Here is a 57,671-nt window from a genome sequence, read left to right on the forward strand (position 1 = left end):
AGTAGCAGCAACAGGTCTAGCACTCTCATTAGGATTCTCAGGAATGACAGGGATAGGCGTAGCGTCAGCAGCAGAAGACACAAGCGCCACTGTAGACCTCCAAACGAAGATTGAAGCAGCTATTGAAGACGGTGAAACCGTTACGAAGACAGACCTTCAAGCTTGGGCAGAAACAAATGATTGGGAAATGGAAGACCTTCAAGTTTGGGCAGAAGCAAATGGCATGACTGAAGTTGAACTTCAAGAATGGGCTGAAGAAAACGGGTGGAGCGAAGAGGATAGCGCGAAGCTAGATCTTGATCTAAGTGCTAGCCTTAACCTTGATAACGTTCTAGAAGATGATGAAGATGAAGACGAAGATGAGGATGAAGGCATCTTAGGTGGTCTTCTAGGTAGCCTATTTTAATAATAAGGTAGCTTGTAAGATGAAGTAAGGCTGAGCGGATCCGCTCAGCCTTTTCTTGTGGGCCAGGAAGGTGCCTGGCACCTTCCTGAGCCCCGTTAGAAAAATTCACCTTTATCTAGGCTCTCATCATATACTGTTCTATCTTGCTTCAAGACGAAAGGGAGAGAAGAACATGTACCACGTCTACCGTACACTTGTTGAGGATATCGCGACTGCCATCAATGGGGAGTATAGCGCCATTCAGTGTTATAACATACTCGCTCAACTGGCACCGAATGAGAAGACGAGGAATCAAATTCTAGAGATTCGACAAGATGAAGTCAATCATTATCAAGCGTTCACAAGCATCTATACACAGTTAACGGGACAACAGCATTCACCGCAGTTAATCGAAGAGTGTCCCACTGCTTACATTTCTGGACTTAAGTACTCAATTGAAGATGAGCAAAAAGCTGTCGACTTTTACCTCGACATCGCGGATCAAACGCAGGATCCCTATATCAAGGAGGTCTTTAAGCGAGCAGCGGCGGATGAACAGAACCATGCTGTATGGTTTTTATATTTTTTAACGAGGAGCTAGGCACCTTCCTGCCCCCGCTATTGACTATTTCCAAGATGGGCTTACAATATAAGGTAGCTCATTACGGAGGTGCACGATGCAGGAGGCAAAGAAAAACATACTTACGCTACAAGGATTCTACTTACTCGCCTTTTTCGGGGTGGGAAGCTTATTTCCGTTGTTGAGCGTCTATTTAAAACAAGTAGAGAATCTGAACGGTTCACAAATCGGCATGATCATGTCACTCGGACCGATCATCATGATTTTCTTTCAACCAATATGGGGGATGGTATGTGACGCCACCCAGTCACCGACTCGAGTCCTCACCTTAACAGCACTCTTAACGGGTATCGCCGGAATGGGATACCTTGTTTTTGATGGCTTTTACTGGTTTCTCGTGATCGCTATCGTCGTCGCAATCTTTCAGAGTGCGATCATTCCCGTTTCAGACAGTATTACCTTAAAGTACACGGGTAAGGTGAACTATAACTATGGAAACATACGACTGTTTGGCTCGTTAGGTTTTGGTCTAGCCGTCTTCATTATGGGAAAACTATCAGAGTCAGTCTTTGGACCAGGGGTTATCTTTTACGCATTCTTGATTTCTCTTACACTAGCTTCTATCCTCGCATGGCGTTCACCGAGTGAGCGTCAGACGAAGAAAGTGGACCTTAAGAATGGAATGAGAAAGCTACTAGTCTATCGAAAGTTTCTTCTGTTTCTCATCGTGACATTCATGATCTTCGGACCGAACTTATCAAATAATACGTACTTTGGATTGTTTGTAGAAGATAGCGGAGGAACGTATGCAGGGATCGGACTCGCGTTTATGCTTGCAGTTCTACTCGAGATTCCGTTCATGCGAATCTCAGGAAAATGGATTCAGCGGTATGGATTACTGATGGTAGTATTATTTGCTGGAATAGCTTCCATGCTAAGATGGGTGCTTTATTTCTTTGAACCAAGCTTAACGATCATCTACGCAACGACGATCATTCAAGGGTTCTCCCTAGGCTTATTTATTCCAGCTGGTCTTCAGTATGTTAAGGAAATCGCTCCAATCAATATGGATGCAACTGCCGTAACGTTATATGCTGCAGTGGGAAATGGAATCGGAAACTGGTTCTGTACGTTTGTTGGCGGATACCTATATGATTTCTTTAATATTTTCGTTGTGTACTTATTCTTTGGAGGGTTAGCGCTTATAGGTGTCCTGCTGACTCTCGTACTTTTAAGAGCGGAACGGAGTTATTCTCAGCTAGCACATACAAATTAGAAAAGCGATGGAGGGGTATTATGAACATCGAACAACAACTTTACGAAGAAGCGGTAAACTTAATCGAAAGGAGATATCCCTCAGGCTGGGGAGGAGCGTCGGCTATGTATACGAGTGACGGCCAAATCCTAACAAGCGTATCGCCAGAAGTCATCAATGCATCAACAGAACTATGTATTGAAACAGGAGCGATTTTAGAAGCTCACAAGCTAGAAACAAAGGTTACGCATACGATTTGTGTAGTTCGAGAAGATGAGAACGCTCCGTATACAATTCTCACTCCCTGCGGCGTATGCCAGGAGCGGCTTTTTTATTGGGGAAGTGAGGTAAAAGCTGCTGTTTATCATCCTGAAGGCGAGCTCATATATAAGACGCTGCAGGAGATTCAGCCGTATCATTGGTATAAGGCTTATAATGAATAAGACGTCACAACAATCTTCCACAAAAGCTTTCTTTTGGAGGTAAACAATGTTTGGATGGGAGTACGTACCAGATTGGTTCCTATGGTTTGCACTTGCTGTTTTTGCAGGATATATTCTTTTTATCGAATGGTTTATGAATAAATGAAAAAGAGCGGGGGTCAGTGCTTGACCATCGCTCTTCATAATTTCTAATCATCCAAAGCTCTTTTCTTATACATTATGACTACGCATATGCCGGTAACAACCGCCCATCCTGCGATGACGAATAACGGTAGAAAGAATTCAGTCATACCTACACCATTCTCCACTTTGTTCGCTAACTCGATAAGCTGCACGTTCGGCATATATTCAATAAATGCTAGAATCGCATATTTGTCCGCGAAGGATTGCAGGACCGACCCGAATCCGAAAATAAACATCACCGGCAGCACCATGACCGAGGCTTCCATGACGGACTTCGATAGCAATCCCACAAGCGTACCTAGCGCGATATAAAACACTGTGGAAAGAAGGATAGCAAATCCTACTACAACTAGATTCGAAGGCTCATACCCAGTAATGAAGGAACAAACAACGATCGTCGCGATTGTAAAAAGGAACGTTAGCGCGCTTTTGCCACCCAGAATCTCTGATAGTGTGGCAGGGGAAAGCATGAGTCCTCTTAACGTATTCTTCTCCTTCTCTTCAGCGATCAAAGCACTCTGAATAAAGACGGCTACTGCAGCGAACGTAAGGTTGATCACGGTGTAGTGAGTTTCGATCGATATAAGATCAGATGTACCGTAGAAAACGGCTAATATTAGCGGTAAGAGTGCGGTCGTGATGACGAATAAATTTTTCGTTAAATCTTTTACATCTTTTTGGAAGATCGCATACGCGCGCCTCATTGAAAAAGTCATACCAATTCCCTCCCTGTCACGTTGATGAAGATGTCTCCTAACGTAGGTTCGTTTGAATAAATCGAGGCGACCTGGCTGCTCGACATATACTGATGCATTCGTTCAGCATCTTCCGGCCCATTCTTTATAACAACTTTCCTTCCATCGTTTAACTCCACCGTAATCGTTGAATCTGAGAACTGTCTTTTTATCTTCTTCGGTTCATCGAGTAACTGAATCTTCCCTTCATGAAGAAACGCGACTCGATCGCAAAGTAACTCTGCTTCACTCATGTCGTGCGTCGTCAAAAAGATCGTTGTTCCTTCGTTATTCAGCTCACGCAAGCCACGGTAAATATGTCTCGAGTTAGCAGGATCAAGGGCTGAAGTCGGCTCATCTAAAAAAAGAAGGTCCGGTTTATGCAAAAGGGCTCTCGCAAGAAGAACGCGTTGCAGCATACCCTTTGAAAGACGGGAAACAAGTTTCTTCTGCTCATCTTGTAAATTTACGATTTCTAACACGTCAGTGATACGAGCATGTGGAACCCCATAAAGATCGCAGTACAAATTAAGGTTGTCGTAGATCGATAGTCGATTATACAGACCGCTATTATCGGTTAGAATTCCGATTCTGCGATGAGCACCTTCCTTCGTTAATCGATTGGTGCTGATACCGAATACAGTAGCTTCACCATCTGTAGGTGAAAGTTGATCCGTCAAAATTTTAATCGTCGTCGTTTTTCCAGAACCGCTTGGCCCTAGAAATCCAAAGATTTCTTTTTTCTTTACTGAGAAATCCACTTCATTTAATGCTACCTGATTACCAAATGCTTTCATCATTGAACGTACTTCTATGATATTCTCCAACATCATACCTCCTCGTTGTTTGTAACCTAAGATTACAGAACGACTGATAAGGAGGCATTAAAATCCCGTCAAACGGAGGCTGAAAAGGTTAAATGGAGCATTGGTAGGGATGAGTGGTGTCTATTTTTATCCGAATGGAACACGTTAAATGCCGAGAATCTCTTTTAATGTCGCCATTTTATTCTTAGACAGTGGAAGTTCTGATGAATCTTCGAGGATGAGGCCATACGCATTCCTTGTCCAAGTGATGACTTCAGTTACTTTCTCTAAGTTTACGAGATACGAGCGGTGGCAGCGGAAGTAACCGTATGAAGCTAACTTTTCTTCGTATTCGGTTAACGTGAAAAACCCCTGGAACTCCTCACCGTTCACATGAATGGTGACGTCCCCTCCAGAACTCTCGAGATAATTGATTTCCGTCGGATCAAACAATAGAATCTTCTTCTCAACTTTGGCAGGAATCTTCCTAAAGTGAATAGAGGGTGAAACGTTCGGCTCAGTTTCTTCGTCCGACTGCTCAGAGGGGGTGTCTTCCACCTCTAAAGCGTGTAATCCATTTTCATTCAAACGATATGGAATGTCCGCAAGTGTAATCGCACTTTCTATGTTTCCTGTGAGAATTAATACACATTTCTGTTCTTGTTTTAGATAAGTGACAAGTTTGAGAAATACCCGTTTCGTTTCCATATCGACATTCTGATCGGGCTCTTCAAAAATAAACAGCAGCGGATTCTGAAAGAGGGAGCGAGCGAATTGGATCCTTCTTTCTTCTGAATAGGTAAGATTTTTAACTTTTACATTCTTCTTATCTTCAAGCTGTACAAGGTGAAGAACATCTTCAATACGTGTATTCGAATTGTATAGTCCTTTAAAAAACTTAAAGTTATCGAGCACGCTTAGTCGTTCATAAACGCCACCTTTTAAGAAGGACACGCCAATATCAGAATTGTGTTTTGAAATGTTCTTTCCATCTAGTTGAATAGATCTATGAAAAATTGGGTCACGACTAGTGAAACCTTTAAGCAATTCACTAATGACACTCATATTGGAATGAAGTGCAACGGTCTCGCCTTTTTCGATAACCAAATCAAACGCTGGGAGAACTAGTTTATCGCTAATCTGCTTTTCAACATTTTTTATCGTTAACACCTTTAAAACTCTCCCCCTCTATAGGTTGGATGTTCTTACATAGGGAACCGTATCCTTAGTTTAATAATCTAATTATTTCATTTAATTACATAAAAAGTAAGAGTTGAATTAAAAAGAGGGGATCAGGCACATGCCTGATCCCCTTTATCATCAATTTCGCAACTCAAAGCTTTCCGCACTAAAGGTATAGCTCGCACTAGATGCTTTAGCCTTCTTCTTCTTTCTTCTATAAGACGGACTCGCTTTCAATCCATACACGATGCCGTTAATTGCAAGAATCGTCAGCGCAAATGCCGTCACTGGTGCAAGAATCATCCATGGGAACGAGTTCACGTACTGAAAGTTCTGTGCGATTAAGCCTGCCCATTCGTTTGACATAGAAAATGAAGCAGTCGTTGCATCTCCAGTCTCAATGTCATATTCAAGCACTCTAACGTCTGTCCCCCCAATGAATACTTTCAATAAGCCGAGGTGTGCAAAGATAATCAGTACTTGTCCGACTTGCTGAATGAAAATGATCAGCAGTTTCGGATTTAAGAACGGCGCCATGTGGGATTTGAAAATATGAAAGTGACTTCCACCCATCACTTTGGCACTATCGATGAACTCTTTCTGCGCGATGAGGTCGAGTTCTTTCTGTACGTATAGCGACAACACTGGGACACTGATGAGCACGAGAACGAGCATAGGGAATATAATCTTTGTCGGCGTACTGTAGCTCCAGCTGAACGTCATCACGACAGGTGCGATCAGTACATACGTGAAGATCGTAACAGGAGCATAGTGAAACGTATCTGCGAGACCATCGAGAAATTTACGAAAAGACCCTGGGAGTAAGTACAGTAAATAGCCCCCGATCGCAGAAAGAACGATCCTTCCTAATGCCACGAGGATCGACAGCCCGATCGTAAACTTCGCTCCTTCCAGAAGTTTCAGCATAAAGTTATTTCCGTCGATGTCACTACCGAGCGGGAACTGTGCTGACGGCGGGAAAGGGGCTAATGCAACGATATCGCCATTACTGTCGTAGAGGACCTTTTCCGGTTTCGGTGCTTCACCGAGCGCACTATATATAAAGCTTCCAACGAGAAGGAGGACGATGAACAAGGTCCCCCCAGTGACCATCGGTTGTTTGATCAGCTTCTTCATCAAGAATCACCCATCACATTAAAGGATTTTTCTAAGAACCATTGTGTAACCGTGAAAAAGAGAAACGATGGAAGGAATACCATAAATAATCCCATCGTAACGATCTCGTTATTGAGAACCCCGTTTTGAAAAATAAAGGTCATAAATCCTTTTATTTCAAAGATCACTTCAAGCATCAAAAGGTTCGCTAATGCAAAAAGGAAGATGCCTTTGAAATGGTTGAAGAAGGTGAAGATCGAATTTCTAAAAATATGTATGTGTAAGATGCGACTACGATTCAATCCCTTGCCTCGCGCAAGCTCCACGTAGAGAAGCTTCTCTTCATCTTCAAACGATAGCAGCAAATATTTGTAGATGTAGAGGGCAGGGAGAAATGAGAGAACGAGGATAGGGAGAAGAATCGCTTGTTCTCCGAACCCACTCGTAATGTTAAATAACAGAATCTCCGTCTTTTTATAAATCCAAATGATCGCGATCTGGGTAATGAGAATAATAAAGATATCAGGCAGTGATTCCATTACAAAAAGGAACGCTTTCGGTAATCTCCTTCTGTGAGTGGGTAATAACATCGTTAAGATCGTCAGGAGAATCGCTGCCACGAGCGCTATGAATAGAGATGCTATTAAATATTGCATCGACTGAAGATAGGCCTGCCAAAACTCAGGGAACAGCGGCCACACGCCACCACGCGCATAGTACTGATCGGCATTTCCTGAGAAGATCACCGTGATGGTATCGATGATGTTCGTAACATACGCATCTACATTCATCACGATGTTATCTGATAGAAAGAGCGTATTATTGAGCTCTTTCCGTTCGATCATCTTGAGGACTTCAAGCTGCGACTCCATATTGAAAAGAAGATAGGGAAGGGAGCCGATGAGAAAGATCCCTATCGATGTGAGTAAGAATTGGATAGCGGTTCTTGTGAAGAAAGAACGTACCATGTAAATCCCCCTTGTCTCTACTGTGCGATATTGGCGGCCAACGGAACGAAGCGTAATAGATTGTCGAGTTCATTCATATCGCCAGTAGCTGCGACGTTACCACTCGGGTCGATGATGAAGATGGTCGGCACTTTTTTAATATAATACGTTTCAAATAATTCTGGAGCGACTATATAAGAAGTATTAGCGATAGAAGGACAAGATTCCTTCCCTAATTTTTCCTGTGACACAATAAGCATGTTCGCCTCGAATTGTTCTGCAAGGTGTGGCACATTGCTCAGTAGTGTTGAACAAGTGGGGCATGTTGCACTCCTGAAGATCATGATCGTGTGTTTTCCATTTAACTCACTCATAGAAAGAGGACGATTGTTTTGATCCTTCGAGCGAAAAAGCGGTGCTGGATCACCGATTCGTAACGCTTTCTCCTCAACTGTTCCACCACTGCTTCTAAACCGATTAAGAAAGTGGGTAACCTGCTTCAGAAAATATAGTAATATAGCAAATTGAAAGAATAGAAAGAGCCATAATCCGATATGAGACAGTAGCTGCCAGTTCATTCTTGTATCCTCCTTTACGCTAGCAATCTTTTAAAATGCTTCCTTAGCGTTGTGACTTCACGTACGATGATGATGCAAATCAGCGTTACCCATCCCCCGCAAAACGCAATAAAGAAAGATTCAGGATAAACGTCGCGAATCGATTTTCCGCTTAATACCGCATCAAGCATACCTAGATCAACTTGACTGAAGAAGAGAAGAGAAGCGCCAATCATGATGCCGACGTTCCGCAAAACAAGCCTCCATGAAAGGAGGTTTTCCCCAACGATCCCGCCACACCCACACGAGAGGTCAGTTCTCCCTCTCCTAAGGTTGATGACGATGGCTAGTGTATAGGTTCCGATTAACAAAATAGAAAGTGCAACGCTGCTATTAAAAAGCAGTCCGACTAGAATACACGTGCCGAGCAGTAGTTCTACCGTTACATCCACGTATCCAGCGGTTTTAACGAGCTTTGAAGGCAGGATTCGATAGTTTCTTATACTTTCGATATGCCCTGCCATGTCTTTAATCTTTGTATAGGCAGATGTTAGGAATTTAGAGGCGAGCCCTATCCGTAAGAAGAGAATCACGCTTGAATCTCCTTCGAGAATGTTTTGGCTTGCTTAGGTATGATTGTAAAAGATTGATAGAGGAGATGGTGTAAACGATAGAGTGTAACTATAAACGGGGATAAGGAGCTTATCTTACGTTTTCTACGGTTTTTGTTTGAAAATATAACTGGAGGAATATTGAATGAAAGAGGAAGGAAGGACTATGAAGAGAGTTTCTATAGGAAGTAAAAGGGAATTGCGTATATCTTTCTACCTTGGTCATAATAGGTTTATAGTAGGAGATGGATGGAGGTGACGATCTTTCAATTTGTTACCTATTTCAGAAAACCAGAACGATTATAGTATCTATCCTTGCTGCACTAGACTTTTTAGAAGATGAAAAACAGCATTTATGGTTATCCCTTAAAACATTGAATGAAATTTGGACTCCATATCATTTTCTTTGCATAATTATATTTACCTATTTTTCTTCGTAAGGGTATAAATTTAGTCAATTCTTCCGATAGATAAAGATGTAGTTAGTTATCGGTATTTTTATGAGTAGGAATTTAGAAAGATTGAATTCTAACTAGGTTTTAGGAATATTTTAGTCTTATAGGTAATTTTTTCTTATTTCCACCTACATAGTTAGACATATTATGCTAAAATATAACTTGTGAATAAGCCGACCTTGTAAAATACCCACTTCATAATCACAAAAATTATCGAAAAAGAGGGATTGAATGAACGGTACATGGATGACTCCTGAAGAGATTGCATGGAAAAAGAAACGTAATAAGCAAATAGGTTATGCTCTAATACCTTTATTTTCAATACTTGTAGGCGCTGTCATTAGTTTGCTAGCAAGTTAAAAGACCATCTGATCATACTCAGATGGTCTTTTATTATGTTTAGATAAATTGATTCCTCCTAATACAAAATTTGTCCAGCCACTATTCTATAACCAAACTGCAATCCATAAAGAATCTCCCAAAACGTACCCAGACCAAGCTTTCGTTCATCTTGTATATTCATTCTCTTCTTTCTTTTATGGTACTCATTACGACTGATTCAGTAACTTATACTCACCTATTAGCAACCTATCCATAAAGATCGCTATGATTCGACGAAATAAATGAATGAGCATATTTTTTAAGTTGTACCATAATAAAAGTTTGAAATCTAAAAGGTCCGGGTAGATATCTCCTAGTCAACACTGATCGCTAGTTCCATAAGGTCGTTATAACGTACAAAAAGCAGGCAAAAAGAACTATTTATCGAATAATTTAATTGTAAACAAGTGTAAATTCTCTCAATTAAGTGGAAATTAATTGAAGTCGGTGCTATAATCAAAAAAATAGTTTACGAGATTACGGAGGTAAGATGTTAATGGATACAAAAGAGGAAGGGAATTTAATGTGGACGGAACTTCAAGCGTTTGTTCAAGAAGTTGAAAAAGAGCAAAAGCAGCCAGATTCTGCAGGACCGTACATAGAAAAGATTAGAAAAATCCTTACGAAGTATATGTCTGCTGACGAAGCAAAACTTTTTACGGATTGAACAACAAAAAGAAGGTGCTTTTGAGGAATGTCAAAAGCACCTTCTTTTTAATTAGCTGATTCCTAAATGATCCTTCAATTTTTGTGTAATCATTTGTTTCTCTTGCTCAGGTACGATGTAGTACCAGAGGTTATCAATCATTTCACCATGACCGTTGATTTCAAATGTGTTCATATTCTTACGTGCGCTTCTATAGTTCTGGAAAATATTATTCATTTCTTCAAACGTCATGTTCGTCTTCACGTTGCTGCCAACAGCATCGAGTAGCGTGCCAACTTTATTAATACTTCCAACACTCGCGCCTTCATTAATGATGGCTTTAATAACTTCGCGCTGACGATCGTTTCGGCCGAGGTCGCCTTTGGGATCTTCGTAACGCATCCTTGAAAACGCAAGAGCTTCTTGTGCATTTAACTCAATTTCACCTTTTGGAAAGCTGTATCCTTTATAGTCAAAAGAGAGTGGGTTATCGACAGTTACTCCTCCTAGTGCTGACACAACATCCTTAAATGCTTCCATGTTTACTTTGAAATAATAGTCGATTGGGACATCCAGGAAATTTTCAACCGTATCCATGGTCATTTCAACGCCGCCATATGCATAGGCATGGTTCATTTTCTCGATTGTACCGCGGCCTACAATTTCAGTTCTAGTGTCGCGGGGTAAGTTAAACATATACATCGACTCATCGTTAGGGTTAAGGGTGATCATAATCATTGTATCAGATCGGCCCTGGTCGTTGGCACGTTCATCGACGCCTACGAGAAGAATGGAAATGGGATCTTTTTCAGCCATATTTACGTTTTCAGTTCGTTTTGCTGACGTTTCACGATCGATTGGCTCATGCATCGTACTAGCCGTATCTTTCACTGAAGAATATAGGTAGAAAGCATATCCCCCAGCAGAAATCAAAAGCACTCCAATGATAATACCCGTAATTAGTAAGAACTTTCTCATAAATACATTCCAGCTTTCTATAACGTAATAAATTCAAATAAGTGCAAAGTCCTAATCTTTATTATACGTCCAAGTAAATCTCAAAGTAAATACCTTCCAAAAACAAAAAGGAATAGACAAAACCGGGAAATATGGTAAAGTTAAACAGTTGTTTTGGTGAGAAATTTCAAAAAACGATAGCAGAATATGCTACTCTAATAGGATAGTGCAAAATTTGAAAGGGGAGCATCATATGATTGATATTCACTCACATATTCTACCAGGAATAGATGATGGAGCGAAAACGATAGAAGATAGTTTGGCAATGGCTAGGCAAGCCTATGAGCAGGGGATTACAAAAATCGTAGCTAGTCCACACCACAAAAATGGTTCTTTTGAAAATGACAAAACTACTATATTAAAAGAAGTTGGTTTGTTAAACACAAAGTTACAGCAAGAGGGTATCGATATAGAGATTCTACCAGGTCAAGAAAACCGGATCTACGGAGAACTCATAGAGGATATAAATGGTGAAGAACTGTTGACAATTAATGAGAATGGTATCTATATGTTGATCGAATTTCCATCGAGTCATCTTCCGCGCTATGCAAATAAGCTCCTGTTTGATCTCCAAGTAAATGGAATTATCCCGATTATTGTCCACCCTGAACGAAATCGTGAAATTATGGAGAATCCTGACCGACTGTTTAAGTTAATAAAAGAAGGAGCACTGAGTCAACTGACCGGCTCAAGCGTTACTGGAAAGATGGGCAAGAAGATTCAAAAGTTCTCTATGGATTTAATTCATCATAACCTTGCGCACTTTGTTGCATCTGACGCTCATAACATCACAAATAGGCCTTTTGACTTAAGAAATGCAATGGAGTCAGTTGAACGAGAATTCGACATGTCGACAAGGTATATGTTGCAAGAAAATGCAGAAGATATAATTCTAGGAAAGATGGTTTCGAAAGAACTACCTGAAGAAATCAAGCGTAAGAAATTTTTAGGATTATTTTAAGAATATTTGACATATAATCCAAATCCAAAAAACTTTCGACATAAAAATTAAAAAAATAGCAATGCAAGCCTTTTCTTCGTCAACATTCGACAAAAAAGAACGGGTATTTCGTACTAATACTATTTTAATGGGGGTGGAAATGGGAAATCCCCCTGAAAATAGAGAGTTTTCTGTGTTATAGTGGAATCTGTACTGGAAAATGTTGCTCATAAACTAAAATCTTTATACATTGCTGGAGGCATCTAATGGAAGAAACAATCAGCTTGAAGGAAATATTCCAAGTATTAAAAAAACGACTCTCACTAATTTTACTCATCACATTAGTTGCTACAGTGACTAGTGGAATTGTCTCGTACTTCCTATTAACCCCTATCTACCAAACATCCACTCAAATTCTAGTAAACCAAAAAGCGAACTCAGAAAACGGTTTTGACATTAACCAAGTAAGAACAAACGTTGAATTGATTAATACATATAACGTCATAATAAAAAGTCCAACAATCCTTGATCAGGTAGTAGAGGATCTTGATTTAGATATATCGACGAGTGCATTAAATGAAAAGATTTCAGTCAGCAATGCACAAAATTCGCAAGTCGTTTCAGTTGAAGTAAAAGATCCTGATCCTGCCCTTGCTGTTAAGATAGCGAATACAACGGCTAGCGTATTTGAAAAAGAAATTAGTTCGATTATGAACGTGGATAATGTGAGTATTCTATCAAAAGCAAACTTTGAAGGAACACCCTCGCCAGTAAATCCAAAACCAGTATTGAACATGGCGATCGCCTTAATAGTTGGGTTGATGGTAGGAGTAGGACTTGCGTTTTTACTAGAATACCTTGATAACACGATTAAAGATGAAGATGATATTGAAAACGTACTTGGTTTACCTGTCCTTGGAACGATTGCAGTTATCAGTGATAAAGAGGTTGGAACACGTACAGAAAAGTCTAAAAAGTCGATGAGGAGTGAAACCGTTGAGTCGTAAGAATAGAAAGTCTATCACAGTAGCGAAAGAAAGAAGTTTGCTCACTCATCAAAACCCTAAGTCTCCAATTGCAGAGCAATATAAAACGATTCGAACAAACATTCAATTTGCAGCTATAGAAGAAGAGATGCGTACGATCATGATTTCCTCTTCAGGACCAATGGAAGGTAAATCCACTACCATTGCTAACCTTGGGGTGGTTATGGCACAACAGGGCAAACGCGTGCTCATCGTGGATGCGGATTTAAGAAAGCCAACAGTCCATTATACATTCCGTACGATGAACACGAGAGGGATAACAAATGTCTTAACGAAACAGGCGGAATTAAAAGAAGTTACATATGAGACTGAGGTTCCTAATTTAGAGGTGTTAACAAGCGGACCAATACCTCCTAACCCTTCAGAATTACTAGGTTCAAAAGCAATGGATAAATTGATTGAAGAAGCATTAAACATTTATGATCTTATACTGTTCGATTGCCCTCCAATTCTTGCGGTGGCAGATTCTCAAATCATTGCAAATAAAATACAGGGTACTGTACTTGTTGTCAGTAGTGAGACGACTGAAAAAGAAGCAGCTATCAAAGCAAAAGAACGGTTGGAAAGTGCAAGTAGTAAGTTGCTAGGAGTAGTGTTGAATCGGAAGAAGATGAAAGAAGGCAGTTACTATTACTACTATGCACAACAATAGCCTGCTGCAAAAGATAACTAAAATAAATTGATGAAGTTATTGTTGTGTAGGAGGTAAAGATTCCCCCGCCAATTCGTATAGTTTGAACATACTTTGGTGGGGGTTTTTTATGCCTGTTTTGTTATATTTTTCACTTGAATTTTACATTGTTATATTTAAGTGAAAAATATACTATTAATGCATTTTAAAAAAGTTAATTGTTTTGGTGATGTCTACTTACCGTTAAAAATGTAGGTACTCGGCTGTTCTAAGGGTGTATAAAAAATATACCTTAGTCACATTTGTTGACAGAGGTTCGGTGTGAGGGAGGGTTAGATGCCCTAATATTTTCAAAGTAATCAGACAACTTATCATCGTTTAAACTTACTTTTAGAAAAAGTGTTTAAACTATAAAAAGATATTAGATGAAAAATGAATACAAAAAACAAACAAAATTATGAATTAATATTAACCTATTTAGCCTTGTAGGTGTTGGGGTAAGTACTAAGCTTTGGTGGTTTAGAAGTTGATTGGAGTATTGCTATTAAATAATCCAAGCAGGTTCTGATCCACTAAATAATATTATTGCTTTATAGAACTTATAGGAGGAAGTAATTATGTATAGGTTAATTTAACTTTTTTAATCTTATCTTATAACTAAAGCAAAAGGAAATAAACTAGTAGAAGAACTAAAGTGCTTTATGGAAGGTGTACAGTTTAGTTACGAGTGCAGCATTATATAGCAATTAGGAATAAAAATTTGAGGTGAGGCGAGTGTCGATAAAAAAGGTTCATAACAATTTACATGAAGAATATGCGGTAACTCTCGAGAATGGATTACAACAAAGTTATTCCTATCCAAACGTTTACTCGGTGATTAAACGTCTAATGGATATATTAATGGCTATATTTGGACTTATTTTTACAATTCCTATTCTATTAATCTTTTGTATTGCTATTAAGTTAGAGACACCAGGACCTGCGTTTTATCTGCAAAAAAGGGTTGGACGTGATGGTAAATATTTTAATGTAATTAAATTACGGTCAATGGGAGTTGACGCTGAAAAGAAAGGAGCACAGTGGGCTGATAAAAATGACCCTCGTATAACTAAAATTGGTGCTTTTATCCGTAAAACAAGAATTGATGAAATTCCTCAATTAATTAATGTATTGCAAGGAGATATGAGTATGATTGGTCCTCGTCCTGAACGCCCTATCTTTACTGCTCAATTTAACGAGGAAAACCCAGGTTTTATTAAACGTTTAGTGGTAAAACCAGGAGTTACTGGTTGGGCTCAAGTTAATGGTGGTTATGACATTACTCCAAAACAAAAATTAAAGTTAGATTTATTTTACATAGAGAATAGGTCTTTATTAATTGATGTAAAAATTTTACTTAAAACTATTCGAATTGTCTTAACAGGAGAAGGTGCAAGGTAATAAAGTGGGGGGATATAAATGACAAAAGTATTAGTAACGGGTGGTTGTGGATTTATAGGGTCACATATTGTTGAAAAATTAATTCTTAAAGGATATGAAGTTATTGTTGTTGATAATTTAAAAACAGGTAAGTTAGAAAATATAGATACAAGCAAGGTACAGTTTTATAAATGTGATATAACTAATAGTGATTTTGAACAAATCGTATTTAATACTAAGCCAAAATATATAATACATCAGGCTGCTCAAGTTAGTGTGGCAGAGTCTATTAGAGATATTGTATATGATACCGACGTTAACATTAGGGGTTCAATTAATGTTATAGAAGCATCAAAGAATAATGGGATCAAGAAAATTATTTTCGCTTCTTCTGCAGCAGTATATGGAGAACCTAAGTATCTACCAGTTGATACAAAACATCCAATTAACCCTCTTTCTCCATATGGGCTATCGAAAATTACAATTGAAAAATATCTAAAGCTTGCAAAAGATTATTACGGGCTTGATTATACTGTTTTACGTTATAGCAATGTTTATGGACCTCGTCAAGATGCAAAAGGTGAAGGTGGAGTGGTTGCAATTTTTGCGGAAAGATTGTCTCAAAATAAGAAAGTTGAAATATATGGAGATGGGGAACAATCACGTGATTTTATTTATGTTGAAGATGTTGCAGAGGCAAATGTTAAGGCAGTAGAAAATGGTAGTGAGCAAGTTTTAAATATTGCAACAGCCCAAGAAGTTTCAATTAATGACTTATTAGTGATAATGAAAGAACATAGTAATTCTACTATTGAACCAACTTATATGAATAAAAGAGAAGGCGATATCACACATAGTGTATTATATAATGAGTCTGCTCAGGATGCACTAAAATGGGAGATTAATTATTCTTTGGGGGATGGAATAAAGAAGACAATTGAACACTATAAATCACTAGTAATTGTCTGAAACACCTTTAAATTAATGAAGCACCAATTTTTCTGTAACTAAGAGGTAAAAGGGAAGGATACTATGGATTATAAAGAAAATGAAAATAAAAATATTTGGATGTTTCATCATTATGCAACGCCTCCAGCTTTAACAGGATTAATTCGACCTTACAATTTTGGAGTTAATCTTAAAAGTTATGGGATTAAAACTACTGTATTTTCAGCATCGTACCTCCACTATTCAAATGAAAATATTATTAATGATAATAGATTGTATTCTATTGATAATGAAAGTGAGATACCATTTGTTTTTGTTAAAACGCCATCTTCGGCTACGAACGGTATAAATAGGATAATAAATATGCTAGCTTTTTATAAAAACCTTTTCGGAGCAGTAAAGGACATTACCAGAAGTAGTAATAAACCTGATTTAATCATTGCTTCATCACCTCATCCATTGACTATGATTGCCGGTTTGAAAATAGCTAAAAAGTTTAATATTCCCTGTATTTGTGAAGTGCGTGATTTTTGGCCAGAAGTTTTTTTTATGGGCGGTAAATTAAAAGAAAATAGTATTATTGGGAAACTCCTCATTAAGGGTGAAAAGTGGATCTATAAGAATGCAGATGCGATGGTCTTCTTAAAAGAAGGAGACGTAAATTATATTCTTGATAAGAAGTGGGATGTTGAGCAAGGTGGAGTTATCGACTTAAATAAATGTCACTATATAAACAACGGTGTAGATATAGAGACATTTAATTATCAATTAAAGAATGAAATATTATCTGATGAAGACTTGAATAGTAAGGACTTTAAAGTAGTTTATACAGGAGCTATTCGAACTGTAAATAATGTTGGAAATATCTTAGATGCTGCAAAACTGTTAGAGGATCATGATAATATTCAGTTTCTAATATATGGTGACGGAAATGAATTAGAAACTCTAGAAAATAGAGTTAAAGATGAAAAAATCAGAAATGTGAAATTAAAGGGATATGTACAAAAAAAATATATGCCTTATGTACTTAGTAAATCGTCTTTAAATATACTCAACTATTCGCAATCTAAATATAATTGGTCTAGAGGTAATAGTTCGAATAAGTTATTTGAATATATGGCATCAGGGAGGCCAATCATCTCCACTGTTAAAATGGGGTATTGTCTTTTAGAAAAACATAATTGTGGCTTATCTTTGGAAAGTGATACACCTGAGAATTTAGCCAAAGCAGTAATGGATATATATAACATGTCAGGAGAACGTTATGCAGAAATGAGTGAAAATGCTAAGAATGTTGCAAGACATTATGACTATAAAGTGTTAGCCCAAAAACTTAATGGAGTAATGGAGCAGTTGACACCATGATAAGAACAATTAAATCTTTATTAACTGAATATGGTTTAGGTTGGACGGTTAACCGTTCTTTATACTCTGCAAAATTAAAACTGTTGTCAAATATCCCCACTACAGAAAAGTTATTTGAAAAAAGTGTGAGTGTTAAGCGAATTGATATATTTGATTTTGACATTTCTGCTATAAAAACCTTTTTAGGTAAATTAAATAAAAAACACAAGATGCAAATAATTTCTGTAGCAGATAAAGCACTTGATGGAGTAATTACAGGGTTCTCTTCAGTAGAACTTAACTATGGTAATCCTATTAGATGGCATTTAAATCCATTAACTGGAGTAGAAAGTAAAAAGGATGTTAAATGGTATTTAATTCCTGATTTTGACAAAGAACTAGGAGATATTAAAGTGGTATGGGAAGCTTCACGATTCACACACTTCTTCTACTTCGCTAGGGCATATCTTATAACTGGTGATCCAAAATACTATGAAGCATTCTCAAACCAAATAGATCATTGGTTAAAATCTAATCCATATCCATATGGACCAAATTATAAGTGTGGCCAAGAATGTACACTCCGAATGGTTAATGCACTAATTGCATATTCTATATTTAAAGATTACGGCCTTACCTCAAACCAAGACGATAAAAACATCACAAAATTAGTAGAATTTAATTATAAAAAAGTCTTATCCAACTTTTTCTATGCTCATAAATGTATAAAAAATAATCACACTTTTTCAGAAATTTGCGGATTGATAGTTGGAGCGTGGTGCTGTGAAAATGAATCTGCTGTGAGAAAAGCCTATCGTTTGCTTGACAAAGAAATCATTAATCAATTCTCATCTGATGGGGGCTTTAAACAATATTCTTTCAACTATCATAGGTATACTCTTCAAATAATTGAATGTGTATTTAAAATTAGTGAAAAAACAAATATTCACATTACTGAGAAAAAAAGAATAAAAAATAGTGTCCTTTTATTATATCAGGCTCAATGCGAATCCGGAGACGTACCGAATTATGGTTCTAATGATGGAGCACTTATATTCCCTGTTACTCAATGTGGTTATCGGGATTTCCGTCCTGTTATTAACACTGTATACGCTCTAATTAATGGTAAAAGACTTTATAAACCAGGTAATTATGATGAAGAATTATTGTGGTTTGGTAGTGGTACGGATGGTAATGTCCCTCTAGTAAATATAGAAAGGGTTACTTCACGATTTAATGATTCTGGATACTATATATTCCGGCATGATGGTGGGTTTATTATGACTTGTTTGCAAGACTTCCAATCTAGACCTGCACATATGGATCAGTTACATATAGATTTATGGCACAATAATATTAATGTTTTTTGTGATAGCGGAACATACTCGTATGCTAGTGATTTAGGAAAGTCACTTTCCTCAACCGTTGGTCATAACACTGTAAAAGTAACTGGTGTTGAACAAATGAACAAGAAGGGGGCATTCTTAGTTACAGACTGGACAAAGCCTAAACAAATCAATTTTGATGAGACCAGCTTTACTGGTACTATGATTTCAAAGAACGGTTATAAACATACCAGAAAAATTAATAAAAATGAAAACGGTTATGCAATCATAGATGAAATCACAGGTGAGGGTGAATATTGTGAAGCTTATTTTCATACACCATGTGAGGTCAAGATCAATGAACTAGGGTTTGAACTATATCATAAAGGTAAGCCGATATGTAAAGTGTTCACAGATGAGAAGGTAAAAATTAATAAGACATATCGAAGTTTGTTTTATCAAAAAAAAGAAGAGATAACACAAATAATAATAAAATACCCAATGTACGGAAAAAAATGCAGTGTTAAATTTAACCTGGAGTTAATTTAGTAATAATGCTGGATGGACTACTTGAAAGGAAGATATTACTATGATTAATATTGTTGGATTAGGTTATATTGGTTTGCCTACAGCTTTAATGTTTGCAAAAAGTGGACTAAAAGTCGTAGGAACCGATAAGAATACTAACCTCGTAAACTCTTTATCTGAGCAAAAGCTTACTTTCGAAGAAGAGGGGTTGGAGGAACTCTTCGAAGAAGCGTTGTCCAATGGGATTGAATTTACAACAGAATATCAGAGGACGCATACATACATCCTTGCTGTACCAACACCGTATTTAAAAGAAAATAAGAAACTTGATCCAATATATGTTATATCAGCATTGAATAGTGTTCTAGATGTTTGTGAGAAAGGGGCAGTAATAATTATCGAATCAACAATATCACCCGGAACTACAGATAAATATATTCGCCCTGTAATAGAAAATAGAGGATTTGTACTAGGAGAAGACATACACTTACTACACGCTCCTGAAAGAATTATTCCTGGTAATATGATTTACGAACTTGAAAATAATTCCAGGACTATTGGAACAGATAATAGTGCAATCGGCGAGAAAGTCAAAAATTTATACTCGAAATTTTGTAATGAAGAAATCATTATAACTGATATTAGATCTGCTGAAATGTCTAAAGTAGTAGAAAATACGTATAGAGATATTAATATTGCATTTGCAAATGAATTAGCTAAGATTTGTCGTACTGATAATATGGATGTTTATGAAATAATAAAAATTGCAAATAAACACCCCCGAGTGAATATCTTACAACCCGGTCCGGGTGTTGGAGGTCATTGTATTTCAGTAGACCCATGGTTTTTAGTTGGTGATTACCCCGATCTCACAAATTTAATTTTGACGGCACGTAAGTTAAATAATTCAATGCCAACCCACGTTCTTGGAAGAATTAGAGATATTATGAGAGAGCACGGAATAAAAGATATATCTAAAGTGGGGTTATATGGACTTACTTATAAAGAAAATGTTGATGATACTCGCGAAAGTCCCTCACTTCAATTATTAGAGCGCATGGATGAACACTTGGCTTTTGGTGTCAAAGTCTTTGACCCGTTAATAAACACAACAATTGTAGAGGATCAGTATTTTGATTTTGAGAAATTCTTAAATGATATAGAACTTCTTGTTGTAATGGTTGGTCATAATCATCTTAAAGAAAACTTTGGATTAACAAGTAATAAGCTAATCCTAGATACAAAAAATATATGTCCATTTAAAAATACGTATAAATTATAAAATGAAAGAGAAGGTCGTTATGAAAGTTCTGTCGGTCAAAAATATCCAAGCATATAAAAATGGTTTTTTTTATATAGGTAGTAACTTTAAAAGTTATAAAAAAGTAAAATTGCAATATTTGAATTTTGGCATTAGGACCACATTAATTGATTATGTATATAGGTTTCTAAGAAGAGGTGTTCATAATATTCTTATACATGATAACTACATTGTGGTTGTAAAGAAAGGGAAAATTCTTATATATGTAGATAACAAGTTAAGAAACCTAATTAAAATTGATAGAGGGTCTAGACCTCTAAAACAGGGTGTGTTAATTTTTGACAATAAATTATATTATGGAGACTATTTTAGTAACCCTGACAGAAAAGATGTATATATTTATGAAGTGGATTTGAAATCCTTTAACAAAAGGAGATTAGTAACAATACAAAATGTTAGACATATTCATTTTATCCAACAAAATAATCAAAACAAAGATGAATTATTTATAGGTACTGGTGATGAAGATAATGAATCTAACTTTTATTCCTATAGCATTAAGAAAGATGAACTGAATTATATTAATGGGGGTTCTCAAACGTGGAGATCAGTTAGTTTATTGCAGAAAAAAAATTTAATTATATGGGGGAGTGATTGTCCTTATAAAGAAAACTATATATATTCATATGATTTAATAGAAAAAAAACTAATAAAACTATTTAAAATTGATGGTCCTGCTTATTATTCAACTTACGACAAAAGCGGGAATTTATTTATTGCTACTACAATTGAGAATAAGAGTCATAAAGCAAAGGTATATAAAAGCAGTGATGGGAAAGTTTGGTCTGAATTAATAGAGTTTAAGAAAGATAATCTCCCGCCTAAACTTTTTGGCTATGGAACAATTGAATTCATACAAGGACAGAGTGCATTAGAAGATCTATATATTAACATAAGGGGATTAAAATGGAAGAAAAAATGATATTCATAGTAGGAGTAGGAAGGTCAGGGACTTCATTATTACAGAGTATGTTAAATTCACACTCTCAAATTGCTTTTCCTCCTGAGACGCATTTTTTAAGAAATTTTTTATCTGAAGAAAAAGTATCTGGTATAAAAGCAGAAAAAACCATAAACAGGATTAAAAATGATAAATATTTGGCTAGATTGAACATGGATTTAAACAGTCTGATAAAGGATAATATTAATGAAAATTCTTTTAATAATTTGGCATTTTTTCAATCTGTACTTAAGCATTATAAAGAGAGTAAAAATAAAAAACATATTGGAGATAAAGACCCGAAAAATCTTGAATTTTTAGATGTAATAAAAAAGCATTTCCCTAATGCGTACGTTATTCACATGATTAGAGATCCTAGAGATGTAGTGCTTTCAAGGCTTAAGGCTCAGTGGAGTAAAGACCGTGGCTTACTAATGCATAGTCTGACATATAACGAACAAATCAAGTTAGGGATGAATAAGGGACCAACTTTGTTTAAAGATAGATATATCGAAGTTAAATATGAAGAGCTAATCGGTAGCCCCCAAAATACATTAAAAAACTTGTCAAACGCCCTAGGTTTAAGTTTTGAAGATAGCATGCTCCAGTATATGGAGAGCTCCAGGGATTTAGTAGCAAATGATGAGAGGTCATGGAAGGAGAATGTATTCCAACCTGTTTTGAAAAATAATTCGGAGAAATGGAAAGATGAATTTAGTAGGAGAGAAATAGAGAAAATTGAATTATTATGTTCAGGAGTAATGAAACAGAATAATTATAAACCTTATATCGAAAAGAAGGAGTACAGTCATATATATTATTCTAGTATAAAATCTCTGTTTAAATTCCTTTACTGGGTGAAAAATAAAAAAGCTTAAGAGGTGCTATATGCTAATTACATTCATTGTTAATTCTTTAGGTAAAGGAGGTGTTGCAAAGTATATTGAAAATTTAAGCAAAGGATTAACAGCCAAAGGTTGTAGAGTGGACATATTAATCTTAAAAAAAAACGATACATCAAATTCGTTTTGCAAGGACAATAGAGAAAATATTAGAGTTATAACATATAATAAACGAAATCTAATAACAATTATAAGAAAATTAAATATGTATATTAAAGATAACAAGCCAGATATTATTATTACAACGAATCATAAAGTAGATATATTATTACCTATATTAAAGACAAAGAACACAAAAAGATTGAGAACTATTCACAATATGACAAAAAATTACAGGGATATAAGTTGGGTAGAAAAGGTATCCTTGAGATTAGCCCCATTAATTTATAGGTTAAATAAAGACATGAATTTTATTGCTGTTTCTGAGGGAGTTCGTAATGATTTCACTAGTAATATGAAAATTAATGAATCAAATATAAAGGTTATTTATAATCCTACTATTGATAAAAGTTCTATAAATAAGTTTAAAGATTACAAAAAAATGGGTAGTAAACTTCCGGTTTTTAAAAATAAATCTCTTAAAATCTTGAATATTGGAAGGCTTATTAATCAAAAGAATCATAAACTATTAATTGACTCTTTTTATCTAGTAAATAAAAAAGTAGACTGCGAGTTAATAATTCTTGGAGAAGGTAAGAATGAGCAGATGCTTAAAAACTATATTACTGAATTAGGGATTGAACATAAAGTTCATTTTGAAGGCTTTGTTGATAATCCATATTTATATTATCTTAATTCTGATTTATTTGTTCTATCTTCTGACTATGAAGGTTTTGGATTAGTATTAGTGGAAGCTATGATATGTGGATGTCCTGTAGTTAGTACTAACTGTCCTTCAGGGCCAAGCGAAGTATTAGAAAATGGTGTGTTTGGCACTTTGGTAGAAACTAATAATAAGGTTGAATTAGCAGTTGCAATAAACACCAGTTTATTGAATAAAACTAACAGGGATCTGCTATTCAGACGTGCTCTTGATTTTGAGATAAACAATATTGCTGAGAAGTATCTTAGCTTTATGAAAAATAATACATCTGCTTGATTATGTAGACAGGAATTAATACTAATCAATCTTATTAAAAAGCTATTTAATATCAACATATAGGAATTAGGCGGGTGTATTCACTTGAATTATATCAATAAACATATAAATGATAGATATAGAGAAGAAAGAAACAACATTGTTTTAGTCGTTATTTCATCTATATATATTTTTTGGGCTTATTTAAAGGTTATATCAAGTGTAGTCAATATACAGATAGCTTTTTTGGTGATAGCAGGCACTATATTATCTTTACTTTATTTAATAAATATTTCAAAGATAAAGATTAGTTTTATAGATGTGAATTGGATCGTGTATACTATCATTTTATTTTTTAGTCTGTTAAATACTCCATATAAAGCTGATGGGCGAGAATATTTAATCTTTTTTGTAGTAATGGTATTTCTATTAATTTATTTACGAAGTACTACAAAGTGGGAGACTTCTTTTATCAATCTAATCTGGATCTTTTCTGGGATTCATTCAGTATTTATAATTCTTCAATTTTTATTTAAAGATTTAGTTATGAAGTTGAACGACTTAATCCTAACTGATTATTCATACGCAATTATTCAGCAATCCTCCTCCAATAATTATTTTTCAGGAATAACTAATCAAGCTGCGTTTGCAGGTATGTTTGCAACAATCTTTAGTTCTTTAGCTTTTTGTAAGTTAATAACATCTAAAAAGAAAAGTGTTTATTTGATTTTAACAGTTCTATTAGGTTTTATAGCATTACTATTAACTCAGAAGAGATCTTTTTTTGTTGCTAGTATTTTGGCTATTTATTTCATTCTATTTATCTATAATGATAGAAAAACTAATATAAGGATAATTAGAATAACAACTACCACTTTCTTAATGTTAATTGGTGGTGGTTTTGCGATGCTTTTTATACCAGCAACTCAGAATGTCTTTAATAGATTGTTTCATGAAGAGGATTTATTTAGAAGCCGAGAAGGCATGTATAATACTATGATTGAGTGGTTCCAAAATAATAAATTATTTGGAGAGGGTATAGGGGCAGCAGAGTTCACATTTGGTTATGGAGGTCATAATATTTACTTGCAGGTACTTGCGGAAACTGGGGTTGTTGGCTTTGTTGTATTTTATTTAGCATTTTTTTCTTTATTTATATTTAATATAAAGGAAAGTATTATACATATTAAATCCTACCCTTACAGTAGAACACATGGTATTTTACTGTTTTCATTATATATGCAATTAGTATTTATATTATATGGTGTTAGTGGAAATCCAATTTATGACTATACTTTCTTTCTGTTATTAATATTTATATTAGCGATTCCTTCTAGTGTTATAAGAAAGCAAAAATCAATTGAAAATTAGGAGTTTATTAATCAGTTAATACCGATCTAAATTAATCGGCGAGGTGAGCTAATGGAAAATTTAATTAGTGTAATTGTTCCTGTTTACAATGCAGAGAAATACCTAAAGAAATGCATTGATAGTATTCTGGGTCAATCTTACAAGAAATTAGAAGTAATACTTGTAAATGATGGTTCAAGTGATTCATCTGCAGAAATTTGTGATGAATATTCTTATAAAGATTATAGAGTTAAGGTAGTTCATAAAAACAACGCAGGTCCTGGAGAAGCTAGAAGTGATGGGGTTAACATAGCACTAGGAAAATATATTACTTTTGTAGATGCAGACGATTACATTGAAAAGAATATGTACCAAGAAATGCTTAAGTATGAAAAATATAACTTTGATATAATTCAATGTGGGTATAGTAAGGTTAAACCTAATGGGCAAACAATAGCTAAAAGTAAGCTTGAGAACGTCGAGATATCTGGCACATATGAATGTGCTTTTTATCAAGCTGCACAAATAAATACTACCAACTTTTTATGGAATAAGTTGATAAAGGCTAGTTTATTTAAAAATGTTATTTTTCCTAAATTTTATGTTGGGGAAGATGCGTGTATTTTAACGCAATTATATGCTAGGGCTAATCAGGTTATTACTATCAATGAATTATATTACAACTATGTTATGACACCTGATAGTTTGTGTCGTACAGCATTTTCAGAAAAGAAGCTTGATAATATTCATTCAGGAAAGTATATGTATAAATATTACAAAAAAACATTCCCTGAACTAAGTGTTTTTTCTGCACTTCACATCTGTTCCTATGCAGCAAAAAATTATTGTGAATTATATAAATATGATTATAACGATAAGGCTGAAATATTGAACGAACTACATAAGGTTTTTAATGAATACTATCAGATTTCAAAAGGAAGTAAAATTAAAAAGATGAGTAGTAAAAGAAGATTGTTTTTTATTGAATCTTTTCATATCAATAGAAAATTCAGCTCATTAATATACAATTTAATAGTATGATTCGCGGGAGGACATTAATATGAATATAGGGATTTTGACATTCCATAATGCAAATAATTATGGTGCAGTATTGCAGGCTTATGCTCTACAAGAAACAATTAAGTCATTGGATAAAAATGTAGAGATTATAGATTATAGACAAGACTATATAATTAACAAGTATAAAGTTATACGTATTAATACTAAAAGTATAAGAAAAACCTTTAGATCAGTCATTTCTACTATTATCCATTTTCGAGAATTTTCCAAGAGAGAAAAGGTTTTTAATAAATTCAGGAAAAATTACTTGAACATTTCTAGAAAAACCTTTGAAAATTCAATAGACATAAACGGATACGATGCTTATATATCTGGTAGTGATCAGGTTTGGAATTCTGAACTCACAAAATTTGATGATGCGTTTTTCTTTAATTTTTGTGCAGATGATGAAAATGCTAGGAGAATATCTTATGCAGCAAGTATTGGAAGTGAGGTTATAGACAAAAAAGAAGAGGCCTTTTTGAAAAGTCAGATAAACAATCTTGATTATATTAGTGTTAGAGAAAATAGTGCATTAAAACTAGTTGACCACCTAACAAATAATAAAGTTGAGAGGGTATTAGATCCAACCTTATTAGCAGATGTTACTATTTGGAATAAATTAGTGAACCAGACTACTGAAGGTGAAAAGTATATTTTAGTTTACTCAGTAGGACCCATTGAAAACATAGTGGAAATCTCCGAACACTTAAGAAAGAAACTAGGGCTGAATTTACTCTATGTAACAGAAAAGAGGTTGAAAAGTTCAAAAGGACGGAAGCACTTAAAGGGGGTAAGTCCTGAAAAATTATTAAGTTTAATAAAGGGTGCCCACTTTGTTATAACTAATTCATTCCATGGAACGGCTTTCTCGGTAATTTTCAATAAAAACTTTATTACTATCCCCCATAAAAAAAGTGGTACAAGAATGGTAAGTTTATTGGAGTTATTGGAACTAAATCATAGAGTTGTTGAGAGTATTAAAGATTTAAATAATACGGAATTAATGATGGAAATAGATTATGACTCGACAAACTTAATTCTTGAAGAAGAAAAAAATAAATCCCTTAACTATCTAAAGACCTCACTAGCTGAAAATTAAATTTATACTTTAATAAAAAATTATCTATCATTACTAACACATTTTTATGTTTTCATGATATACGTTGTTATTTACTATACAGTTTAGGTACTAAAATTTAGTAGAATTAATTAAGGAGCTATATAATGAATAAGGGTATTTTAAGCAAACTCCCTTTTTCAACAAGCAATTTTTCAAGCTTAACGAAAAAGCCGTTTGTAAGGAATGTAATTACAGTTGCATCAGGTACAGCTGCTGTCCAAGCAATAAATTTACTATTCTCACCGATCATTACTAGGATTTATGGACCAGAAGCTTTTGGTATTCTTGGAGTTTTTTTGTCTATTATCACTATAGTTACGCCTATTGCAGCAATGACATACCCTATAGCAATTGTTCTTCCAAAAGAAGAGAACCATGCTAAGGGCTTACTTTACTTATCACTTAATATAGCTCTTATACTTTCAGCAATTATGTGGTTAATAGTAACTATATTTGGACAATCTATCGTTGAATTGCTGCAAATTGCAGAGTTGGCACCATATTTAATATTTATACCTATTATTATGGTTTTTACAGCAGCGCTTCAGGTTACCCAGCAATGGATGATCAGGCATAAAAAATTCAAACAAAAAGCAAAAGTTGCTGTTATCCATGCCTTACTTGTGAATAGTACTAAAATAGGCTTAGGGTTATTCCAACCTATTGCGTTTTTCTTGATCTTAATAACAACTTTAGGGTATGCCTTACATTCTTTATTGCTTGCTTGGAATGCAAAAATATTATCTCTTTTAATTAATCCTATTGGAAAGAGTAAGTTTAACCGCCTATCAATAAGGGGGATAGACCTTGCCAAAACATATATGGATTTTCCATTATACCGTGCATCGCAAGAATTCATTAATTCAGTATCAAGAAGTCTGCCGGTTTTAATGCTGACTATAATGTTTGGTCCAGTTGCGGTAGGCCTCTACGTGCTTGGGAACAAAGTATTAGCATTACCAGCTCAATTAATTGGAAATTCAGTTGGTGATGTTTTTTATCCAAGAATTACCGAAGCTGCAAATAATAATGAAAGTATTTCAAATTTATTGATAAGAGCTACAACTACTTTAGCAGTTATAGGCCTTATTCCATTTGGATTAGTAGTTGTCTTTGGTCCCTGGTTGTTTAGTTTTGTGTTCGGTGAGGAATGGTTGATTGCAGGTGAATATTCTAGGTGGCTTGCAATTTGGTCATATATAGTATTTATAAATAATCCAAGCGTGAAAGCTTTACCAGTCTTATCAGCACAACAATTATATTTGTATATTACTATTGGCATCGGATTATTGAGGGTAATTGCTTTAGCAATAGGTGGTTACCTCTTTGAAAGTGATATTATTGCAATTGCTTTATTTGCAATTGCTGGTGCTACAGTCAACCTTCTATTAATTATAATGACTATAGTAAAAAGCATCTCTTATGACAAATCTAAAAATAAGAAAACTAATCTTAATTAAAAATTGTGAAAAATACTCCTTAAAGTAGTTGGGAATAAAATAGTTACAAAGTGGCCCAAGGTCACCACAAAAAGGTGACATTTTTGCTTTAATAGATGATATGAAAATTTGTTACCTTTTCTTCCAATGATGCAAACGAGTGTTAAGCTTTGATATAAGAAGAAACATAAAGCCTCTAAGATAATGATATTAAAGCTAAGCAATGAGGTTAATAAAGGCATGGGGTTTGATCAAACAGATTAAATGCCCATATACGCCATATAATATAATTTCCTTTCCATACACTATTTACTGATTAGAGCAGGGCTTTTAAACTGTTGTTTACCTTATTATTGTGAAAATTCTATATGCTAGATAATTGCAAATGCTAAGTTATATTAATATTTGATTTAGCTATTAGAAATAAAGAAAAAAGGAGATAAAAGAATTGGAGATTGAGAATAATATTAGAAATATTGATACCGACTCTCTATCTAGATACAAAACATCTCACCACTTTGAATCTTACGCAGAAATTAAATCTGTAAGTCAATATATGGAATATTATAATTGGGCCCTGAAAAATAATAAAAAGATTTATTTTTTAGGGAATGGATCTAATACACTGTTTGTAAAAAAAAATGTAGAATCACTTGTACTGAAGAATAGTATCCCGAAAGAGATAAAGTGTATTTCTAAAGAAAAAAACTTGTATGAAGTTTCTTCAACAGTTAAGATGAATGAAATTTTGAGAGTATGTTATAAGGAATCTTTAGACTCTTTTTATTATTTGGCGTCTGTTCCAGCAACAATTGGTGGAGCTTTAGCCATGAATGCTGGTGAAGGTAAACATATAAATAAATCAATATATGACTTTGTTAAAAGTGTTACATATATTGACAAAGATAACGAAATTAAAACTATCAACCGTAAGAATATGAATATTTCATATAGAGAGACAATGTTTACTGGATCTCAAGAAAAGTTTATTATAAGTGCTATTTTTGAATTCCCTTATAAGGATTTAAGTGTCGTTAATCCAGTAAAAGAACGTATTCAATGGTCAAAGCAGAATCAAGATAATATTGCTCCTAATTGTGGATCTGTTTTCAGTAAAACTTTTAGACCTGTAATGCGAATTGTAAAGGGATTAAGTTTAGGTAAGGCTAAATTTTCTTCGAAGACACTTAATTGGATAAATAATAAATCGAGTAGTCACAAGCCAATTTTATTATTAATATATTTTACGATGATATTACATCTATTAGTAGGAAAGAAGTGTAAAGTAGAAGTCATTAGGGTTAAATAAATGCAGGTAGTAAGTTAGTTAAGCTTAAGCACAGAATACTTTAAAACTAAAAGAGTAAAGTCATGTAATGACTCATTTTGCGCTTGAGTACAAATTTAGAATGGTTAGGAGATATTCCCATGGAAGATTTTATTCACCTTGATCAACTCGAGGCTGAAGCAATATATATTATCAGAGAAGTTGCTGCAGAATGCGCAAATCCAGTTATGCTTTATTCAATTGGAAAAGATAGTTCTGTTATGCTCCATTTAGCAATGAAAGCTTTTTATCCAGAGAAGCCTCCATTTCCTTTTATGCATGTTAATACAACTTGGAAGTTTAATGAAATGATTGAGTTTCGTGACCGCAAGGCAAAAGAGTTAGGAATTGAGATGATTGAAGAAATTAATCAAGAAGCAGTTGTACAAGGTATTAATCCTTTCGACCATGGATCGGAATATACAGACATAATGAAGACACAAGCGTTAAAAAAAGGGTTGGATAAATACGGATTTGATGCAGCTTTTGGTGGTGGAAGACGTGATGAGGAAAAATCACGTGCAAAAGAGCGAGTTTTTTCTTTCCGTAACAAAAAACATGCATGGGACCCGAAAAATCAAAAACCAGAAATGTGGAAACTTTACAATACTAGAATTAATAAGGGTGAAAGCATGCGTGTTTTCCCGCTCTCAAATTGGACTGAAAAAGATATATGGCAATATATCCGCAAGGAAAATATTGATATAGTTCCACTATATTTTGCTAAGGAAAGGCCAGTTGTTTATCGTGATGGGAATATCATAATGGTAGATGATGATCGTATGAAACTAGAACCTGGTGAAGAAGTGATAATGAAGAAAGTTCGTTTTAGAACTTTAGGTTGTTACCCTCTAACTGGTGGTGTTGAGTCTGAAGCAGATAGTTTAGATGAAATAATTGATGAAACACTTGGCGCAGTATCTTCAGAGCGCACAAGTCGAGTAATTGATCAAGAAGCCGCTGGAAGTATGGAACGCCGTAAGAGAGAGGGGTATTTCTAGAATGAAGAGTCTACTTAAATTTATTACTTGTGGAAGTGTAGATGACGGTAAATCAACACTTATTGGTCATATGTTATATGATGCAAAACTATTATTTGCTGATCAAGCAAAAGCTTTAGAGCTTGATAGTAAAGTAGGAAGTCGTGGAGGAGAGATAGATTATTCTCTTCTTCTTGATGGTTTAATAGCAGAGAGGGAACAGGGAATTACGATTGATGTAGCATATCGCTACTTCACGACAGATAGTCGCTCTTTTATTGTTGCTGATACACCAGGGCATGAAGAATATACTCGTAACATGGCTGTAGGAGCTTCGTTTGCAGACTTAGCTATTATTTTAGTTGATGCAACAAAGGGTGTTATTACTCAGACTAAACGCCATGCGCGGATTTGTTCTTTAATGGGGATTAAACATCTTCTCTTAGCTGTAAACAAAATGGACTTGATTGACTTTGAACAAAAGCGTTTTGAAGAAATCAAGAGAGATTTTAAACAATTAACACATGGATTTAATCTTGAAAGTATACAAGTGATCCCCGTTTCAGCTACTGAAGGAGATAACATCACAAAGAAGTCAGAGAATACACCTTGGTATGATGGTTTACCATTATTAGCATATTTGGAAAAGATAGACGTTTCAAAAGAACAACGGGATAGTTTTATCCTTCCAGTTCAGCGAGTAAGTCGTCCAAATCATACATTTCGTGGCTTTCAAGGGCAAATTGAAGCAGGAAGCATTTCAGTTGGAGACGAGATAATAACACTACCGAGTAATGAAAAAGCAAAGGTAAAGAGTATCTTGGTGACAGATAAAGAGGCTCATTCAGCAATTGTTGGACAGCCAGCAACTATACAATTAGACCGTGAAGTAGATGTATCTCGAGGGAATGTATTAACAACTTCAAGTAATATTCAAGTAACTGATATGTTTACAGCCACTATTTTGTGGATGGATGATACTAAACTGGTACCGGGTCGAAATTATCTAGTAAAAGTAGGAACAAAAATCCTTCCTGGTACTGTGATGTCTATAAAGCATAAGATTGACATTAATACTGGGGATCATATTCCAGCTGATAAGGCCTTTAAAAACGAGCTCATAGAATGTGATATTTCATTATCAGAAAATATGGTATTTGATACTTTCGCAAATAATAAAGGACTCGGTGGACTAATTTTGATTGACCGAGTGTCGAATATGACTTCCGCTTGTGGTGTGATAGAGCATTCACTTCGTCGCTCGACAAATGTTGTATGGCAAGAATCGGATATTTCAAGAGAGGTTCGTGAACAACAAAAAGGACAGAGGGCTTTTACACTTTGGTTCACTGGACTTTCAGGTTCTGGAAAATCAACACTTGCAAATGAAGTCGAGAAACGTTTGTTTACCACTGGACATCATACGATGTTACTAGATGGGGATAATGTTCGTCATGGTCTTAATAAGAATTTGGGTTTTAAGGAAAGTGATCGTGTCGAAAACATTCGTCGTATCGCGGAAGTTGCTAAGCTAATGAATAATGCAGGATTAATAACAATAACATCATTTATTTCACCGTATGAAAGTGACCGCAAAAATGCAAGAGAAATTATTGGTAATGGTTTTGTTGAAATATTTGTTAGTACTCCAATTGAAGAATGTGAAAATCGTGATGTGAAAGGTTTGTATAAAAAGGCTCGTAATGGAGAGATTCCAAACTTTACTGGGATATCTAGCCCGTATGAAGCACCGGAATCTCCAGAAATTGAGGTTGACACAAGTAAGTTTACATTAAAAGAAGCAACGGATTATATTGTAAGAGAAATTATGAAAATAATTCTTTAGTAAGATAGCTACTATCAATTCCTAATTGATAGTAGCTTTTTTGGGAGTTTTACTAAAATGTGAAAGAACAGAAGGGAAGGTCTTCCCTATGTCATTAGAGATGATCTTTGTTTTAGCTATGATTATTTTTATGCTAATTGCATTGTTATTAGAATTTGCTAGGCCGGACATGGTTGTTTTTGCAACTCTTGTTGTCTTTTTAATTTCAGGATTGTTAACTCCAGAAGAAGCTTTAAAGGGATTCTCTAATCAGGGGATGTTGACTGTTGCCCTTTTATTTATTGTGGCTGGAGCGATACAGAAGTATGGAATCATAGATCAATTAATGAAACAATGGTTGGATAAGAGCAGCACTGTAAGGGGTTCTATGTTACGCTTCTTTCTACCTCTTCCATTCTTTTCTGCTTTTTTGAATAATACTCCTATTGTTGTTACATTTACACCAATTATTAAGAAATGGTGTGAAGAGCAAAAAGTTGCACCCTCAAAGTTTTTAATTCCATTATCTTATGTAACTATTTTAGGAGGAACAATCACTTTAATAGGTACCTCTACTAATCTAGTTGTACATGGAATGTTGCTTGATAATCAATTAAAAGGGTTCAGCCTCTTCCAACTAGCAATAGTAGGGGTTCCGATTACAATAATTGGACTTATTTATATTTTTACTATTGGATATAGATTTTTACCAAATCATATTGGTGTTGGTGATCAATTATTTGCTGATTCTAGAGAGTATATTGCTGAAGTTAGCGTTCAAGGTGATTTTATATATCTAAATAAATCTGTTCAAAAGGCTGGATTGAGAGAATTAAACGGATTATATCTAATTGAAATTATACGTGGAGATGAGCGTATTTCTCCAGTTCGCTCAACGACAATTATTCAGGCGGGAGATCGGTTAATTTTTACAGGTTTAATTTCTACAATCGCTGAATTACAGAATATAAAAGGCTTAACAATTGAAACGGGTTCTGAACTAGAATTAGATGACTTAAAAAATGGAAATATTCAACTTGTAGAAGCTGTAGTTTCTCATCAATCTTCCTTATTAACTAAGTCAATAAAACAATCACAATTCCGATCTAGGTTTGATGCGGGAGTATTAGCCGTACATCGTAATAATGAGCGGATAAAAAGTAAAGTTGGAGACATAGTTCTACGCCCAGGGGATACATTGTTGCTTTTGGCTGGATCTGACTTTCTAAAAAATTATCAACATTCAAGTGATTTTTACATAGTATCTTCTTTAGATGCCCCTAAGAGTTTAAGTACTAATAGCAAAAAAGGCTACTTTTCCATAGGTATATTGATAGCTATGATTATCCTAGTGACTATGGGCTTCTTAAGTATGTTCAAAGCAATGATGCTAGCCGTATTTTTATTAGTACTCACAAAGGTGATTTCTCCAGAAGAGGCAAAGAAATATGTACAATTTAATGTCCTTTTACTTATTGCTAGTGCATTTGGTGTTGGAATCGCTATGACTAAAAGCGGCTTAGCTGAATGGCTAGCAAATGGTTTGTTAAAGTTAGGTGAACCTTATGGGATATTTGTAGTTCTTTTATTAGTTTATTTATTGACTAATATATTCACTGAACTAATTACAAATAGTGCGGCTGCAGTATTAATGGTACCTATTGGTCTAGAGATCGCTTCTTCTCTCGGAGTACAATATATGGGGGTTGCTATAATTATATCCATAGCTGCTTCAGCTAGCTTTATTACTCCTATTGGTTATCAAACTAATTTAATTGTATATGGTCCAGGTGGCTACAAATTTACAGATTATATAAAGGTTGGATTGCCTTTAAGTTTAATTGTAATGGTAGTAACCGTAATTATTGTGAATTTTGTTTGGTTTTAACTCAATCGCTTCAAAGTAATTTTGAAAGGTGGTCATAAAATTATATGAAAGATATAAGTATTTTTGAATTGTTTAAAATATCTTTACAAGCTGGCAAAGAAATTCTAGAGGTATATACTCAGAATTTTAACGTTGAATTTAAAGAAGATGATTCACCACTTACTCAGGCAGATCATCAATCACACGCGGTAATTATGAGGGGTTTAAATAAAATTAACCCTGATATCCCTGTCTTGAGTGAAGAAGGGAATAAATCTTCTTATAGTGAGCGATGCAAATGGAAATATTTTTGGTTAGTGGACCCATTAGATGGAACAAAGGAGTTTATAAAGAAGAACGGAGAATTCACTGTAAATATTGCATTGATAGAAGGAAATTATCCTTCTATAGGAATTATTTATGCTCCAGCTTTAGATGCGTTTTATTTTGGTAGAATTGGTGAAGGTGCATATAAGCTTAAAAATGCTTCAACAGTTAAAATATCTAATGAGTCAGAACTCTTGCAAGAAAGTGTAAAACTTCCTGATAATCGAGGTCATAAAATACTTCGTGCAGTTGCAAGTAGATCACATATGTCAGCAGAAACCGAAGTATTTATTAAAAACTTAGAAGCCAAGCATGGAGAAGTAGAAGTAGTTTCGTCAGGAAGCTCTTTAAAGTTCTGTTTGGTTGCTGAAGGAAAAGCAGATTATTATCCAAGGTATGCACCGACGATGGAATGGGATACGGGGGCAGGTCAAGCTATTGTAGAAGCAGCCGGTGGTAATGTAACTAGGTATGAGGATAATAAGAGACTTTATTATAACCGACAATCTTTGTTGAATGGGTGGTTTTTAGTTTCACTAAGATGACTTTTATCTATTAAAAAGCAAGTGTTATTAGCTTGAAATATATTCACAAAACACTAATTCCTAAAGTTTCCTATAATTGTGAACTTAACCAATGGAAAAATAAATGCCTCGCTTTTTACCGATTTGAATCATGAGAATTAAGTAGGAAACATCCACTTGTTATTGTAAATCTGAAGCTATGCTAAGAATGATTTAGAAAATAATAAAAGAAAAGTGAGTTGATAAAATTGAAGAAAAAAGTAATGGTTGTATTTGGTACGAGACCTGAAGCCATTAAGATGAGTCCTTTAGTTAGAGAATTAAAATTTCGAGATAAAGTAGAAACAGTTGTTTGTGTTACAGGTCAACATAAAGAAATGTTAACTCAAGTGTTAGACGCTTTTGACATTACTCCAGATTATAACTTATCGATAATGAAAGAAAAACAGACCCTCTTTGATGTAACAATAAGTATATTAGAAAAAATGAAAGCTGTACTTGAAGAAGTTAAACCTGATGTAGTTTTAGTTCATGGTGATACATCTACAACTTTCGTCACTTCATTAGCTTGCTTTTATTTGCAAATTCCTGTAGGTCATGTAGAGGCAGGCTTAAGAACTTATAATATCTTTTCGCCTTACCCAGAAGAATATAATCGCCAAGCTGTAGGAATTGTAGCAAAGTACAATTTTGCTCCGACGGAAATGTCGAAAGAGCAACTATTAAAGGAAGGAAAAGATCCTACCTCTATTTTTGTAACGGGTAATACAGGTATTGATGCACTAAATACTACGGTCAGAGAGGATTATTTTCATGATCAGATTAATTGGGCATCGGATAGTAAACTCATTTTGATTACCGCTCATAGAAGAGAGAATCTAGGTCAGCCTATGAGGAATATGTTTATGGCAATTAGAAGAATTGTCGATGAATTTCCAGATATTAAAGTGGTATATCCCATTCATATGAATCCAGTTGTAAGAGAAGCTGCTAATGATATTCTGGGAAATTGTGATAGAGTCAGAATTATAGAGCCATTGGAAGTTTTAGACTTTCATAACTTCCTTTCGAGGTCCTATTTAATTCTTACTGATAGTGGAGGTATCCAGGAAGAAGCACCAAGTTTAGGTAAGCCTGTTTTGGTTATGCGTGATACAACAGAGCGACCAGAAGGAATATCAGCCGAAACACTTAAATTAGTAGGAACAGATGAAGATAATATTTATTACAATTTCAAATTACTACTCGAAGATCAAGAAGAGTACAAGAAAATGAGTAGAGCAAGTAATCCATATGGCGATGGATTAGCAAGTAAGAGAATAGCAGATATTATTGAATATGGTAAAATAATTGAATTTAAAGAGAAGACTTTAGCTAAAACTTATTAATAGATTCAAGGGGACGGTTCTCGTGATTCACTTCCAAATAGATCTCCCGTAAAAAATATTCAAAGTAAACCATGAAAACTCAACTTTGTTCACCTCGTTTTCTTTTTTTGTAAGCATATGAAGCAGAAGAACTGTCCCGCCAACTCCTAATACAATCTAAATTCTTAAAGTAGTGATCGTACGAGTTAATCAAACATTTGATTAACTCGTACGTTTTGTAATGTGCTCTTATTGATTGAACTTTTAACAACCGTATCTGCTGTACCCCCCTTGCTGTAAACGCTAGAATAAAGTTGACACATTTTGCTCGATAGGAATTTACACTATGCTCAATCAACCTACTACTCTAGTAAAATAGATCGTGACGTTATTTTACTGGAGGTTGGGGTTTTGGAGGAGAAGTTAGTGTTATAAATTAAGATTCAGGAATTACATAAGAAAAAGTTTAAAGTGGCACAAATCGCTAAAGATCTTAAGATCTTAAGACCGACTGTCTATAAGTATCTAGAAATGACATTCGATGAAGTAAAAGCCTATAATGAACAACCCTTGGGAAAGAAGAAAAAACTAGATCCCTATAAGGACTGGATACTTGCCTAGCTAGAAGAGTATCTCCACCTAAGTAGTTCTCAGATCTATGATTGGCTTTTAGGGAATCATGGGAACGGTTCTCGTGATTCATTCTAGAGTTTATGAATAGATTTCCAGATTTACTACTTAGAGGAAGACGAGGAGCTAACCATTACTATGATTAGCTAACCAGGTTTTTATATTATTATAAACTAATGAATCAGTAGAACCGTCCCGCTGATTCCTGAACTAATAGGAAAAGTGATTAAATGCGATAAATCTTTAAATACACATATCTTAAATGAGCTGGATATTCCTATCTCTGTCTGGGGAGTCTCAATCACAGTATGAGCTGCAGCCCGATGGCATACATGTAACAGATAAACCTTCTAGTCCCCAAATTAGAAACTTGATGAATGGTTTTTAGCAACGTCCCATGTATGAGGAAAGACTTTGGGGGAAAGATTCAAAAAACAGAAAAACCAGGTTAGCCAATCAAAGTAATGGTTAGAATCCTGGTTTTCTCTATGTTGATTATTGGGTATCCACTACTTAGAATTATCTATTTTATATATTTTAAATTACTAAGGGATGTATTCTAATAGGTTATCTGAATGTAGGGAGATTGTAAAACACCTTGGGAATAGTGTAGTGATACAGAAATTAGGGATCTAATATTAATAGCGTAAAGAAAATACACACCTTGGTTAAAAGGAGATTATTTGTAAGGGGATTACAATGATTAGAAAGAAAGAATATAAGAATTTAAATATAGGTAATTTACCTGGGAATATTGATGCTATAAAGTCCTTTTTTGAAAAAAAGGATGCGACATGCAGTATGGATACTACAGAATCAGACATATATAAATTTACTTATTCGGACAACTTTCACAAAAAGAGCATATTAGTAAAGGTACACTTTAACTTGCAAAAAATGGAAAAAACTAGCTTGAAAATAGTAATTGAAATGGATGATTCAATCAATACTTATGATATAGAAGATTATTCAAATCAATTATTTGCTGATATTTATATGAAGTTATTGGAGGGGCCAACAAAATATATAGTACGAGTTTATGGAAGGTATTATAGTAAAAAACCTCAGGATTTAGAAATCAACTTTGAATGGGGAGATAAGATTGATGTAAAGCCATTTAGGGTTCAGGGCCGCGATTTAATTTATAACGCAGATTCAATAACAAACTCTCCTCATGAACAAATGCTTACGTTTGATGTTGAAGTGTTTGCTATTGATGTAACTTCTGCAAGAACTCTTGCTTATAATCGTGCGAAAGAAGTTTTCTCTTTCTTATCCGTATTATTTGATTTAGGAATCGATGAGTTTCAGTCGGAACAAGTGCTAGCTTTGGCAGATTATAAGGAAGCGGACAATGACCGTTTTGGTGGTACGGCAATAAACAAAGGATTTTATGATGAGGAGCTTGATCTGCTTGTTTTTGATAATTTAAATGGCTTGATTGCCCTAGATGGAGATAAAATGGTTCTAAATGGCTATTATACAGTGACTGTAACTGATAGTGAGGGTAACAAATCAACGTTGTCGATATCTAAAGATAATCCTAAGTTAGATGAAATTTTTAAGCAACGTGAATTAAAGAAAGTTAAAAGGAAAGTTGTGAGAGGTGATTTAAATAAGGAAATAAGTAACTATAATACAGATATTAGACTATTGAGTTCACATATTACTTTCTTTAGAAAACTAAAAATCTTTGAAACAAAAAGTAAAGAGAAATTTGAACGTTTCAGTAATGCATGTAAGTTATACAATAAAGCCTTATCTGTATGTGCTAATGAGCCTACAATGATGGTTTCTTATTTAGTTGCATCAATAGAAGCTTTACTAAAAATAGAAATTAAATTTGATTACTTAAAAGGTTTAAATAGTGATATGAATAGATTTCTTGCGTTTGTTGAGAAATATTCAACAGAAGGTAAATTTGAAAAGGAATACCTTAAGTATTTATATGGAACTATTAGATCGGGCCACCTTCATTCTGGTGATTTTAAATTCCTTGAGTATAACGTATTGTTCAATCAAACATTGAATTCAGAATTTATTAATGTGCGAAATGATTATATTAAGGCAAAAAGTATGATTAGGGCAATCTTTATAACTTGGATAGAGGAAAACATCTTAGAGAAATAATTAGTTAAATAAAGTTAGAAGAATATTAAATCTTATCCCATTATCGTAAAAGGTAATGGGATTTTTCATGTGCTATTATAGAGATATAAATCTATCACCCATACTATCTATTCTTGCAAAAACATCATTATATAAAGATAAAAATGAGGAATTAGATACAATATTTAGAGTTTTGTTATGGATATAATTCTATATATATTTTTTTGTCTTTCTCGAATCACGGGGACGGTTCTCATGATTCAATTTAAGGTGTAGGGAACTAATGGTATATAGAGGAATAACTAGTGAATTATTAGACTTAAAGATAAACCCAGTGAACAAGCCATTTAGTTGGTTAGTTCACTGGGTTTCTGTTTTATGCAGTAAAGTGCAATCATCAGAACCGTCCCCGTGATTCCCTGTACCATGGGATCCTAAGTAAAAAGGAGTGTTAGTAATGGCTAATTTCCACACTGATAATGGAGACTTACAATCTTTTTATAATGAATTTAATAACTATTCTGCTGGAGTTCACCAGTTAAATAAGGGTGCACGGATAGAAGATATACATAACTTCGAAGAAAAATATAAAGTGATTTTGCCCAAAGTGTATAAAGATTTTCTCCAAGTTAGTAATGGAGGGGAAATCTTTTTTCCTGGAACAGTTTTGGCTGAAGTTTATAACCAGCAGTCTGGACCTATGATTGATGGTGTATTTTACCTTAATTCAAGTATCTATATAAGAGATAAAGAGAACTTGCCAGATGAATACCTCCCCATTGCAAAACTCAATTATGGTGACATCGTTTGTATTGATTTGCAGAAAAGCAATGACTACGAAGCTCCGGTTGTTCAATGGGATATTGAAAATAAAGAAATTTCTAGGACCTGGAATCGTATTATAGACTGGTTAATGGATGCGTTAGAAGAAGGTGCAATGCTGGTTGATTACGAGGGGAACGATAAAAAATTAGATTTTTAGGAGGGATAGCTTCCTCGTCCCATGGTGATGCTATGAATCACGGTGATGGTTCTCATGATTCACTTCCAAAGAGAAAATCCGAAAAATATATATAAAGAAAACCAAGTGAACTTAACCGTGTTATGGATTGTTCACTTGGTTTTCTTTTTTGTAAACTAGTGAATCTGCAGAACCGTCCAACTGATTCAGTTGGAAACACGTGAAACCGCCGTATACGGACCCATATGTTCGGTGGTGTGAGAGGTCGAGGGTTAGTCACCCCCTCATCCTCATACTCGATTAGTAGTTTAATAGAAGATTAAGCTTTTGCGCGTCTTCTAGCTACAAGTAGTAGTGCACCTGCAATCATGATTCCTCCGCCAATCATCATCGATGTTGGAAGGGATGTTGCGGTGTTTGGCAGTTTGTCGCCGGTAGTGTCTTCAGTAGTTTCTTTCTCTACATTATTGGTAACAGTTCTGTCTGCAAAAATCCACTTACCTGATTCATAGATATAGTCAATTTCTAATCTGTAAATGCCACCATACAACTCTAAATCAGCTGTTTGTGCAAGTTTGTAGTGGTTATTGTCAATTTTTTTAAGTTCATAGTCTACATCACTAAGTAGTTTCGGCTCGGAATCAAAGGCAAAAAACATAAGTCTGCCATCTCTTTCTTTAAAAAGCGCTTCAACTGTGCTTTTGGCAAGCTCTGGCGTCATTATTTTTTCGAAGACCTTCCTCATTTCTTCAAATGAATCGTAGTCTTTTACATAGTTATCTTCATCGGTCTCGACGTTAAATAGATTGAAAAACTGCTTCTCAAGTTCCTCAACAGGTGGCTTTCCATGATCATCAGCAAGTGCAGGGGTTGTGAATCCAGTGAAAAAAAGTGCAGTGATGAGTAGTGCTGCTAGCGTTCTTACCATTCTAAAACCTCCAAAAAAATTTTTGGTGCCGGTTATGTAATGATATTAATCTTTGTAACATTTTTGTAATCTAGCACCTGCCCCTATACTAGCATACTGGAAAAGAATAGCAAGTAAGAGACACAGGGACAGGTTCCGTGTCCCACAAATGAGTTACAGTTATGTTACATACTTCCTACATCCCTAGTGTATACGTGCGATCAACCATCCCCTTGAAAGTAATCAGCTAATCTACTGTCTGGTAGCCAGAACCAAGGGCTGTATAAATATAAACCAAGTGGCCATGAAAAAGTATCTTTTGTGGGACAGAGGGACAGGTTCATTGTCCCAGTCCCAGTTCCGGGTTGTGTAGAGCGACTGAATGAGTTGAGTTGTGCTCACCTTCATGAACAACTGCACGAACAATCTTTTAAACAAGATTCATAGAAACATAATCCAAATGAAACCTAGCACCCCTGAAGCTACTGCATAAAACAGCATCGGTCCAATCGTCATCCGAATGATTGTTCCTTCCTTTCCAACCATTCCAACAACAGACGCAGCAGCAACAACGTTCAACACACAAATCATATTACCCGCGTTTGCGCCAAGAACCTGGAGAGAGAGGACGAGTTGCTCGTTCATTTGGAGCTGATCCGCGACACTGAATTGGAAGAGGGAGAACATCATGTTACTAAACGTGGCACTTCCTGAAATGAAAGATCCGAGAGCACCGATGAATGGCGCAACGAGCGGCCAGGCATCGCCAACGGAGTTTGCGACCATCGTAGCGAGTTCCATTGGCATGCTCATAAGATCAGCACCGTTCAATTCTGAATTGATAAAAATCCGAACCATCGGAACGGCTGTACCTAACGCGATAACAGTCCCTGCCATTGTTTTTAGTGAATCGATCATCGTAACTTTTACTGCTTCTAACGTCATTTTGTGTATGAAAATGGTGATCAAAATGACCACGATGAAGATGGATCCAGGTAAGTAGAGCGGTTCAAATGACGTGCTAATCTCTGTACCAAGAATTTGCTGCCATCCAACTATTACGGACCTTAACCATCCTTTAATCGGTAGAATATCTAACCGTGTCAAGACTAGGAAGACAGCTACGAGAAGGTAAGGGACCCATGCAAGCCATAGCGGAAGTGGCTTACTTTTATGTGGAGTGTTAGTAGTTACTTCTCCAAAATCCCAAGACGTTTCAGGAAGTAGAAAACCTCGTTTCGCTGCAGGGATGACGATGGCAAGCCCTATTAGTCCACCGATGATTGATGGAAACTCAGGACCTAGTAAGCTTGCAACTGTAAAAGCTGGGAGGGTAAAACTAAGCCCAGCGAATAGCGCAAACTTCCATACCGCTAAGCCTTCTTTCCAAGAACGATTTTTTCCGAAAAAGCGTGTAAGCATCATGACTAAAATAAGTGGGATGAAAGTCCCTACTAATAAATCAATAAATACGGCACTTTGGGTCACGGACTGCAAATAGTCAGCCATTGACTGATTCCCAATGGTTGCGGCGACTTGATCAGCAACAGCAGGACCCTGACGAAGTCCCTGGTCAACTCCTACAATAATCGGCGTTCCGACAGCTCCGAATGATACGGGACTGCTATCTGCGATAAGAGCGAGTGCGACGGCAGCAAGCGGAGGAAAACCAAGGGCGACAAGGAGTGGAGCCCCGATGGCTGCAGGTGTCCCAAAACCAGCTGCACCTTCAATAAATGCCCCGAACAACCATGCAATAATGATGAGTTGTACCCTTCTATCTATTGAAATCCCCATAAACCCAGTTCGGATTGCATCGAGGGCACCACTATTGCGCAAAGTGTTCAATAACAAGATGGCACCAAATACGATCCAAAGAATGGATACTGATATGATTAGTCCTTCAATGGAAGCTGCTGCAATTTGTAGTAGTGGTATTTTCCAGACGACATAAGAGAGAACAGCGGTCAGCAAGAAGCTAACCGGCATTGCTTTCGTTGCCGGAAGTTTCAAAAGAACGAGAAGAATAAATACAGCGAGTACAGGTGTTAAAGCGGTTATAAGTTCTATAGCATTCATGTTCATCACCTTATTGTGTGTGTAGTAAAATATGATAATTTACAATTACTATATAGAAATAAGAAGAATTATTATGTGATAAACCTCACATTCCTATCAATAGCGACAGGAATACCTTTTGAGCTCTCCCTATGAATGAGAGTAACGTGACATCAAATAAAGGAAATAGTGAATTATTATTGAATATAAGGTAGGGCACAAATTGGCTAAATATAGGTCTTATTTTACTCACCTTAAAAGTGGGTGAGATTAAGCAGGGAGAAGAATGAATGAAAGAGTTAAAAGCATTTCAATATAATCACTTCATTTCAGCACCGATTGATCTTGTTTATGAATGTCTACATAAGGACAAGCATGTGCTGAAATGGAATACGATGATTGTTGAGCATATTTATGAGGGTTCTGAAGATGAGGTCACTGCAGGCTCGACTTTTATTTCTAAGCAAAAGTTAGGTAAGAAAATTTATACGTTTGATGCAGAAGTGCTTGTTCACGAACCTCCTTATAAAATTGCGATGAAAACCGTAACGAATGAAGGCACAAGCTTCACTCGCTATCAATTAGTAGAACGCGATAATGGAACAGAACTTTCTGTAGAAGCTAGCTTAATCCCTAAGAATGTCTATTATTCTATTGTGGGGAGATTAACTCTCTGGCTTAGTAAATTTGTATTTTTGGAACAGTATGAAGCATTTATTCAGTATGTGTATGATCAGCAGCAAAATGAAATTTATTATTTTGAAGAGGAATCAGGTCTAGAGCTGTTTGCTCAGGCTTATCTGAATGATGATCATCAATGGGATGTCTATTTTTCAGTAGTAGAAGAAAGTGAAGAGGTTGTGAAAAAGTTCCTCGAGATGGGATATGAAGTGGATGATGATTTGGAACTCTATCTTTTCAAAGCGAATCATTATATGGATGCACAGGAGAAGTTTAGTCAATGGGTGCAAGAGGTGTATCTATCATTGAAGAGTCGGTGTTAGTAGTGGTGACTTTTAAAGATTTATTAGTAGTCTTCGATAGAACTAGAACTAGCGATAAAATGACTATGCAAAAGAACCACGGGAATATTTCCCGTGGTTCTTTTACACTAACCCGCTAGGGACATAGGGACAGGTTCCTCGTCCCACTGTCTACTATGGAGTGAATTTGTGGACGGAGGGACAATTTACCTGTCCCTCCGTCCCATGTCCCTCCGTCCCATTTCAAGAAAGCAATTGAAAACAATTCTCATTACTGGTATAGTTTATTTGAGAATGATTATCATTATTGTTAGGAGAATTGATGTGGCTAAGATTGTAATTGCTTTTGCAAGTATGTCTGGAAATACAGAGGATATTGCTGATTTATTGAATGAGCACCTTGAATCGTTTGACCATGAAATCGAAATGATTGAGATCGATGAGGTCGAAGTTGATCAGCTGGCCGAGTACGATGCTGTTCTGCTTGGTTCCTATACATGGGGAGATGGAGATTTGCCATATGAAGCAGAGGACTTCTATGAAGAGCTTCTTTCAATAGACCTTTCTGGTAAGAAGGCAGCTGTGTTTGGTTCAGGTGACCATGCTTATCCTGAGTTTTGTGCTGCAGTAGACCTGCTCGAAGCGAGATTAAGAGAAATTAAGGCAGACATTGTTCAAGATGGACTAAAAATCGAGTTTACACCGGACACTCAAGAAGAGATAGACAGCTGTGAAGAGTTTGCGGTGAATTTTGCGAATCAGCTAGGAGCGGGAGCGTAACGACGTGGAAAAATTGATGAGCGCAACAGCAGTGACGAAATCTCAACAAGGGAATAGTTTTCTAGCAACGAAGGGATGCCTCTATGTGAAAAAGGATAACACCTGGGAGCGTTCATTAACGTTTAAAGGAAGAATGATTCGTGATTTGATCTGCTGTAAAGGTTATATTTATGGTGTCGGTGACGGTGGATTGTTTATTACAAGTAATGATGAAGGAGCAAGCTGGTCAGTCAAGCAATTTCCAACCAAGGCTTCGATCTGGAGCGTTGTCGCAAACGGAATGGGACTTGTCATCACCCATGGCGAAAAGGTGATTTACGTTTCTAAAAATAATGGGAAGTCATGGAAATTGTATTATCCATTTCAGTTACATAACGCGCCATCGATTCGTTCCCTATGCTTGTATAAGAATAAGCTGTTTATCGGTACGAAGATCCATGAAGAACACGGCGGCGTTTGGTGTTTCGACCTGTTTGATAAAAGCATGACTCAGGTGAAAAAAGAAACGAATCAAATGATCTCATCTATTATCACACAGAACCATCACCTCATTGTTGCGACAGGCTCGTGTCGTCACGGGGCAGGCAAAGTGGCGTTTTGTACGCTATCTTCCTTCATTCAAAACCTCAGGTGGGAAACTTGCTATGGGTACGAGAATCATAGTTTCTTAGATCTCCATGAAAGCAGAGGGGTCATCTATTCAACTTCGACTCAAAACGAGCATGGCTTCAGCACGATTTCGCAAGTGTCTCTTAAGAACGAAGAAGTCGTCCCTTTTCATCACATTAAAGGGCATGGCTGGAGGATCTGTAACGATAAAGATGATTACATCGTTGCGGGCCTTTATGAATCGATGGAGTATACGAAGGGGTATGATGAGGCACTGGTGATGTAGGGGGACATGGGGACAGGTTCCTCGTCCCACTGTAGATTCGTTTACTATGAAATTATTCTGTGAACGGAGGGACAATGTACCTGTCCCTGCGTCCCCCCTCTTGCAGGATTTTCTCCGTTTCTGTCTAATAGTGTAGAGTGCATCAGTTGAAATGTTCACAGCCCACTGCCTCCCCCCTTTCTAAGAATTACCCCTCTGCCATCCGTTACTACTTTGTTTAAATTCCTTCACTTTTTTCTTTTTTACCCTATTTCTTCCCTAGAATCGTAATAAATCGATATTAACCTTATTGATAAAGAGGTGAACTTAATCTGGTTAGAAGAGCGAGAATGAAAAGCAGCACTGGTGTATATCATATCGTTTTCAGAGGTGTGAATCGGCAAACAATCTTTGAAGACGAACGGGACAAGGAACGATTTTTAGTTGCCCTTGCTAGGTATAAACAGAAAAGTGGCATCGAACTATATGCGTACTGCTTGATGGGTAATCATGTCCACCTGTTGGTGAAGGAGACAGATGAGAGCATTTCAACTTTTATGAAGAGACTGAGCTCGAGTTATGTGTATTGGTACAATATGAAATACGAGAGGTGTGGTCATCTATTTCAGGAAAGATTTAATAGTGAGAACGTTGAAAACGATGCATACTTTAAAACAGTGCTGAGGTATATTCACCAGAATCCCCTCAAGGCACATCTTGTAAAAAGCGTGTGGGACTGGCAGTGGACAAGTATCCATGAATATGTGAACAGAGCTAACATAATTGATATTGAAAAAGGTTTAGAGCTATTTTCTGCCGATCAAAAAATAGCTCGGAAACGATTTATCCTTTATATGCAGGAGATCCATGAAGACCAATGCCTTGATTTTGATAAGATTGTGAAGCTTTCAGACGACCAAGTAAGAGAGTTCCTACGCTCTAATGGAGTTACTAGCAATAGTGTTCTCCAGCAAATGAATAGAGAAGAGCGGAATGCTTTGTTAGCAAAAGTGAAAAGAATCGATAGGGTTTCCATTCGTCAGATTTCTAGAGTTACAGGCATCTCGAAAAGTGTAATTGATCGATTGAAGTAGTACCCGTCTAGCAATATTATTCTTCCTTTGTTATCCTCGTCGCGTCCTTAACTACCTCCATTACTGCAGCAGTGCCCCAAGTCTATGTTATCTCTTCCCTTAACCGTAAATGGTTGAACGATCTTTTTTGCAATCCAGTAGGTTTTACAAGCAGACTATTGAGAGGGAAAAAATCTCCCGGATTTAGGAAAGATAAATACTGTAGAATAACGAAGAAAGTATTACCTATTTGGGACGAGGAACCTGTCCCCATGTCCCCTCATCCACCTGTCCCTCCTCCCTGCTGGGACAATGTACCTATCCCTCTGTCCCGATTACCACTTGCACTTTTTGTCAAATCGTCTTAAAGTATATAATGGTTGAAATCCATCATAAATGGTAATGGATAGACTAACTTGTCACTTTTTAATTTGGAGATGACGTTCTCCTTAAGGAAAGGGTTCAGATAGATATGACACAAAATTTTTGGCATGAGTTGCCGAAGCCGTTTTTTATTTTGGCACCGATGGAAGCCGTCACAGATGTTGTTTTCCGTCATGTCGTGAGTGAAGCAGCAAGACCTGATGTGTTTTTTACAGAGTTTACGAATACAGAAAGCTTTTGTCATCCAAATGGAAGAGAGAGCGTACGCGGACGTTTAACGTACACGGAAGATGAGCAGCCGCTCGTCGCTCATATTTGGGGAGATAAGCCTGAATACTTCCGAGAAATGAGTATCGGAATGGCTGAAATGGGCTTTCGCGGCGTGGATATCAATATGGGTTGCCCTGTGCATAATGTTGCAGCGAAAGGAAAAGGATGCGGATTGATCCGTCGCCCAGATGTTGCAGCAGATATCATCCAGGCAGCAAAAGCAGGAGGACTTCCTGTAAGTGTGAAAACGCGCCTTGGTTATACGGAAGTGGACGAATGGCACGATTGGCTCAAGCACCTTCTAGAGCAAGATATCGTCAACCTATCCATCCACCTTCGTACGAAAAAGGAAATGAGTAACGTCGACGCGCACTGGGAGCTGATTCCAGAGATCAAGAAGCTTCGTGACGAAGTTGCACCTCATACGCTTCTGACGATCAACGGTGATATCCCTGACCGTCAAAAGGGACTTGAGCTTGTTGAGAAATATGGTGTAGATGGCGTGATGATTGGTCGTGGAATCTTCCACAACCCATTTGCTTTCGAAAAAGAAAAAAAAGAGCATACAAGTGAAGAGCTGCTAGACCTCCTACGTCTACAGCTCGATCTTCACGATAAGTATTCCGAAGAGTTGGAGCCACGTCTCTTCAAACCACTTCGCCGCTTCTTTAAAATTTACGTTCGCGACTTCCGTGGAGCGAGTGAGTTGAGGCATAAATTAATGAGTACAGAAGCGACGGATGAAGTACGTGAGATGCTCGATGAGTTTATGGCGAAAGTTCCAGTGAACGAATAATAGTACTTTTTGAGAGAAAAGCCCTTTGTGCTTTTCTCTTTTTTTATAAAGTCTCGTACTTCTTTAGTGGTTACTAGATGTGGTCATCGAAACTAAAAAACGGAACCTTATATAAAGGATTCCGTTATTATTAAATCTATATATTTAACAGAGCAGCATACGTATTTATTCTACCTCTCTGATAAAGAGAACCTGTCCCGTTTAGTTGTACTGTCGTAGTCTCAATTGCATTCTGAACGGCATTTATATCAGAATTGAGAGAGAGCATGAGTGCTGCTAGACCTGCCACAAATGGCGCTGCCATGGATGTTCCAGATAATGAGCCGTAATCAGTTGCTCCTTGGCTGTTTGCATACGTAGGAAGTGTGGAGAGGATATTGACTCCTGGAGCAGCAACATCGACCCATGAAGCACCGTAGTTTGAGAATGATGCCTTGTTATCATTTTGATCTAAAGCTGCAACACTTAGGCACTGGGCATAAGCAGCTGGGAAGAATAGGTTATTTGAATTTAAGTTGCCTGCCGCTGCGACGTTAAGCACGCCATTATCTTTTGCGTATTGAAGAGCATTTTGGAGTGTGGCGCTCGCCATAGGTCCTCCAAGACTTAAGTTGATAACCTTTGCACCGTTTTGTGCTGCATAGATGACTCCTTGTGCCACGTCGCTAAAAGAACCGCTTCCACTGTCGTCTAATACTTTGATGTTCATAATCTTTGGATTGATGGCGAGTCCAGCAACACCAAGGTCATTTCTAGTTGTAGCTGCTGCAATTCCTGCTACATGTGTACCGTGACCATTCAAATCTTCTGCAGTTGAAGACGCTGAGAAGTTTTGGCTTAAAATAATCTTGTCCACTAAGTCAGGGTGGTTCGTTTGAACACCGGTATCCAATATTGCAATATTTACTAGAGTTGAACCACGTGTAACATTCCAGGCTCGTACTGAATTTATTTTGAGAAGCCCCCACTGTTGAGAGAAGAGCGGATCATTAGGTGTAAGTGTAGCATTTAGAATGCCTTCATACTCAACATAATCAACACCCGAAAAGTTAGAAATGATCGTCATTTTAATATTTAACAAAGACGGAGCAACTTTTACAACATAAACATTAAGAACTGGAATTGTATCGATAACAGTAAGACCACCAACTTGCGAAATGATACGCAGTGCGGTACTTGGTATGACGCCAGGTAAAAACCCGATTATAAAACGATCAGGTAAATAGTTCATTGTATAGATAACACCTCCTATATTCATAAGGTGTTACTAGTTTATTCAGTAGATTGGTAGATGATTGGACGGGCTGGGGGACGTAGGGACAGGTTCCTTGTCCCGCTAAGCATCGTTCATTGGAGGGACACTTTACCTGTCCCTGCGTCCTATTGTTAGCTCTTTTCTCATGTGAGGAAAGGGCTATTTTGATTGACTTCTCTTCGATTTATAGAGAGAAGTCTTTATAGAGGGTATTCTTAACTTAGAATTCATTAGAGGGCGGTAGGATAACGTGGAGAATCAAAAGTTAATAAAGGTTTTTCTAACCTTTTTCCTTATATGCATGTTCATGCTTCCAGTAGGCGCAATTGCGAGCAGTGGCGGGATAGACTATGGAGATTCTGAGTTAGTTGATTCGAATGCACCAAACTCAAAACAGGAATCTAGTAGACCGAATGAAGATAATGGTAGCTGGCTCCCGAATTGGCTTGAAAGTACAATCGGTCGTACAAAAAATACGATCTTGAACACTTGGAATGGAACTAAAGAAGTTGCTACTGACGGTTTTGACTTAATAAAAGATAAAACGAATGAAAGCATTGAATGGATTGGTGACAAACTGCAAGGAGTGGGTGAGTGGTGGAATGAACGCTCGCTTCTAGAAAAATCGCTCATGATTCTTGGAGCAGGTGCGACGATATTAACTGGGGGTGTTGCCCTCGGTGTTATATCAGCAGGTGCTGCGGTCATTGCTGGTATCAGCGGCGCTGCTAGTTATGGTCTTTACGCGATGAATACTGATCAGGTTTCCTTGGCCGGTGGGCTAGGTATGATGACATTAGGTGCGTTTGGCGGTATTGGTATTGGTATTGGTATTGGTATTGGCGCATTACGTGGAGTAGGAATGCTCGGGACAAGAGGTAGTTTGCTTATGACATCTGCTTCGAAAGGTATTAGTACTTCAAGAATGGGCAGGGCCATAGGTGCATTAGGGCAAACTAGAGTAGGTGCTGCTATTATAGGTGGGACAAGAGCTGCAGTACGAGTAGCTCGTCCCGTGTTGAGCGTGATTTCTAGTAAGGGTGCGTTAACTGGCGCTGCGATTTCCTCTCTGTTTGCCGGAGGGACTCATGTTTACAATACCATGGTAAACGGTGAGCCTCTTGATTCAAAGGCAATGATTAATGATATGGTTGTCTGGGGAGCTGCAGGTGCGATTGGCGTAGGGTTAGCTTCGAAAACATTTCAAGGAATCGGCACTTTTACAAAGTCCAAAGCATTAAAAACAGCTAGTAGTGCAACAGTTGGTGGCACTTCGGAGTATGCTCTTGGTAACTTGTTTCAAGGAAAAAGCCCAGGCATAAAAAAGACGTTGATGGTAGCTGGGTTTTCACTTGCTTTGGGTGGAGCGGTTGTACTTGGACCTGTTCTTACTAATATAGGGAAGCAAAGTGATGGAGTTGTAACAGGTAGTTCAAGCTCTCTAGAAACTTCCCCAATCGGTAAAACCAACTTAGAAAAGAAATTTGGTACGATAAATAGTAACGACTTACAAGATCAGTTTACATATAAACTGAAGACAGACCTGCAATTTTTTAGTTCAAAAGCTGATATTGACTCTTTAATTAGATCAAATGAAAAGACAGTTGAAATAACACTTAAATATAATGAGAATATGCCAAAGCGAGAATTCGTAAGAAAAGCTAGGCAACTTCAAGATTTAGGTATAAAAGGTAATTTATATAAAACTCAGAATCCAGTGCCAAGAAATCCTACTATTACTAGAGCTTATAGGCAGGATATGATTAAAAGGATTTGGAATCAATATAGTGATAGGAACCCCGAATTTGGAAGGTTGTTAATTAAAAGGATTACAAAACGTATGCAGCCAGATCATATATGGGAACTCCAGTTAGGTGGTCCAGATGTAGTTGAGAATTTGAGATTCTTAGACTCTTTTACTAATTGGAATATTGGAACTCAACAAATAAGGCAACAAATAAGGGAATTACCTACCGGAACTAAGGTGAAGGTTAAGATAGATTGGGGTGAGCTAAATGGAGGGTCTATTGAAAGAAAGAGTTGAAAAGGTTAAAAATGAATTGTTAGAAGATCCAAACAGTATAATATATGGTGAACTTACTGGAGGTGTAGAAAAACAACAAGAAAATAATATCATTCCTAAAGAATATTTTTACTTCCTTGAATTATCGAACGGAGCAAGACTTGGAGGAATAGATATCTGGTCATATGAAGATTTGTCTTCACATCAATATCGTGTCTCAGATATTTCAGGAGGTCATGCGAAGTGGATTGAAGTAGGGCAGGTCTTATATGAACCGCTAGTTATAAATAAAGAAACTGAAGCAGTGTATCTCTATAAAGATGAGCAAAAGTTATTGAAAGTCGCCAATGGTTTTAACCAGTTCATTTTTAACTATACTATGGGAGAGAAGTATGGAGAGCTAATACCTGATGCAAATTCAGACGAATGGTTTATGATGCTAAAGCGATTGGATTTAGCGTGATACTTTTAGCGGGTGATTGAATGGTTCTAGAACTTAAACGAATACTAGCCAAATATAAAACCAGATAGCTAAACTATATAGTTAGCATACCTGGTTTTATACTTATTAACCCCCTGCAATCATTCGCGCCAACTGACCGCAGATAAGAGCGGCATACGTTCCGACGACGTTACCGAGTATCCCCATCAATAGCCCAACAGGTGCAAGCGCCGGTTGGAAGACGGAAGCAACGATTGGAGCGGAGCTTGTTCCACCGATATTTCCTTGTGAACCAACGGCTACGAAGAACAATGGTGCACGCAGTAAGCGTGCAGCGATAAAGATAAACAGTACGTGAATTGCGAGCCATACCATTCCCATCAGGATAAACTGAGGAGCTTGTACGATGTCCATCAAGTTTGCTTGAGCACCGATGGCAGTTAGGAATAAGTAGATTCCCATATATCCGAACTTACTAGCACCGTAGTACTCAAGTTTGCGAACCTTTGTAAAGGATAGAAGAATACCAACTGCTGTAATGATAAGGAATGTCCATGTTGACGTACTCATGACGTCTGATTTTGGAATGAAAGACAGGTCAGCAAACAGACGGATCAAGTAAGATCCAGCAAAACCAATCGCAATAATTCCTAACAGCTGTGGCAGCTGTAGAGGTTTTGAATTTCTTTCTACATCTGTTGCAATCTCTGCATTTACACGTTTGATCGTGGAGTTGTCAGCCTTGTTCCATTTGTTAAAACGTTCTTGAAAATTAGCAAGTGAGATCATAACACCCATCCACCCGATTCCAACTAGCGTGTCTGTTAAGATGATTGGACTAAGAATATCATCAGGTGTGCTGAACGCTTCGATCATCGCACCCATGTTTCCAGATCCACCGATCCAGCTTCCTGCAAGGGCACCGACACCGCGCCATGCTTCATCTGGAAGGATATCTTGGAAAAGGAAGAAGGCGATTGGTCCACCTACAACGACACCAAGTGTTCCAGCTAAGAAAACAAGGATTGCTTTACCGCCAAGTTTAAACGTGGCAGGCACGTTCGTACTGATCATTAACAGTAAGAGTCCAGCTGGAAGCATATAAGTGCTCAAGAAGCTGTACAGGTCAGAACTTTGAGGGATGATGCCGAACGTCGTTGAGAGCATCGGCAAGAAATACATCCAGATCAACGGCGGTAAATAGCCGAAGAACTTTTTAATCGGTCCATATTGAACTGTCGAAAGCATAAATACAATTCCGACAATTGCGATTAAATAAGCAAAAATTGCCATGGGTTGTTGAATGAGGGCTTGTGATAATATCATGTTGTGTCTCTCCTTATCTGCTTAAATCTTCGAATTATCAACAATAAGTTAAAAAACCAGATTTAAAGAGTATAGCACAGAGAAGAGACACTAGGACAGCACCATGTTCACTAAGTTTATGGTAATTATTTATAAAAAAAAGCAGTGGTTAAACAAACGTTTGATTAACCACCGCTTTTTTATATTGGTTTAACTATTTTGAAACTGCTGATCTAGCTCACGCACCTTATCATAGGACTTCTTCAAACGCTCTGGAACTAACTTTCGTCCAAACTCCCAGGCGTTTTCTTCAATTTCAGCAAGGAGCTTTTGTTGCACTTCTTCTTCCTCATACATTAGGATTCTTAAATCATGTCGGTGCTTCTTAAAGTCTAAATAGTACCCGATCTCATGGTAGAGAAGAATCAGGGCGATGTCTTCTGGCTTTTCTTTAATATGAACATTCATTTTTGCTTGATACGCATTAATTTGTAGATAGTTAAACTTTATCGTGTTGGTTGAAACGTTATAGCTCATCGGCGCATTTAGATCGTTATTGAATTCATAGTTAATCGTTAGCTCGTGCTTTTCTAGCGTATCTTTGATTAGTTTTTCGATATGGGAGATATATAACATGTTTTTCACTACCTTCTCGTGATGCTTTTAACTTAAATCTTATCTTAAACCATGCCATATTCCTGCTAGTTTTTCTAGATAAAAGAATTATTCTGCGGGGGAAGCGCCCATTGCAGTTGGAATAGCGCTGTCTTATAGAATGTAAACAAACGTTTGATTGAAAACGTCTTAACTATCCATGTGATTTTCCAAAAAATTACCTGTATTTAGTATATAATAGAAATTGTTAGTACTGGTAATTAAAGGGGGCATTACTATGGGGATTAACTGTTATGTTCATGAAGACAAGGCATCCGTAGGGACATGCGTGGGGTGCGGGAAGTTTATTTGTCAGGAGTGCAATACGGAAGTAAAGAGGAAAAACTATTGCAAAACGTGCATCGGGGAAATCATGACAGAAAATCAAAGCAAGATTGAGAAACTCGAAGACAGCAAGAATAACTCAAACCCAATGGTCTTTATGAACGCTGGAGGTGGCGGTGGAGCAGCAAGCTCAGCAGCTAGTTCGAGTGGTTCAAATGGAGTAGGGATTCCTGTTTACACAAAGAGTAAGGTGGCGGCTGGAATATTAGGGATATTGCTCGGCTCATTTGGTGCTCATAAATTTTATTTAGGCAGATGGGGCTGGGGGATTATTTATTTGTTATTCTCTTGGACCTATATTCCAGGTATTATCGGCTTTATCGAAGGATTGATTTATCTCTTCTCGAATGATGAGTCATTCGCAGTGAAACACGATCGTAACTATTTCAGGCGGGCAGCTTAGATACATAATACACATAGAAGACCAGCACTTCCATGTAAAAGGGGGTGCTGGTTTTTCATTTGTATCGAAGAACAGAGTATTTTCAGTTCACTGTGTTTCCAAGTCCCTTTCATGAAATACGTGAGCTCAAAATAGACTATGAGTAAAGGCTTTTAAGCAAAGGACTGATCAAATGGCAATCCATACGGTTACAGCTGGGGATAACTTATGGCGTATTTCCATGACTTATCGTGTGCCGATACCAACGATTCGAGCAGTGAATGGCCTCATTTCAGATCGCCTCGTTCCAGGGCTAAACTTATACATTCCTGACCAAAACCTTCCTGAACAATATTATCAGATCAAGCCAGGCGATACGTACTGGAAGTTGTCTCAGCAGTTTAATACTTCTACCCAAGCGATCGTTGATGCGAATCCAAACACAAATCCAAATGCTCTACAGGTCGGGGTCCGTATACGAATTCCTTCTAGAGAGAAATATCGGATGCAATCATTAGTCTTTTTTGATGCGTTAGCAGGTACGCCTTATCTAGATACACTCAATACTATTGCAGGATCAATTACCTATTTAGCGATATTCACTTACTCTTTCACAAGAGATGGAACGGTAATTGGAGTCGATGATGCTCAGGTTTTACAACGAGCGAAAGAGCTGAACATAAAGCCGTTGCTTGTCATTAGTAATTATGAAACGAACATGTTCAGTCCTGATTTAGCGAATGATGTTCTTCAGAGTCCGAATAAAAGAAAAGTATTGGTCCAAAATCTTGTTCGCATCGTGAAGGCGAAAGGGTATGCGGGAGTCAGTATCGACTTTGAATTTGTTCCTCCTGAAAGAAGGAATGATTTCACAGCCTTTTTACGAGAATTGAAAGTGGGTCTTGGCAATTTAATTCTCCAGTTAAACGCACATGCGAAGAGCAGCGACATGCCGACAAATCGATTAGTTGGGTTTCTTGATTACAAAGAAGCAGGAAAAATCGTTGATATCGTTTCAATTATGACAATTGACTATGGATATGCCATCGGACCGCCTGATCCAATCACACCTGTATGGTGGATTGAACAGGTATTGATGTATGCGACTGGGCTGATCGAACGTCGGAAGATCATGATGGCGATGAGTTTATACGGGTATGATTGGACGGTACCGATTCAAGCAGGGGTAGGTGCCGCTATGTTACCCGTTCAAACGCTCCAAAACCGAGCGATCGATTCATGGATTCCTATTCAGTATGACGAAAAATCTCAGGCTCCTCACTACCGGTATCAATTGTTGAACAAAGACCACATCGTTTGGTATGAGGACATTAAAAGCATGATTGCGAAATATAAGCAGATGGAAGTGTATTCTTTGCTGGGAGCGACCTATTGGCGGTTGCGGTTTTCGTTTCCGCAGAACTGGGCGTATGTTGAGAAGAACTTGCTCGTAATAAAATAAATAATTTTCTTCGTTAAGCAGGAAAGAGGGAGGGTTTATTGCTCCCTTTTTGCCAAAAAAACTTCTAATGATTCTACTAATTTCAGTAGATAAGATTACTAGAATGAACCTCTAAACTATCAGTTTTTCTACTTCTACTCCGACGAATGTGCGATTTTCCTATCACTTTTGCCGTTCCAGTCACAACTCTTAAGAAATAAGCTATATAAACCTATTTTATGATTTAGGAGTTGAAAGAATGAAATCTCGACATCGATTAACTGGTAGAGTAATTTTTAGGGGCGACCCTGGTTATGATAAAGCTCGGAAGAATTGGAATCCGTTCGTTGATACGTTTCCGTTAGTATTCGTGTTTGCACAAGAAACGAGAGATATCCAAAATGCACTTTCATGGGCATGTGAGAATAACGTTCCGATTCGTTTCCGTAGCGGTCGTCACGCATTAGATAAGGGTCTTAATGAAGTGAAAGACGGGATTGTAATCGACGTTAGTGAAATGAAGAGGATTCGATTCAATCGAAAAAAAGGAATTGCGATTGTTGAAACAGGAAGTAACGTAGGCCCTACGGTTAAAGCATTAGCAAGAGAGGGGTACATGCTTCCGTTTGGAGACAGTCCGACTGTTGGAGTCGGTGGAATCACGATGGGAGGAGGAATTGGACTCCTTCAACGTTCGATCGGTTTAATCAGCGACAACCTCATCGGATTGAAGATGGTCGATGCAGATGGTAATTTGCTTGAAGCGGATCATCATAGAAATGAAGATCTGCTTTGGGCTTCACGAGGCGGGGGCGGAGGTAACTTCGGCGTGAACACCGAATACGTGTAAAAGCTGCACAAAGCTCCTGAAAAAGCCACGGTGTTTGAAATTGATTGGCCTTGGGACCAACTAGAAACCGTCTTTAAAGCATGGCAAAATTGGGCTCCGGATGTGGATACACGGCTTGGTACGATCTTAGAACTCTTCTCGAAAAAGAATGGCACACTTCGTTCCACAGGTCTATTTCTTGGACATAAGGATGAGCTTGAAAAACTTTTAAAACCGTTAAAGAATGCAGGTACGCCAACGA

At 36.8% G+C, this 57,671-nt stretch carries 51 protein-coding genes and 2 pseudogenes (2 of these 53 cut by a window edge); 40 read left to right on the plus strand and 13 right to left on the minus strand.

The window, feature by feature from the left end:
* From ACXAEY_RS02030 to ACXAEY_RS02045, 4 genes are all read left to right on the plus strand, one after another.
* On the plus strand, positions 1–406 hold the 3' portion of the coding sequence (locus tag ACXAEY_RS02030) for a hypothetical protein (RefSeq protein ID WP_474810106.1). Its footprint begins 11 nt before the window's first position; 406 of the gene's 417 nt are visible here — the last part of the coding sequence; its start codon lies beyond the left edge, outside the window; the stop codon is at positions 404–406.
* 172 nt (positions 407–578) lie between these two features.
* Positions 579–986 (plus strand): ferritin family protein, encoded by a 408-nt coding sequence (locus ACXAEY_RS02035; RefSeq protein ID WP_474810107.1) that lies wholly within the window; start codon positions 579–581, stop codon positions 984–986.
* Between the two features lie 76 nt (positions 987–1,062).
* Positions 1,063–2,241, plus strand: coding sequence for an MFS transporter (locus ACXAEY_RS02040; protein ID WP_474810108.1), 1,179 nt, complete (start codon positions 1,063–1,065; stop codon positions 2,239–2,241).
* Between the two features lie 20 nt (positions 2,242–2,261).
* Positions 2,262–2,663, plus strand: coding sequence for a cytidine deaminase (locus ACXAEY_RS02045; RefSeq protein WP_474810110.1), 402 nt, complete (start codon positions 2,262–2,264; stop codon positions 2,661–2,663).
* A 188-nt stretch (positions 2,664–2,851) separates the two neighbouring features.
* Here ACXAEY_RS02045 and ACXAEY_RS02050 read toward each other — a convergent pair whose 3' ends face one another.
* The 7 genes from ACXAEY_RS02050 to ACXAEY_RS02080 form a co-directional block, all read right to left on the minus strand.
* Positions 2,852–3,562: an ABC transporter permease gene (locus tag ACXAEY_RS02050; protein ID WP_474810111.1), complete on the minus strand. Its 711-nt coding sequence runs from the start codon at positions 3,560–3,562 to the stop codon at positions 2,852–2,854.
* Positions 3,559–4,407, minus strand: coding sequence for an ABC transporter ATP-binding protein (locus ACXAEY_RS02055; RefSeq protein WP_474810113.1), 849 nt, complete (start codon positions 4,405–4,407; stop codon positions 3,559–3,561). The genes ACXAEY_RS02050 and ACXAEY_RS02055 overlap by 4 nt, the downstream gene beginning before the upstream one ends.
* Before the next feature lie 144 nt (positions 4,408–4,551).
* The gene (locus ACXAEY_RS02060; RefSeq protein WP_474810115.1) at positions 4,552–5,556 is read right to left on the minus strand and encodes a LytTR family transcriptional regulator DNA-binding domain-containing protein; all 1,005 of its coding nucleotides are present in this window, start codon (positions 5,554–5,556) and stop codon (positions 4,552–4,554) included.
* 150 nt (positions 5,557–5,706) lie between these two features.
* Positions 5,707–6,705, minus strand: a complete 999-nt coding sequence (locus ACXAEY_RS02065; protein WP_474810117.1) for a hypothetical protein — start codon at positions 6,703–6,705, stop codon at positions 5,707–5,709.
* Complete coding sequence (locus ACXAEY_RS02070) at positions 6,705–7,652, minus strand: ABC transporter permease subunit (RefSeq protein ID WP_474810119.1); 948 nt, start codon at positions 7,650–7,652, stop codon at positions 6,705–6,707. The genes ACXAEY_RS02065 and ACXAEY_RS02070 overlap by 1 nt, the downstream gene beginning before the upstream one ends.
* A 17-nt stretch (positions 7,653–7,669) precedes the next feature.
* Positions 7,670–8,209, minus strand: a complete 540-nt coding sequence (locus ACXAEY_RS02075) for a peroxiredoxin family protein (RefSeq protein ID WP_474810120.1) — start codon at positions 8,207–8,209, stop codon at positions 7,670–7,672.
* Positions 8,210–8,223: 14 nt separating this feature from the next.
* A complete protein-coding gene (locus ACXAEY_RS02080) occupies positions 8,224–8,781 on the minus strand; it encodes a MauE/DoxX family redox-associated membrane protein (protein WP_474810122.1) in 558 nt (185 codons plus the stop codon).
* A gap of 704 nt (positions 8,782–9,485) precedes the next feature.
* Between ACXAEY_RS02080 and ACXAEY_RS02085 the strand changes: the two genes are divergently transcribed.
* A complete protein-coding gene (locus tag ACXAEY_RS02085; RefSeq protein WP_270180302.1) occupies positions 9,486–9,614 on the plus strand; it encodes a hypothetical protein in 129 nt (42 codons plus the stop codon).
* 517 nt (positions 9,615–10,131) lie between these two features.
* The gene (locus tag ACXAEY_RS02090; protein WP_474810124.1) at positions 10,132–10,302 is read left to right on the plus strand and encodes a hypothetical protein; all 171 of its coding nucleotides are present in this window, start codon (positions 10,132–10,134) and stop codon (positions 10,300–10,302) included.
* Positions 10,303–10,353: 51 nt separating this feature from the next.
* Here ACXAEY_RS02090 and ACXAEY_RS02095 read toward each other — a convergent pair whose 3' ends face one another.
* The gene (locus ACXAEY_RS02095) at positions 10,354–11,259 is read right to left on the minus strand and encodes an LCP family glycopolymer transferase (protein ID WP_474810126.1); all 906 of its coding nucleotides are present in this window, start codon (positions 11,257–11,259) and stop codon (positions 10,354–10,356) included.
* 232 nt (positions 11,260–11,491) lie between these two features.
* Here ACXAEY_RS02095 and ACXAEY_RS02100 point away from each other — a divergent pair, with 232 nt between their 5' ends.
* From ACXAEY_RS02100 to ACXAEY_RS02215, 24 genes and pseudogenes are all read left to right on the plus strand, one after another.
* Positions 11,492–12,259 (plus strand): tyrosine-protein phosphatase, encoded by a 768-nt coding sequence (locus tag ACXAEY_RS02100; RefSeq protein ID WP_474810128.1) that lies wholly within the window; start codon positions 11,492–11,494, stop codon positions 12,257–12,259.
* A gap of 245 nt (positions 12,260–12,504) precedes the next feature.
* Positions 12,505–13,245: a YveK family protein gene (locus ACXAEY_RS02105; RefSeq protein ID WP_474810130.1), complete on the plus strand. Its 741-nt coding sequence runs from the start codon at positions 12,505–12,507 to the stop codon at positions 13,243–13,245.
* Positions 13,235–13,936, plus strand: a complete 702-nt coding sequence (locus tag ACXAEY_RS02110) for a CpsD/CapB family tyrosine-protein kinase (protein ID WP_474810131.1) — start codon at positions 13,235–13,237, stop codon at positions 13,934–13,936. The genes ACXAEY_RS02105 and ACXAEY_RS02110 overlap by 11 nt, the downstream gene beginning before the upstream one ends.
* A 753-nt stretch (positions 13,937–14,689) precedes the next feature.
* Positions 14,690–15,355: a sugar transferase gene (locus ACXAEY_RS02115; RefSeq protein ID WP_474810133.1), complete on the plus strand. Its 666-nt coding sequence runs from the start codon at positions 14,690–14,692 to the stop codon at positions 15,353–15,355.
* 18 nt (positions 15,356–15,373) lie between these two features.
* Positions 15,374–16,303, plus strand: a complete 930-nt coding sequence (locus ACXAEY_RS02120; protein ID WP_474810135.1) for an NAD-dependent epimerase/dehydratase family protein — start codon at positions 15,374–15,376, stop codon at positions 16,301–16,303.
* A 63-nt stretch (positions 16,304–16,366) separates the two neighbouring features.
* Complete coding sequence (locus tag ACXAEY_RS02125) at positions 16,367–17,647, plus strand: glycosyltransferase family 4 protein (protein WP_474810137.1); 1,281 nt, start codon at positions 16,367–16,369, stop codon at positions 17,645–17,647.
* Positions 17,644–19,500, plus strand: a complete 1,857-nt coding sequence (locus ACXAEY_RS02130; protein WP_474810139.1) for a heparinase II/III domain-containing protein — start codon at positions 17,644–17,646, stop codon at positions 19,498–19,500. Before ACXAEY_RS02125 ends, ACXAEY_RS02130 begins: the two co-directional genes overlap by 4 nt.
* Positions 19,501–19,540: 40 nt before the next feature.
* A complete protein-coding gene (locus ACXAEY_RS02135; RefSeq protein WP_474810140.1) occupies positions 19,541–20,761 on the plus strand; it encodes a nucleotide sugar dehydrogenase in 1,221 nt (406 codons plus the stop codon).
* 19 nt (positions 20,762–20,780) lie between these two features.
* Entirely contained in the window at positions 20,781–21,722 is a 942-nt protein-coding gene (locus tag ACXAEY_RS02140; protein WP_474810142.1) for a hypothetical protein, read from the plus strand.
* Positions 21,707–22,618, plus strand: coding sequence for a sulfotransferase family protein (locus ACXAEY_RS02145; RefSeq protein WP_474810144.1), 912 nt, complete (start codon positions 21,707–21,709; stop codon positions 22,616–22,618). The genes ACXAEY_RS02140 and ACXAEY_RS02145 overlap by 16 nt, the downstream gene beginning before the upstream one ends.
* A 10-nt stretch (positions 22,619–22,628) precedes the next feature.
* Positions 22,629–23,741, plus strand: a complete 1,113-nt coding sequence (locus ACXAEY_RS02150; RefSeq protein WP_474810146.1) for a glycosyltransferase — start codon at positions 22,629–22,631, stop codon at positions 23,739–23,741.
* Between the two features lie 84 nt (positions 23,742–23,825).
* Complete coding sequence (locus ACXAEY_RS02155; protein WP_474810148.1) at positions 23,826–25,091, plus strand: O-antigen ligase family protein; 1,266 nt, start codon at positions 23,826–23,828, stop codon at positions 25,089–25,091.
* Positions 25,092–25,142: 51 nt separating this feature from the next.
* Positions 25,143–26,111 carry a glycosyltransferase family 2 protein gene (locus tag ACXAEY_RS02160; RefSeq protein ID WP_474810150.1) on the plus strand — a complete coding sequence of 323 codons (969 nt, stop codon included), beginning with the start codon at positions 25,143–25,145 and terminating at the stop codon, positions 26,109–26,111.
* Between the two features lie 19 nt (positions 26,112–26,130).
* Positions 26,131–27,231 (plus strand): polysaccharide pyruvyl transferase family protein, encoded by a 1,101-nt coding sequence (locus ACXAEY_RS02165; RefSeq protein WP_474810152.1) that lies wholly within the window; start codon positions 26,131–26,133, stop codon positions 27,229–27,231.
* 125 nt (positions 27,232–27,356) lie between these two features.
* Complete coding sequence (locus tag ACXAEY_RS02170) at positions 27,357–28,712, plus strand: lipopolysaccharide biosynthesis protein (RefSeq protein WP_474810153.1); 1,356 nt, start codon at positions 27,357–27,359, stop codon at positions 28,710–28,712.
* A 427-nt stretch (positions 28,713–29,139) separates the two neighbouring features.
* Complete coding sequence (locus ACXAEY_RS02175) at positions 29,140–30,000, plus strand: FAD-binding protein (protein WP_474810155.1); 861 nt, start codon at positions 29,140–29,142, stop codon at positions 29,998–30,000.
* A 119-nt stretch (positions 30,001–30,119) separates the two neighbouring features.
* Complete coding sequence (cysD, locus tag ACXAEY_RS02180) at positions 30,120–31,019, plus strand: sulfate adenylyltransferase subunit CysD (RefSeq protein WP_474810157.1); 900 nt, start codon at positions 30,120–30,122, stop codon at positions 31,017–31,019.
* A 1-nt stretch (position 31,020) separates the two neighbouring features.
* Positions 31,021–32,844: an adenylyl-sulfate kinase gene (cysC, locus tag ACXAEY_RS02185; protein WP_474810159.1), complete on the plus strand. Its 1,824-nt coding sequence runs from the start codon at positions 31,021–31,023 to the stop codon at positions 32,842–32,844.
* A gap of 88 nt (positions 32,845–32,932) precedes the next feature.
* Positions 32,933–34,711: an SLC13 family permease gene (locus ACXAEY_RS02190; RefSeq protein ID WP_474810161.1), complete on the plus strand. Its 1,779-nt coding sequence runs from the start codon at positions 32,933–32,935 to the stop codon at positions 34,709–34,711.
* 44 nt (positions 34,712–34,755) lie between these two features.
* Positions 34,756–35,562, plus strand: coding sequence for a 3'(2'),5'-bisphosphate nucleotidase CysQ (gene cysQ / locus ACXAEY_RS02195; protein ID WP_474810163.1), 807 nt, complete (start codon positions 34,756–34,758; stop codon positions 35,560–35,562).
* 242 nt (positions 35,563–35,804) lie between these two features.
* Positions 35,805–36,929: a non-hydrolyzing UDP-N-acetylglucosamine 2-epimerase gene (gene wecB, locus ACXAEY_RS02200; RefSeq protein WP_474814706.1), complete on the plus strand. Its 1,125-nt coding sequence runs from the start codon at positions 35,805–35,807 to the stop codon at positions 36,927–36,929.
* Positions 36,930–37,343: 414 nt separating this feature from the next.
* Positions 37,344–37,526, plus strand: a pseudogene (locus ACXAEY_RS02205) (IS21 family transposase); the annotation flags it as partial.
* Between the two features lie 711 nt (positions 37,527–38,237).
* Entirely contained in the window at positions 38,238–39,668 is a 1,431-nt protein-coding gene (locus tag ACXAEY_RS02210) for a hypothetical protein (protein WP_474810165.1), read from the plus strand.
* Between the two features lie 436 nt (positions 39,669–40,104).
* On the plus strand, positions 40,105–40,629 hold the full coding sequence (locus ACXAEY_RS02215) for an SMI1/KNR4 family protein (protein WP_474810167.1): 525 nt from the start codon (positions 40,105–40,107) through the stop codon (positions 40,627–40,629).
* Positions 40,630–40,927: 298 nt separating this feature from the next.
* Here ACXAEY_RS02215 and ACXAEY_RS02220 read toward each other — a convergent pair whose 3' ends face one another.
* Positions 40,928–41,536, minus strand: a complete 609-nt coding sequence (locus ACXAEY_RS02220; RefSeq protein ID WP_474810169.1) for an LPXTG cell wall anchor domain-containing protein — start codon at positions 41,534–41,536, stop codon at positions 40,928–40,930.
* 420 nt (positions 41,537–41,956) lie between these two features.
* The gene (locus ACXAEY_RS02225; RefSeq protein ID WP_474810170.1) at positions 41,957–43,594 is read right to left on the minus strand and encodes an L-lactate permease; all 1,638 of its coding nucleotides are present in this window, start codon (positions 43,592–43,594) and stop codon (positions 41,957–41,959) included.
* A gap of 269 nt (positions 43,595–43,863) precedes the next feature.
* Here ACXAEY_RS02225 and ACXAEY_RS02230 point away from each other — a divergent pair, with 269 nt between their 5' ends.
* From ACXAEY_RS02230 to ACXAEY_RS02250, 5 genes are all read left to right on the plus strand, one after another.
* Positions 43,864–44,577 (plus strand): SRPBCC domain-containing protein, encoded by a 714-nt coding sequence (locus ACXAEY_RS02230; protein ID WP_474810172.1) that lies wholly within the window; start codon positions 43,864–43,866, stop codon positions 44,575–44,577.
* Between the two features lie 303 nt (positions 44,578–44,880).
* Positions 44,881–45,336, plus strand: coding sequence for a flavodoxin (locus ACXAEY_RS02235; RefSeq protein WP_474810173.1), 456 nt, complete (start codon positions 44,881–44,883; stop codon positions 45,334–45,336).
* 4 nt (positions 45,337–45,340) lie between these two features.
* Positions 45,341–46,231, plus strand: coding sequence for a WD40/YVTN/BNR-like repeat-containing protein (locus ACXAEY_RS02240; RefSeq protein WP_474810175.1), 891 nt, complete (start codon positions 45,341–45,343; stop codon positions 46,229–46,231).
* Between the two features lie 329 nt (positions 46,232–46,560).
* Positions 46,561–47,304, plus strand: a complete 744-nt coding sequence (locus ACXAEY_RS02245) for a transposase (RefSeq protein ID WP_474810177.1) — start codon at positions 46,561–46,563, stop codon at positions 47,302–47,304.
* Positions 47,305–47,755: 451 nt separating this feature from the next.
* On the plus strand, positions 47,756–48,733 hold the full coding sequence (locus tag ACXAEY_RS02250; protein WP_474810178.1) for a tRNA dihydrouridine synthase: 978 nt from the start codon (positions 47,756–47,758) through the stop codon (positions 48,731–48,733).
* 136 nt (positions 48,734–48,869) lie between these two features.
* On the opposite strand, the gene ACXAEY_RS02255 is transcribed toward ACXAEY_RS02250, so the two are convergent.
* Positions 48,870–49,964 (minus strand): S8 family peptidase, encoded by a 1,095-nt coding sequence (locus tag ACXAEY_RS02255; protein WP_474810180.1) that lies wholly within the window; start codon positions 49,962–49,964, stop codon positions 48,870–48,872.
* A 274-nt stretch (positions 49,965–50,238) separates the two neighbouring features.
* Here ACXAEY_RS02255 and ACXAEY_RS02260 point away from each other — a divergent pair, with 274 nt between their 5' ends.
* Together ACXAEY_RS02260 and ACXAEY_RS02265 are read left to right on the plus strand one after the other, a co-directional pair.
* The gene (locus ACXAEY_RS02260; RefSeq protein ID WP_474810182.1) at positions 50,239–52,032 is read left to right on the plus strand and encodes a hypothetical protein; all 1,794 of its coding nucleotides are present in this window, start codon (positions 50,239–50,241) and stop codon (positions 52,030–52,032) included.
* Entirely contained in the window at positions 52,016–52,474 is a 459-nt protein-coding gene (locus ACXAEY_RS02265) for a hypothetical protein (RefSeq protein WP_474810184.1), read from the plus strand. Before ACXAEY_RS02260 ends, ACXAEY_RS02265 begins: the two co-directional genes overlap by 17 nt.
* A gap of 105 nt (positions 52,475–52,579) precedes the next feature.
* On the opposite strand, the gene ACXAEY_RS02270 is transcribed toward ACXAEY_RS02265, so the two are convergent.
* Both ACXAEY_RS02270 and ACXAEY_RS02275 read right to left on the minus strand, forming a co-directional pair.
* A complete protein-coding gene (locus tag ACXAEY_RS02270) occupies positions 52,580–53,779 on the minus strand; it encodes a DUF819 family protein (protein ID WP_474810186.1) in 1,200 nt (399 codons plus the stop codon).
* Positions 53,780–53,968: 189 nt separating this feature from the next.
* Positions 53,969–54,394: a hypothetical protein gene (locus tag ACXAEY_RS02275; RefSeq protein WP_474810190.1), complete on the minus strand. Its 426-nt coding sequence runs from the start codon at positions 54,392–54,394 to the stop codon at positions 53,969–53,971.
* A 256-nt stretch (positions 54,395–54,650) separates the two neighbouring features.
* Between ACXAEY_RS02275 and ACXAEY_RS02280 the strand changes: the two genes are divergently transcribed.
* The 3 genes and pseudogenes from ACXAEY_RS02280 to ACXAEY_RS02290 all read left to right on the plus strand — a co-directional run.
* Entirely contained in the window at positions 54,651–55,160 is a 510-nt protein-coding gene (locus tag ACXAEY_RS02280) for a TM2 domain-containing protein (RefSeq protein ID WP_474810191.1), read from the plus strand.
* A 172-nt stretch (positions 55,161–55,332) separates the two neighbouring features.
* A complete protein-coding gene (locus ACXAEY_RS02285) occupies positions 55,333–56,601 on the plus strand; it encodes a LysM peptidoglycan-binding domain-containing protein (protein WP_474810193.1) in 1,269 nt (422 codons plus the stop codon).
* A gap of 238 nt (positions 56,602–56,839) precedes the next feature.
* Positions 56,840–57,671: pseudogene (locus tag ACXAEY_RS02290) on the plus strand (FAD-binding oxidoreductase); it runs 518 nt beyond the window's last position.

This window comes from Anaerobacillus sp. ABA4_114 (genome assembly GCF_056159065.1).

Excerpts from the sequence above, each read along its gene's own strand:
- ACXAEY_RS02035 (WP_474810107.1), top strand. The coding sequence starts at position 579 with ATGTACCACGTCTACCGTACACTTGTTGAGGATATCGCGACTGCCATC.
- ACXAEY_RS02040 (WP_474810108.1), top strand. The coding sequence starts at position 1,063 with ATGCAGGAGGCAAAGAAAAACATACTTACGCTACAAGGATTCTACTTA.
- ACXAEY_RS02045 (WP_474810110.1), top strand. The coding sequence starts at position 2,262 with ATGAACATCGAACAACAACTTTACGAAGAAGCGGTAAACTTAATCGAA.
- ACXAEY_RS02050 (WP_474810111.1), bottom strand. The coding sequence starts at position 3,562 with ATGACTTTTTCAATGAGGCGCGCGTATGCGATCTTCCAAAAAGATGTA.
- ACXAEY_RS02065 (WP_474810117.1), bottom strand. The coding sequence starts at position 6,705 with ATGAAGAAGCTGATCAAACAACCGATGGTCACTGGGGGGACCTTGTTC.
- ACXAEY_RS02070 (WP_474810119.1), bottom strand. The coding sequence starts at position 7,652 with ATGGTACGTTCTTTCTTCACAAGAACCGCTATCCAATTCTTACTCACA.
- ACXAEY_RS02075 (WP_474810120.1), bottom strand. The coding sequence starts at position 8,209 with ATGAACTGGCAGCTACTGTCTCATATCGGATTATGGCTCTTTCTATTC.
- ACXAEY_RS02085 (WP_270180302.1), top strand. The coding sequence starts at position 9,486 with ATGAACGGTACATGGATGACTCCTGAAGAGATTGCATGGAAAAAGAAA.
- ACXAEY_RS02090 (WP_474810124.1), top strand. The coding sequence starts at position 10,132 with ATGGATACAAAAGAGGAAGGGAATTTAATGTGGACGGAACTTCAAGCG.
- ACXAEY_RS02095 (WP_474810126.1), bottom strand. The coding sequence starts at position 11,259 with ATGAGAAAGTTCTTACTAATTACGGGTATTATCATTGGAGTGCTTTTG.
- ACXAEY_RS02100 (WP_474810128.1), top strand. The coding sequence starts at position 11,492 with ATGATTGATATTCACTCACATATTCTACCAGGAATAGATGATGGAGCG.
- ACXAEY_RS02105 (WP_474810130.1), top strand. The coding sequence starts at position 12,505 with ATGGAAGAAACAATCAGCTTGAAGGAAATATTCCAAGTATTAAAAAAA.
- ACXAEY_RS02120 (WP_474810135.1), top strand. The coding sequence starts at position 15,374 with ATGACAAAAGTATTAGTAACGGGTGGTTGTGGATTTATAGGGTCACAT.
- ACXAEY_RS02125 (WP_474810137.1), top strand. The coding sequence starts at position 16,367 with ATGGATTATAAAGAAAATGAAAATAAAAATATTTGGATGTTTCATCAT.
- ACXAEY_RS02130 (WP_474810139.1), top strand. The coding sequence starts at position 17,644 with ATGATAAGAACAATTAAATCTTTATTAACTGAATATGGTTTAGGTTGG.
- ACXAEY_RS02135 (WP_474810140.1), top strand. The coding sequence starts at position 19,541 with ATGATTAATATTGTTGGATTAGGTTATATTGGTTTGCCTACAGCTTTA.
- ACXAEY_RS02140 (WP_474810142.1), top strand. The coding sequence starts at position 20,781 with ATGAAAGTTCTGTCGGTCAAAAATATCCAAGCATATAAAAATGGTTTT.
- ACXAEY_RS02145 (WP_474810144.1), top strand. The coding sequence starts at position 21,707 with ATGGAAGAAAAAATGATATTCATAGTAGGAGTAGGAAGGTCAGGGACT.
- ACXAEY_RS02150 (WP_474810146.1), top strand. The coding sequence starts at position 22,629 with ATGCTAATTACATTCATTGTTAATTCTTTAGGTAAAGGAGGTGTTGCA.
- ACXAEY_RS02160 (WP_474810150.1), top strand. The coding sequence starts at position 25,143 with ATGGAAAATTTAATTAGTGTAATTGTTCCTGTTTACAATGCAGAGAAA.
- ACXAEY_RS02165 (WP_474810152.1), top strand. The coding sequence starts at position 26,131 with ATGAATATAGGGATTTTGACATTCCATAATGCAAATAATTATGGTGCA.
- ACXAEY_RS02170 (WP_474810153.1), top strand. The coding sequence starts at position 27,357 with ATGAATAAGGGTATTTTAAGCAAACTCCCTTTTTCAACAAGCAATTTT.
- cysD (WP_474810157.1), top strand. The coding sequence starts at position 30,120 with ATGGAAGATTTTATTCACCTTGATCAACTCGAGGCTGAAGCAATATAT.
- cysC (WP_474810159.1), top strand. The coding sequence starts at position 31,021 with ATGAAGAGTCTACTTAAATTTATTACTTGTGGAAGTGTAGATGACGGT.
- ACXAEY_RS02190 (WP_474810161.1), top strand. The coding sequence starts at position 32,933 with ATGTCATTAGAGATGATCTTTGTTTTAGCTATGATTATTTTTATGCTA.
- cysQ (WP_474810163.1), top strand. The coding sequence starts at position 34,756 with ATGAAAGATATAAGTATTTTTGAATTGTTTAAAATATCTTTACAAGCT.
- wecB (WP_474814706.1), top strand. The coding sequence starts at position 35,805 with ATGGTTGTATTTGGTACGAGACCTGAAGCCATTAAGATGAGTCCTTTA.
- ACXAEY_RS02210 (WP_474810165.1), top strand. The coding sequence starts at position 38,238 with ATGATTAGAAAGAAAGAATATAAGAATTTAAATATAGGTAATTTACCT.
- ACXAEY_RS02215 (WP_474810167.1), top strand. The coding sequence starts at position 40,105 with ATGGCTAATTTCCACACTGATAATGGAGACTTACAATCTTTTTATAAT.
- ACXAEY_RS02220 (WP_474810169.1), bottom strand. The coding sequence starts at position 41,536 with ATGGTAAGAACGCTAGCAGCACTACTCATCACTGCACTTTTTTTCACT.
- ACXAEY_RS02225 (WP_474810170.1), bottom strand. The coding sequence starts at position 43,594 with ATGAATGCTATAGAACTTATAACCGCTTTAACACCTGTACTCGCTGTA.
- ACXAEY_RS02230 (WP_474810172.1), top strand. The coding sequence starts at position 43,864 with ATGAAAGAGTTAAAAGCATTTCAATATAATCACTTCATTTCAGCACCG.
- ACXAEY_RS02245 (WP_474810177.1), top strand. The coding sequence starts at position 46,561 with ATGAAAAGCAGCACTGGTGTATATCATATCGTTTTCAGAGGTGTGAAT.
- ACXAEY_RS02250 (WP_474810178.1), top strand. The coding sequence starts at position 47,756 with ATGACACAAAATTTTTGGCATGAGTTGCCGAAGCCGTTTTTTATTTTG.
- ACXAEY_RS02255 (WP_474810180.1), bottom strand. The coding sequence starts at position 49,964 with ATGAACTATTTACCTGATCGTTTTATAATCGGGTTTTTACCTGGCGTC.
- ACXAEY_RS02270 (WP_474810186.1), bottom strand. The coding sequence starts at position 53,779 with ATGATATTATCACAAGCCCTCATTCAACAACCCATGGCAATTTTTGCT.
- ACXAEY_RS02275 (WP_474810190.1), bottom strand. The coding sequence starts at position 54,394 with ATGTTATATATCTCCCATATCGAAAAACTAATCAAAGATACGCTAGAA.
- ACXAEY_RS02280 (WP_474810191.1), top strand. The coding sequence starts at position 54,651 with ATGGGGATTAACTGTTATGTTCATGAAGACAAGGCATCCGTAGGGACA.
- ACXAEY_RS02285 (WP_474810193.1), top strand. The coding sequence starts at position 55,333 with ATGGCAATCCATACGGTTACAGCTGGGGATAACTTATGGCGTATTTCC.